At 38.9% G+C, this 57,241-nt stretch carries 65 protein-coding genes and 1 pseudogene (2 of these 66 only partly in view); 49 read left to right on the top strand and 17 right to left on the bottom strand.

What is annotated here, in order from left to right; translation table 11 throughout:
- The 28 genes from B1201_RS10085 to B1201_RS09950 all read left to right on the top strand — a co-directional run.
- Positions 1–605, top strand: partial view of a putative metallopeptidase gene (locus B1201_RS10085; protein ID WP_078193418.1) — the 3' portion only. The gene continues 37 nt to the left of window position 1, outside the view; 605 of the gene's 642 nt are visible here — the last part of the coding sequence; its start codon lies off the left edge, out of view; the stop codon is at positions 603–605.
- 58 nt (positions 606–663) lie between these two features.
- On the top strand, positions 664–1,158 hold the full coding sequence (locus tag B1201_RS10080) for a DUF2280 domain-containing protein (protein ID WP_078193417.1): 495 nt from the start codon (positions 664–666) through the stop codon (positions 1,156–1,158).
- Positions 1,155–2,831: a terminase gene (locus B1201_RS10075; protein ID WP_078193416.1), complete on the top strand. Its 1,677-nt coding sequence runs from the start codon at positions 1,155–1,157 to the stop codon at positions 2,829–2,831. Before B1201_RS10080 ends, B1201_RS10075 begins: the two co-directional genes overlap by 4 nt.
- 12 nt (positions 2,832–2,843) lie before the next feature.
- The gene (locus tag B1201_RS10070; RefSeq protein ID WP_078193415.1) at positions 2,844–4,304 is read left to right on the top strand and encodes a phage portal protein family protein; all 1,461 of its coding nucleotides are present in this window, start codon (positions 2,844–2,846) and stop codon (positions 4,302–4,304) included.
- Positions 4,304–4,651: a hypothetical protein gene (locus tag B1201_RS10065; RefSeq protein ID WP_078193414.1), complete on the top strand. Its 348-nt coding sequence runs from the start codon at positions 4,304–4,306 to the stop codon at positions 4,649–4,651. The genes B1201_RS10070 and B1201_RS10065 overlap by 1 nt, the downstream gene beginning before the upstream one ends.
- Entirely contained in the window at positions 4,629–5,831 is a 1,203-nt protein-coding gene (locus tag B1201_RS10060; protein ID WP_078193413.1) for a phage minor head protein, read from the top strand. The genes B1201_RS10065 and B1201_RS10060 overlap by 23 nt, the downstream gene beginning before the upstream one ends.
- Positions 5,832–5,885: 54 nt before the next feature.
- Positions 5,886–6,869, top strand: coding sequence for a hypothetical protein (locus B1201_RS10055; protein ID WP_078193412.1), 984 nt, complete (start codon positions 5,886–5,888; stop codon positions 6,867–6,869).
- On the top strand, positions 6,869–7,252 hold the full coding sequence (locus B1201_RS10050) for a hypothetical protein (protein WP_078193411.1): 384 nt from the start codon (positions 6,869–6,871) through the stop codon (positions 7,250–7,252). The genes B1201_RS10055 and B1201_RS10050 overlap by 1 nt, the downstream gene beginning before the upstream one ends.
- Positions 7,253–7,255: 3 nt before the next feature.
- Positions 7,256–8,332 (top strand): major capsid protein, encoded by a 1,077-nt coding sequence (locus tag B1201_RS10045; protein ID WP_078193410.1) that lies wholly within the window; start codon positions 7,256–7,258, stop codon positions 8,330–8,332.
- Positions 8,333–8,342: 10 nt separating this feature from the next.
- Positions 8,343–8,699, top strand: a complete 357-nt coding sequence (locus B1201_RS10040) for a hypothetical protein (protein WP_078193409.1) — start codon at positions 8,343–8,345, stop codon at positions 8,697–8,699.
- A 7-nt stretch (positions 8,700–8,706) separates the two neighbouring features.
- Positions 8,707–9,147 (top strand): gp436 family protein, encoded by a 441-nt coding sequence (locus B1201_RS10035; protein WP_078193408.1) that lies wholly within the window; start codon positions 8,707–8,709, stop codon positions 9,145–9,147.
- 7 nt (positions 9,148–9,154) lie between these two features.
- Complete coding sequence (locus tag B1201_RS10030; RefSeq protein WP_078193407.1) at positions 9,155–9,670, top strand: phage virion morphogenesis protein; 516 nt, start codon at positions 9,155–9,157, stop codon at positions 9,668–9,670.
- Positions 9,645–10,067 carry a hypothetical protein gene (locus tag B1201_RS10025; RefSeq protein ID WP_078193406.1) on the top strand — a complete coding sequence of 141 codons (423 nt, stop codon included), beginning with the start codon at positions 9,645–9,647 and terminating at the stop codon, positions 10,065–10,067. Before B1201_RS10030 ends, B1201_RS10025 begins: the two co-directional genes overlap by 26 nt.
- Positions 10,068–10,076: 9 nt before the next feature.
- Positions 10,077–10,835 carry a hypothetical protein gene (locus B1201_RS10020; protein WP_078193405.1) on the top strand — a complete coding sequence of 253 codons (759 nt, stop codon included), beginning with the start codon at positions 10,077–10,079 and terminating at the stop codon, positions 10,833–10,835.
- Between the two features lie 71 nt (positions 10,836–10,906).
- Positions 10,907–11,497 (top strand): hypothetical protein, encoded by a 591-nt coding sequence (locus B1201_RS10015; RefSeq protein ID WP_078193404.1) that lies wholly within the window; start codon positions 10,907–10,909, stop codon positions 11,495–11,497.
- Positions 11,498–11,552: 55 nt separating this feature from the next.
- Positions 11,553–11,834: a hypothetical protein gene (locus B1201_RS10010; RefSeq protein WP_078193403.1), complete on the top strand. Its 282-nt coding sequence runs from the start codon at positions 11,553–11,555 to the stop codon at positions 11,832–11,834.
- Between the two features lie 97 nt (positions 11,835–11,931).
- Positions 11,932–12,981 carry a hypothetical protein gene (locus B1201_RS10005; RefSeq protein ID WP_228144775.1) on the top strand — a complete coding sequence of 350 codons (1,050 nt, stop codon included), beginning with the start codon at positions 11,932–11,934 and terminating at the stop codon, positions 12,979–12,981.
- A gap of 70 nt (positions 12,982–13,051) precedes the next feature.
- The gene (locus tag B1201_RS10000) at positions 13,052–16,291 is read left to right on the top strand and encodes a tape measure protein (protein ID WP_078193401.1); all 3,240 of its coding nucleotides are present in this window, start codon (positions 13,052–13,054) and stop codon (positions 16,289–16,291) included.
- On the top strand, positions 16,288–16,692 hold the full coding sequence (locus tag B1201_RS09995; RefSeq protein ID WP_078193400.1) for a hypothetical protein: 405 nt from the start codon (positions 16,288–16,290) through the stop codon (positions 16,690–16,692). Before B1201_RS10000 ends, B1201_RS09995 begins: the two co-directional genes overlap by 4 nt.
- Positions 16,692–18,659, top strand: a complete 1,968-nt coding sequence (locus B1201_RS09990) for a hypothetical protein (protein ID WP_078193399.1) — start codon at positions 16,692–16,694, stop codon at positions 18,657–18,659. The genes B1201_RS09995 and B1201_RS09990 overlap by 1 nt, the downstream gene beginning before the upstream one ends.
- A 9-nt stretch (positions 18,660–18,668) precedes the next feature.
- Positions 18,669–20,285 carry a hypothetical protein gene (locus tag B1201_RS09985; protein WP_078193398.1) on the top strand — a complete coding sequence of 539 codons (1,617 nt, stop codon included), beginning with the start codon at positions 18,669–18,671 and terminating at the stop codon, positions 20,283–20,285.
- Between the two features lie 53 nt (positions 20,286–20,338).
- A complete protein-coding gene (locus B1201_RS09980) occupies positions 20,339–21,571 on the top strand; it encodes a hypothetical protein (RefSeq protein ID WP_078193397.1) in 1,233 nt (410 codons plus the stop codon).
- 7 nt (positions 21,572–21,578) lie between these two features.
- Positions 21,579–21,866, top strand: coding sequence for a hypothetical protein (locus tag B1201_RS17055; protein WP_078193396.1), 288 nt, complete (start codon positions 21,579–21,581; stop codon positions 21,864–21,866).
- A complete protein-coding gene (locus B1201_RS09970) occupies positions 21,863–22,255 on the top strand; it encodes a hypothetical protein (protein ID WP_078193395.1) in 393 nt (130 codons plus the stop codon). The genes B1201_RS17055 and B1201_RS09970 overlap by 4 nt, the downstream gene beginning before the upstream one ends.
- Before the next feature lie 13 nt (positions 22,256–22,268).
- Positions 22,269–24,173, top strand: a complete 1,905-nt coding sequence (locus B1201_RS09965; protein ID WP_078193394.1) for a hypothetical protein — start codon at positions 22,269–22,271, stop codon at positions 24,171–24,173.
- Positions 24,166–24,399, top strand: a complete 234-nt coding sequence (locus B1201_RS09960) for a hypothetical protein (RefSeq protein ID WP_078193393.1) — start codon at positions 24,166–24,168, stop codon at positions 24,397–24,399. Before B1201_RS09965 ends, B1201_RS09960 begins: the two co-directional genes overlap by 8 nt.
- Positions 24,400–24,459: 60 nt before the next feature.
- Positions 24,460–24,846 carry a hypothetical protein gene (locus B1201_RS09955; protein WP_078193392.1) on the top strand — a complete coding sequence of 129 codons (387 nt, stop codon included), beginning with the start codon at positions 24,460–24,462 and terminating at the stop codon, positions 24,844–24,846.
- Between the two features lie 56 nt (positions 24,847–24,902).
- Positions 24,903–25,487 carry an N-acetylmuramidase family protein gene (locus B1201_RS09950; RefSeq protein ID WP_078193391.1) on the top strand — a complete coding sequence of 195 codons (585 nt, stop codon included), beginning with the start codon at positions 24,903–24,905 and terminating at the stop codon, positions 25,485–25,487.
- On the opposite strand, the gene B1201_RS09945 is transcribed toward B1201_RS09950, so the two are convergent.
- Positions 25,480–25,857 (bottom strand): HNH endonuclease, encoded by a 378-nt coding sequence (locus B1201_RS09945; protein ID WP_078193390.1) that lies wholly within the window; start codon positions 25,855–25,857, stop codon positions 25,480–25,482. The two genes, B1201_RS09950 and B1201_RS09945, sit on opposite strands and share 8 nt — an antisense overlap.
- Positions 25,858–26,111: 254 nt before the next feature.
- Here B1201_RS09945 and B1201_RS09940 point away from each other — a divergent pair, with 254 nt between their 5' ends.
- Positions 26,112–26,396 carry a HigA family addiction module antitoxin gene (locus tag B1201_RS09940; RefSeq protein ID WP_078193389.1) on the top strand — a complete coding sequence of 95 codons (285 nt, stop codon included), beginning with the start codon at positions 26,112–26,114 and terminating at the stop codon, positions 26,394–26,396.
- A gap of 25 nt (positions 26,397–26,421) precedes the next feature.
- Here B1201_RS09940 and B1201_RS09935 read toward each other — a convergent pair whose 3' ends face one another.
- Together B1201_RS09935 and B1201_RS17190 are read right to left on the bottom strand one after the other, a co-directional pair.
- Complete coding sequence (locus B1201_RS09935) at positions 26,422–26,919, bottom strand: hypothetical protein (protein ID WP_078193388.1); 498 nt, start codon at positions 26,917–26,919, stop codon at positions 26,422–26,424.
- Positions 26,920–26,997: 78 nt separating this feature from the next.
- Positions 26,998–27,219, bottom strand: coding sequence for a hypothetical protein (locus B1201_RS17190; protein WP_078193387.1), 222 nt, complete (start codon positions 27,217–27,219; stop codon positions 26,998–27,000).
- Between the two features lie 225 nt (positions 27,220–27,444).
- On the opposite strand from B1201_RS17190, the gene B1201_RS09925 reads away from it, so the two are divergent.
- Positions 27,445–28,860 (top strand): AAA family ATPase, encoded by a 1,416-nt coding sequence (locus B1201_RS09925; protein WP_078193386.1) that lies wholly within the window; start codon positions 27,445–27,447, stop codon positions 28,858–28,860.
- A 1-nt stretch (position 28,861) separates the two neighbouring features.
- A complete protein-coding gene (locus B1201_RS09920) occupies positions 28,862–29,422 on the top strand; it encodes a hypothetical protein (RefSeq protein WP_078193385.1) in 561 nt (186 codons plus the stop codon).
- 32 nt (positions 29,423–29,454) lie between these two features.
- On the opposite strand, the gene B1201_RS09915 is transcribed toward B1201_RS09920, so the two are convergent.
- The 3 genes from B1201_RS09915 to B1201_RS17185 all read right to left on the bottom strand — a co-directional run bounded on the left by B1201_RS09915 (position 29,455) and on the right by B1201_RS17185 (position 31,634).
- Positions 29,455–30,603, bottom strand: a complete 1,149-nt coding sequence (locus B1201_RS09915) for a DUF6602 domain-containing protein (protein ID WP_078193384.1) — start codon at positions 30,601–30,603, stop codon at positions 29,455–29,457.
- Between the two features lie 143 nt (positions 30,604–30,746).
- On the bottom strand, positions 30,747–31,163 hold the full coding sequence (locus B1201_RS09910) for a hypothetical protein (RefSeq protein ID WP_078193383.1): 417 nt from the start codon (positions 31,161–31,163) through the stop codon (positions 30,747–30,749).
- A 24-nt stretch (positions 31,164–31,187) separates the two neighbouring features.
- Positions 31,188–31,634, bottom strand: coding sequence for an Arc family DNA-binding protein (locus B1201_RS17185; RefSeq protein WP_228144774.1), 447 nt, complete (start codon positions 31,632–31,634; stop codon positions 31,188–31,190).
- 177 nt (positions 31,635–31,811) lie between these two features.
- Between B1201_RS17185 and B1201_RS09900 the strand changes: the two genes are divergently transcribed.
- Complete coding sequence (locus B1201_RS09900; protein WP_078193382.1) at positions 31,812–32,627, top strand: Bro-N domain-containing protein; 816 nt, start codon at positions 31,812–31,814, stop codon at positions 32,625–32,627.
- 227 nt (positions 32,628–32,854) lie between these two features.
- Positions 32,855–34,015 (top strand): MFS transporter, encoded by a 1,161-nt coding sequence (locus B1201_RS09895; protein WP_078193381.1) that lies wholly within the window; start codon positions 32,855–32,857, stop codon positions 34,013–34,015.
- A 24-nt stretch (positions 34,016–34,039) separates the two neighbouring features.
- Here B1201_RS09895 and B1201_RS09890 read toward each other — a convergent pair whose 3' ends face one another.
- A complete protein-coding gene (locus tag B1201_RS09890; protein WP_228144773.1) occupies positions 34,040–35,422 on the bottom strand; it encodes a GGDEF domain-containing protein in 1,383 nt (460 codons plus the stop codon).
- Positions 35,423–35,721: 299 nt separating this feature from the next.
- On the opposite strand from B1201_RS09890, the gene B1201_RS09885 reads away from it, so the two are divergent.
- The gene (locus tag B1201_RS09885) at positions 35,722–36,204 is read left to right on the top strand and encodes a hypothetical protein (RefSeq protein ID WP_078193379.1); all 483 of its coding nucleotides are present in this window, start codon (positions 35,722–35,724) and stop codon (positions 36,202–36,204) included.
- 70 nt (positions 36,205–36,274) lie between these two features.
- Here the strand turns inward: B1201_RS09885 and accC are convergent, their stop codons facing one another.
- The 3 genes from accC to aroQ are packed head-to-tail and all read right to left on the bottom strand — an operon-like array spanning position 36,275 to position 38,541.
- On the bottom strand, positions 36,275–37,636 hold the full coding sequence (gene accC / locus B1201_RS09880) for an acetyl-CoA carboxylase biotin carboxylase subunit (protein ID WP_078193378.1): 1,362 nt from the start codon (positions 37,634–37,636) through the stop codon (positions 36,275–36,277).
- A gap of 17 nt (positions 37,637–37,653) precedes the next feature.
- Complete coding sequence (accB, locus tag B1201_RS09875; protein ID WP_078190790.1) at positions 37,654–38,070, bottom strand: acetyl-CoA carboxylase biotin carboxyl carrier protein; 417 nt, start codon at positions 38,068–38,070, stop codon at positions 37,654–37,656.
- A 15-nt stretch (positions 38,071–38,085) separates the two neighbouring features.
- A complete protein-coding gene (gene aroQ / locus B1201_RS09870) occupies positions 38,086–38,541 on the bottom strand; it encodes a type II 3-dehydroquinate dehydratase (RefSeq protein ID WP_078190789.1) in 456 nt (151 codons plus the stop codon).
- A 1,119-nt stretch (positions 38,542–39,660) separates the two neighbouring features.
- Here aroQ and B1201_RS09865 point away from each other — a divergent pair.
- Positions 39,661–40,029, top strand: a complete 369-nt coding sequence (locus B1201_RS09865) for a hypothetical protein (RefSeq protein ID WP_078190788.1) — start codon at positions 39,661–39,663, stop codon at positions 40,027–40,029.
- Positions 40,030–40,032: 3 nt separating this feature from the next.
- Complete coding sequence (locus tag B1201_RS16975; RefSeq protein WP_171263777.1) at positions 40,033–40,209, top strand: hypothetical protein; 177 nt, start codon at positions 40,033–40,035, stop codon at positions 40,207–40,209.
- Between the two features lie 8 nt (positions 40,210–40,217).
- Here the strand turns inward: B1201_RS16975 and B1201_RS16795 are convergent, their stop codons facing one another.
- Positions 40,218–40,403 carry a hypothetical protein gene (locus B1201_RS16795; RefSeq protein WP_143221690.1) on the bottom strand — a complete coding sequence of 62 codons (186 nt, stop codon included), beginning with the start codon at positions 40,401–40,403 and terminating at the stop codon, positions 40,218–40,220.
- 605 nt (positions 40,404–41,008) lie between these two features.
- Here B1201_RS16795 and B1201_RS09855 point away from each other — a divergent pair.
- The 7 genes and pseudogenes from B1201_RS09855 (at position 41,009) to B1201_RS09825 (ending at position 45,171) form a co-directional block, all read left to right on the top strand.
- Entirely contained in the window at positions 41,009–41,269 is a 261-nt protein-coding gene (locus tag B1201_RS09855; RefSeq protein ID WP_078193376.1) for a hypothetical protein, read from the top strand.
- A gap of 3 nt (positions 41,270–41,272) precedes the next feature.
- Positions 41,273–42,028, top strand: a complete 756-nt coding sequence (locus tag B1201_RS09850) for a zeta toxin (protein WP_228144772.1) — start codon at positions 41,273–41,275, stop codon at positions 42,026–42,028.
- Positions 42,029–42,087: 59 nt separating this feature from the next.
- Complete coding sequence (locus B1201_RS09845; RefSeq protein ID WP_078193375.1) at positions 42,088–42,297, top strand: hypothetical protein; 210 nt, start codon at positions 42,088–42,090, stop codon at positions 42,295–42,297.
- A gap of 238 nt (positions 42,298–42,535) precedes the next feature.
- Entirely contained in the window at positions 42,536–42,949 is a 414-nt protein-coding gene (locus B1201_RS09840; protein ID WP_078193374.1) for a YeeE/YedE family protein, read from the top strand.
- 2 nt (positions 42,950–42,951) lie between these two features.
- Positions 42,952–43,371, top strand: coding sequence for a DUF6691 family protein (locus B1201_RS09835; protein ID WP_078193373.1), 420 nt, complete (start codon positions 42,952–42,954; stop codon positions 43,369–43,371).
- Positions 43,371–44,233, top strand: a pseudogene (locus B1201_RS09830) (MBL fold metallo-hydrolase). The gene B1201_RS09835 and the pseudogene B1201_RS09830 overlap by 1 nt, the downstream one beginning before the upstream one ends.
- A 176-nt stretch (positions 44,234–44,409) precedes the next feature.
- Positions 44,410–45,171, top strand: a complete 762-nt coding sequence (locus tag B1201_RS09825) for an alpha/beta fold hydrolase (protein ID WP_078193372.1) — start codon at positions 44,410–44,412, stop codon at positions 45,169–45,171.
- A gap of 43 nt (positions 45,172–45,214) precedes the next feature.
- Here B1201_RS09825 and B1201_RS09820 read toward each other — a convergent pair whose 3' ends face one another.
- Genes B1201_RS09820 through tssH form a run of 6 tightly spaced genes read right to left on the bottom strand, consistent with a single transcriptional unit; the run spans position 45,215 to position 52,857 of the window.
- On the bottom strand, positions 45,215–46,171 hold the full coding sequence (locus tag B1201_RS09820) for a M15 family metallopeptidase (RefSeq protein WP_078193371.1): 957 nt from the start codon (positions 46,169–46,171) through the stop codon (positions 45,215–45,217).
- A complete protein-coding gene (locus B1201_RS09815) occupies positions 46,168–46,839 on the bottom strand; it encodes a hypothetical protein (RefSeq protein WP_078193370.1) in 672 nt (223 codons plus the stop codon). Before B1201_RS09815 ends, B1201_RS09820 begins: the two co-directional genes overlap by 4 nt.
- Before the next feature lie 12 nt (positions 46,840–46,851).
- Positions 46,852–47,655 (bottom strand): type IVB secretion system protein IcmH/DotU, encoded by an 804-nt coding sequence (gene icmH, locus B1201_RS09810; protein ID WP_078193369.1) that lies wholly within the window; start codon positions 47,653–47,655, stop codon positions 46,852–46,854.
- 9 nt (positions 47,656–47,664) lie between these two features.
- Positions 47,665–49,029, bottom strand: coding sequence for a type VI secretion system baseplate subunit TssK (gene tssK / locus B1201_RS09805; RefSeq protein ID WP_078193368.1), 1,365 nt, complete (start codon positions 49,027–49,029; stop codon positions 47,665–47,667).
- Between the two features lie 5 nt (positions 49,030–49,034).
- Complete coding sequence (tssA, locus tag B1201_RS09800; protein ID WP_078193367.1) at positions 49,035–50,165, bottom strand: type VI secretion system protein TssA; 1,131 nt, start codon at positions 50,163–50,165, stop codon at positions 49,035–49,037.
- A gap of 19 nt (positions 50,166–50,184) precedes the next feature.
- On the bottom strand, positions 50,185–52,857 hold the full coding sequence (gene tssH, locus B1201_RS09795; RefSeq protein ID WP_078193366.1) for a type VI secretion system ATPase TssH: 2,673 nt from the start codon (positions 52,855–52,857) through the stop codon (positions 50,185–50,187).
- A 373-nt stretch (positions 52,858–53,230) separates the two neighbouring features.
- Here tssH and B1201_RS09790 point away from each other — a divergent pair, with 373 nt between their 5' ends.
- From B1201_RS09790 to tssF, 6 genes are all read left to right on the top strand, one after another.
- Positions 53,231–53,926: a hypothetical protein gene (locus B1201_RS09790; protein ID WP_078193365.1), complete on the top strand. Its 696-nt coding sequence runs from the start codon at positions 53,231–53,233 to the stop codon at positions 53,924–53,926.
- A 15-nt stretch (positions 53,927–53,941) separates the two neighbouring features.
- Complete coding sequence (gene tssB / locus B1201_RS09785; protein ID WP_078193364.1) at positions 53,942–54,445, top strand: type VI secretion system contractile sheath small subunit; 504 nt, start codon at positions 53,942–53,944, stop codon at positions 54,443–54,445.
- Positions 54,438–55,922: a type VI secretion system contractile sheath large subunit gene (gene tssC, locus B1201_RS09780; protein ID WP_078193363.1), complete on the top strand. Its 1,485-nt coding sequence runs from the start codon at positions 54,438–54,440 to the stop codon at positions 55,920–55,922. Before tssB ends, tssC begins: the two co-directional genes overlap by 8 nt.
- A 47-nt stretch (positions 55,923–55,969) precedes the next feature.
- Positions 55,970–56,473, top strand: coding sequence for an Hcp family type VI secretion system effector (locus B1201_RS09775; RefSeq protein WP_078190771.1), 504 nt, complete (start codon positions 55,970–55,972; stop codon positions 56,471–56,473).
- Between the two features lie 70 nt (positions 56,474–56,543).
- Positions 56,544–57,020 (top strand): type VI secretion system baseplate subunit TssE, encoded by a 477-nt coding sequence (gene tssE, locus B1201_RS09770; RefSeq protein ID WP_078190770.1) that lies wholly within the window; start codon positions 56,544–56,546, stop codon positions 57,018–57,020.
- A gap of 15 nt (positions 57,021–57,035) precedes the next feature.
- Positions 57,036–57,241: the 5' end (the start) of a type VI secretion system baseplate subunit TssF gene (tssF, locus tag B1201_RS09765; protein WP_078193362.1), read on the top strand. The gene runs 1,603 nt beyond the window's last position; 206 of the gene's 1,809 nt are visible here — the first part of the coding sequence; it begins with the start codon at positions 57,036–57,038; its stop codon lies off the right edge, out of view.

The following is a 57,241-nucleotide window of genomic DNA, read 5'->3' as shown; positions in this document are numbered from 1 at the left end:
TGGATCAGGCTGAAGAAGAAGACGCTATACGTCTTGCACCAGCGCATGAATTACTGGCCTGGGTGAAAGATAATTACCTAACTATGGGTGGCCAACTACATAACCCAGACCATGATCATATCGCTGAGCTGATTCACGACAATGAAGAGTTTTTGGCATTTGCGTGGGCATCTTCAGCGGCTATGGCCAAAAAGCGCATGGTACTCGGTCAATGTGAAAAAGTGATGTTTAACCAAGGTGGATGGAAGAAAGCTCGTCAAGAACAACAAATGCGAGATTGGTTCGGCTTTGTGCCTCAGTACTTAATTACGATTGATGCTGCATTTTGTGAGCAAACCTCTGATCGTGAATTCTGCCGGCTGATTGAGCATGAGCTTTATCACATTGGTGTAGAGCGCGATGAAGATGGTGAGATCATTTATAGCGATATGACAGGTTTACCTAAGCACTTTTTGGCTGGCCATGATGTGGAAGTGTTCTTTGGTGAAATACGTCAGCACGGAATTGATAGCTCAGTACAACGATTATTGGATATTGCTAAAAATGCTCCATTTGTATCGGAGACAAACATTGCAGCGTGTTGTGGGAACTGTGTGATTAACTGAGCCGAAAGGCTCTTTTTTTTTCCTATCTTGCTATACGTAGCTATACAAAGAGGTGTTTATGGCAGCACTAAAAGAGCCTGTAAAAATGTTTATTGTTCAGTCTCTTGCATGCTTTGAAACCCCTCAACAAGTAGTAGAAGCTGTAAAGCAAGATTATAAGATTGAAATTACCCGTCAACAGGTTGCACTTTATGACCCAACTAAAGTGGCTGGACGTAATCTAAGTAAAAAACTCAAGGATCTATTCAAGCGAACTCGCGAAGATTATCGAAAAAATATCGAAGACATCGCTATTGCGAATAAGGCCTTTCGACTCATGGAGCTTCAAAAGATGTATGAAGACTCAGGTCGAAATAAACGGGCTAAACAAAACCTACTAAAACAAGCATTCCAAGAAACTGATGGTCGTATCACGAAGCAAGAGATTACAGGCAAAGGTGGCAATCCGATTGAAACTGAGCATAAACATGCATTACCGGCATATACGCCTGAGCAACTAGCAGGAATGAGCGCTCAGGAGCTTTCACGTTTAGCAATTAATGGCAAATTATGAGTTATTCGATTGAGGAAATAGCACCGCTCATTAAAGAGTGGACGATACACACTCGTTTACCTGAAGTAATAGCTGAAATGACCAGACGCTATTACTACCGAGCTTTAATCGAACAGAATGAATTAAGTCGCCAGGCCGAAATATACAAATGCAGTCAAGATCCGATTCATTGGTTTAATCATTGGGTCTGGACATACGATCCGCGCGGTATGCCATTTGGCTTACCTGCCAACATCCCATTTGTGTTGCGGCCTGGTCAGGTTGATTTGGTTCATTGGTTATTAGAGCGTGAAAGCACGCAAACCCATGGACTGATTGAAAAGTCGCGTGATGAGGGTATGAGTTACGTTTTACTTGGTTTCTATTTACACCGTTGGCTTTATGTTGATGGCTTTGCCGGTGGTGTGGGAAGCCGTAAAGAGGATCTAGTCGATAAGAAAGGCGATCCAAAGACGTTATTACACAAATTCCGAGATATGTTCTCAAAACTCCCTGACTGGATGAAGCCTGAAGGTTTTGTGGCGAAAGTCCACGATAACTACCTTCGAATCATTAATCCTGATAATGGCTCAACAGTTACGGGTGAAGCTGGTGACAACATTGGTCGTGGTGGACGTACCACAATGTACTTTCTAGATGAATGGGCATTCGTAGAGCGTCAGGAAGCAGTAGATGCTGCGATATCTCAAAACACTAATGTACATATCAAAGGGTCTACTCCCAATGGTATTGGTGATCGCTTTTATCAGGATCGTTTCAGTGGTCGATATGCTGTATTCACCATGCCATGGCGCTTGAATCCAGATAAGAATTGGCAGGTTAAGCTGAGAGGCAAGTTGATCTACCCATGGTACGAAAAGCAAGTTGCCACCTTAGATGATGTGGTACTGGCTCAGGAAGTAGATATTAACTATGCGGCATCGGTCGAAGGCGTCTTGATCCCATCAGCTTGGGTTCAATCTGCTATTGATGCTCATAAGAAACTCAATATACGTCCTTCAGGTGATCGAATTGGTGGCTTAGACGTTGCAGATGAGGGTAAGGATAAAAACTCATTTGCAGGACGTCATGGTGTTGTTTTGAATTATTTAGACACATGGTCTGGTAAGGGGGATGACATTTTTGGAACAACTCAGAAGGCCATCGATATCTGTTTGGATATGAATATCCGAGCATTTCTCTATGATGCCGATGGCCTGGGCGCAGGTGTCCGTGGTGATGCACGAGTCATTAATGAGCACAATGAGGATCAAGGTATTGCTGAAATTCAAACTGATCCATTTAGAGGTTCAGGTTCAGTTCATGAGCCTGATGAAGAAATGGTAGAAGCTCGTAAGAATATTGATTTCTTTGCCAACCTCAAAGCCCAAATGTGGTGGTCGCTTCGTATGCGTTTTCAAAATACATACAGGGCATTGAATGGCATGGAATACGATCCTGATGCAATCATTTCACTGAGCTCTGATGATTTGAATGAGTCAGAGCTGAAAGCGTTGACCGTGGAATTATCTCAGCCGACCTATACTAAAAATGGTGCAGGGAAGATATTAGTCAATAAACAACCTGCCGGTGCGGCTTCACCAAACAGAGCGGACAGCGTGATGATCTGCTTTAGTGATGTGCAAGAACAAGAGACTAAGCAACCCTATGTTGCTGGTAATCGAATATTTTAATTAGGTGCTGACATGGCAAAGTCTAAAAAGGACAAAGAATCTAAGAAGGCTTTGTCCAAGGGGAGTCTGTACTCTCAAGAAGCTGTTTTTAATTTCCTGACCAATTTCGGCCGTCAGCCTGATAACGATGAAGTACTACGTAAAGCTGGCATTTCTCGACACAAGCTACGAGTACTGTTAGATGACGATGAGATTGCCCAGGCCGTTGAAACGCGCATCGATGCATTGCTTTCAACACCATATCAGTTGGAACCTAGTGATTCTACTGCTTCTAAAACGTTAAAGCTCATACTGGACGAATGGTACTGTGAAATTGCTGCAGCATCTATGAATGCTTTGTTCTTTGGGTATGCAGTACAAGAAGCGGTCTACGAGCTTAAACCCGAGGGTTATATTGGTTTGCAGTGGATTGGTGAAAAGCCAATGCAGTGGTTTGAACCTAAGAATGACGGACGTTTGATTTTACGTAAGGAAGGAAATTCTCAAGAACTTGTCGTGGATCAGGTTTTTAAGTTTTTCCTTACACGTCGTAAAGCCACTTATGAGCAGCCATATGGTAAAGCCATGCTGGCAACCTTATATTGGCTTTCATTCTTTAAACAAAACGGCTTTAAGTTTTGGGCTAAGTTTCTTGAGCGCTTTGGTACACCGATCTTGGTGGGCAAGGTAGGCAGTAAGATCACAACCGAAGCAATGAGTCATGCACTTTTAGATGCACATGCTCAAAGTATTCTCTCGATCGACGCCAAAGACAGCGTTGAGGTGCTATCTGCTCAGGGTGCGAATGGTACCGCAGGATCTGCATTTGAGATGTTTAATAAAACATTGATACAGCAGATTCAAAAAGTTGTACTCGGTCAAACTCTTACCAGTGGTACTGATGGTAAAGGAAGTTATGGCTTGGGTAAGGTCCATGAAAATGTACGTCTTGATAAGCTCAAATCAGATATTCGTTTAGTGACTCCAACGGTTCAGGCTGTAGTAAATGCATTGTGTGTTCTGAATAATTGGGAACCGCACAAAATCAAGTTAGGCGAGAAAGAAAAAGTACTCAATGTTGAGCAGGCCACGCGCGATACACATTTAAAAAATGCAGGTGCAAATCTGTCAGATCAGTACTTCATTCGTGAATATGGTCTACAGGAAGGTGATTTAAAACCCGTTATAGATGCGCCTCAGCAGTTATTTTCAGCTATACCTAGACGTGCATTTAGCTTTAAAGCCCAGGCCAATAAACTTTCTGCTGAACAGCTAGAAGTTGAGGAATTAACCGATGGCCAGAAGGATCTGCAGCTTTTAAGTAATGAGCAGATTAAGCAGCTTGTTGTGGAATCTGATAGTCCTGAAGGCCTGGCATTCAATTTAATGCAGTTGATTCCGTCTGTATCTGAATCTCAGTTTAAAGCCAATTTAGATCAAGCTTTATATGCTGCGGATATATTGGGGTATGCGACAGCACAGGGTGGGAAGTGATGAATAAGAAATGTGATTCGTGTCGTCGTGGCTTTAATGGCCGAAATGGTAATGGTTACTCGCCATGTAGTTGCAAAAAAGCTATTTATGCTACCCCCATGACTGCGATCGAGCATGAGGATTTTAAAGCGGCTATGGAAAAGGATTTACGTGAAAATCCTCTTTACTCTAAAAGAAATAGTATTGAGGCTATTCCTGATTTTGTGCCGCCACCCCCTTTGATTGCTTTGGATGATTCTGAATTTAAAATTATTCACCCATGGTTCTATCATGCCGCCATTTACTTTGTATTGGGTTTAATAGCAGGGATTGTGGGGTGTTTATATGCAACCAGTCACATTCCTTGAAGCGCTTCAGTACGCGCATGAAAAAAAGATTGTGCTACCTGATGAGTTTTACTCAATGGATTTAAAGACTAGACAGATGGCGACAACAGTGAGCTTTCTATCGAGTCTTGAGCAAGTTGAGACAGTCATTAAGTCCTTGAATAAGACTTTGGCCAATGGTGGAACGTTTAACGATTTTCAGAAGCTCGTTGCTGAATCAGAGATCATTCTACCTAAGCATTATCTAGATACTGTATTTCGTACCAATATTCAAAGTGCTTATGGTCATGGGCGATGGCAGCAGCAGAATCGAAATAAAACCAAACGTCCTTACCTGATGTACTCAGCTATCGATGATAGCCGTGTTCGTCCTGCACATTTAGCATTGAATCGAATTGTATTGCCGATTGATCATCCATTTTGGCTGACTCATTACCCGCCCGTTGCGTTCCGCTGCCGGTGTAGCTGCATTGCTCTCACAGAGGCTCAGGCACTCAAATACGGCATTACACCGGATGATAAGTTGCCGGAGGTTGCTGAGGCATTGGACTGGTCATCGCATCCTTTGCAATTTGGGGAACTGGAAGCATTGGTTGATAAAAAGATCAATGTATCAGTGCTGGATAAGGAATACCTTCTCGAGCAGAAAGAAGTCATCAAGGCTGAATGGACTGCATCAAAAAAGCTTACGAGCCTATTTGCTCCTATGGATGATAAGACTCGGGACCTATTCGATACAGTGGCCAAAACCGTTATTCCATTAGATCCATCGATTCGACCAAGTGCTATTCGTACTTTCTTGGATTATGTGCAAGGCAATGACCAGGCCATTACAAACTATTTGAATAGCAAAGCTGTATCGAAAGCTGACCAAGTGCTTAAGCAATGGTTGGTTCAGGATATAGCAGCGATTCATGCTGTTGCTAAAAACACCGCTGAAGTTGTTACCGGCACAACCACACTGGCTTACGCAGCTTCACTTGAAGTGGGTAAGGTGGTGACTCTAGATGCGCCGATGCTTTTAGCAGGTCAGTCAAACATCATGCTTCAAATTGAGAATGCCAAAGGCCTGGGGATTGATCTTGATCAGTTGAATGCCGGTGAGGGGGTCTTATTGCCTTTAGGGATCTCTTTTGAGGTTGTTTCGATGGAGATGGTTGAAGGGGTGATGGTTTATACACTGAAGGTATTGATAAATTAAATTGAAATTAACTAGAGACCGTCCAAAAGGGCGGTTTTTTTATGGAGCATGAAAATGCCAATAGATGAAAAACAGGATCACTACTGTTTTCGGTTGGGGGATTTAAGTGTTGATCCAGCTGAAGATGGAAAAAAGAAGCGAACCTTTTCAGGGATTGCATATAGCGGTGAAGTTATTACAGATCACTGGTATTGGACACGCGTTATCTTTGATTTGGACAGCATGCAAATTAAAGGGCGAATCCCTGCATTACTTGAGCATAGCTCTCGACAACGCGCAGGAGCCATCAATAGCCATACGATTAGCCATCAAGATGGTTTAGTTGTGCAGGGTGATCTGATGAGTAATGAGTTTGGTGCTCAGGTTGCTCAGGATTCTGACGATGGCTTTCCATGGCAGATGTCAGTTCGAATTGAGCCAGCAAAAATTGAAGAGGTAGCCGCAGATCAGACGGTCATCGTGAATGGCAAAACTTTGCAAGGACCAATCACAGTATTCCGTGGAGGTCGTATCCGCGAAGTTTCATTTTGCGCTTTAGGTGCAGATGAAAACACCATGGCAGTAGCTGCAAGTCATAACCCACAAACGTTTAACCCAACCAAAGAGGACACAGACGTGACCGAACTTGAAAAAGAAAAAGCTGCTCGCGAAAAGGCAGAGCAAGACCGCGATGCTGCACAAGCCGAACTTAAAAAGTTCAAAGCTGATAAGCGTGAAGAAGACATTAAGTCGCTTGAAACAGCAATGAATAAGCAATTCAGTGCTGAAGAAAAGAAATCCTATACAGATATGGATGATGCTGCATTCGCATTTATGGCACAGCAGTTAAAGCAATTTTCTGCAGGTATTCAACAGCCAGCTGGTCAACAGCAACAAACGCAGCCAGCACCGGGTGTGAATCCAGCATTTGCACATTTATTCACTCATCAAGCGAATAGCAATCAAAGTGGGCAACAAGGCCAAAGCGATCAGCAAGGTACAGCCTTAGATCATGCGTTTAACCAATTTGCTGCAGCACAACAAGGAGCAAAAAATTAATGGGAACCATTACTCAAACAATCACGACTACACAGCTTGTAGTGGGTGATGGCGTTCGTACAGAAAACGCCAAAGTAAAAACGGCGACTGCATATAAACGCGGTGATTTGTTGAAGGTGGCTACAAACAACCTCGCAGATCACCCCGTAGTAACAGAAGGCGTGGTCGGTGATTGGAATGCCATTGCCAATACAGATATGACTGTAGAGCAGGCTACTTACCATGCAGCCAATGGTCTGGAAATGCCAATTTACGTTCAGGGTGCATTTGATATTGCTGTGGTAACTGTGAATGGTACGCCGTTAACGGAAGCCCAATATGACGCGGTACGTGCCCAGGCCTTAATCAACAAAATCGAACTTCGCAAAGTCGTGGGGAAATAATCAATGAGTCAAACTTTTACATTTCAGAACGCACCGGTTGAACTACTGGATGTGCCTCAGTTGGTGCTGTTAACAGATACCACTCAGAAGGTAGACACGTGGTTAATGGATCGCTTCTTTCCTCAACGTGTCTCGTATACCAAAAAAGAAGTTCCTGTAGGTGAGTTAAATACAGCGACACCGCTTGCACCATTTGTAACGCCTACAGCTGCTGGTCGCCAAATTAAAGTAGGTGAGTCTGGTAACGTTAAATTCGTTAAGCCGGCATATTTAAAGCCGATGATGACGGTATTTCCAAGCGATGTTCAAAATACCGCACTGATTACCCAGTTGCGTAAATTTGGTGTGATTGCCACAGGCTCAAACCGTTTAAGTGATGCAGATCTATTGCTGATTGACCAAGCACAAAAGGCTTTATATTTACGTCAATCGATTGAAAACCGAAAGTTGCTGATTGCCCGTGATGTATTGCTATATGGCAAGACAACCTTCGCTTCTGCTGACTTCCCAATGTATGAAGTAGATTATGAGCGTAATGCGGCTTGTACATTTGCTCCATTGATCAAATGGGGGCAGGTTGGTGCAACAGCGGTTAAAGATATCCAGGCCATGATTGATCTATCAGTAGAACATTCAGGTACCTCCCCAACCATGGCGCTGACATCTTCTAAGGTGTACAACACTTTAATCAAAGATCCAGAGTTTAAAGAGATGTTCATTGCACCATATACGGGTATTAGTGTTCCTTTGACTCCAACCTTTGATCAAATGGATAAGCCGCAGTTCCGTGGTACGGTCGACAACATTGAAATTTGGACGTATGACGTTCAGCACAGCATTGGTGGTGGTACACCAAAACGATTTATTCCAGAAGACTTCTTTGGACTGATCTCTGATGCTAATGGTTGGATCGCTCACTGTGCTATCCAAAACGTAGAAGCTTTTGGCCAAGCTCTAGAATTCTATCTAAGCCAATGGCAAGAAAAGAACCCTTCAAGCATTCAAATGCTTGCAGAATCATCTCCACTGGCGATTCCAAACAATAAGAATGGCCTGGTAGGCGGTCGCGGGTTCGTATAAGGAAATTATTATGACGAAGTACATTGCAAAGCAGTCGCTTGGACACTTTCGTCCAGGCCAAGAAATCACAGGGCTTGAAGCTAAACAACTTCAGGCCCTTTTAGCATCTAGGGTTATTGAAGAAGAAAAAACTCCAGACGAACCTAAGGCTGATGGTTCAGCCGCTCGCTTAGCTGAGCTTGAAAAAGCCAATACTGATCTTCTTACAGCAAATAAGCTGATGACTGATGAAAAGGTCAAATCAGATCAAGAGAATGGTGAGCTTAAAGCGAAAGTCGCAGAGCTTGAAAAAGCATTAGCTGCATCTGAAACTGCACTGAAAAAAGCAACTGCCGAAGCTAAAAAGGCTGCTACAGAAGCCAAGTAGGTGATCCATGTATGCAACTAAATCTGACTTGGTGGTGCGATTTGGTGGTGAATTAGAACAGCTGTTGATGATGCTTCCAAGTGTTACCGCTGTAGAGGATGCCATTCAAGACGCGACAGAGGAAATTAACGGTCACATAGGTGGCCGTTATTCTTTGCCGTTACCCAATGTGCCAAGTAACTTGAAACGTATGGCATGTGATATTGCACGTTATCGTTTGTACTTTCAGCAACCAACGGAAGAGGTGCGAAAACGCTATGAGGATGCAATCTCATTCTTAAAGCGCGTGGCTGAAAACAAGGCACATTTACAGATCCAGTCTGAGGAATCGGACGAGATTATTGATGATGAACCTACAAAGAAGCCAAGTACTTTACCTATTGGTAGTACTTATCGTGGTGGGGTATTTGGTGATGATGTCTTAAATATGATGCCTAGCATCAAGTGAGGCAATTATGGCGTTTGCAATCAAGATTGATTCAAATAGTTCAGCAATTGAGGCGGTAATGAGTCAATTGCTGGATATTGATGCTGAAAAAGCTCGACTTTATGAAGACATTGGCCTGGCATTAACAACCAGTGTTCAAGAAAGATTCATTGGTGGGTTTGATGTTGATGGTAACCCATGGAAGATATCTTGGCGTGCAAGCATGCAGGGAAGAGAGGGTATGCAAGGTGGTCAAACGTTACGTGATACTGGGCGCTTGATGAATTCTTACACATACAACGTTCTTTCGAATGGTGTTGAGGTTGGGACAAACGTCTTTTATGCGCCATACCTTCACTTCGGTGCTACGATTCTGCCAAAGACAAGCCAATACATTACCTTTGCTGTTGGTGGTCAATACAGAAAAGTAAAACAGGTGGTTAATCCTCCAAGGACACAATTAGGTATCAATTCTGCAGATGAAGAAATGATCCTAAATATCGTAGGAAGTTTTATAGATGAGTACCTTCTTCGCGGTACGTGATGAGATTGCAGAAAAACTGAAAGAAATTTCAGAATTTAAGCAGATTTATACCCCGCTAAATTCAGTAGTGGTCACAGAAATGTCGCAGGTCACTCCATCGGCGCATATCAACTTTGTACGCATAGACAAGAAAGCAAGCGCGGGTAAAGGGCGTATTAATCAGATAGGCCAACAGTGGGCTGTGACTGTGGCGTGTCGCAATGCCCAGTCGCAGCAGAATGATGGTCGGGCAGTCAGTGATGAAGCAGGGCTTTTAACTGAAAAAGTAATTCAACTTCTTTCAGGTTGGAAGCCGCAGTCTTCTCGCACTGAATTAGACCTGATTTCTGTTCGTGATGGATATAGTGCTGGCTTTGCGTACATCACCATTATTTTTGAATCACAAAAATTTATTTAGGAGTAAGCCATGAGTGGCTATGATTTTTTATCCCTGCAAGGGGCATCATTTTTAGCACGCAATGTTCCGGGCGGCGCTAAAGTTTTACGTGAGTTGGGAAACCAAACTGACGTTGAAGTTGGAATCTCATCAGAGACGTACGCTCGTTATGAAACAAAAACAGGTAAGCGCCAAAAAGTTGGCGAGTGGACCAAGACTCGCGATGTATCTCTATCAATCACCATGGATGAGCAAAAACCTGAAGATATTGCATTAGCATTTCAGGCGGAAATTAAGCCAATTACATCAACACCCGTTCAGGATGTGTCTTTAGGTCCAGACCTAAAAGCTGGCGATGAGATTAAGTTGGAAGGATTTAATATTTCCGATGTAATGGTTAGTGATTCCAAACTAGATGTTCCGACTGAGCTTACCGAGGATACGCATTACTCTGTAGATAAAGAGTATGGAACGATTAAGATCTTAGATTTAGACGGTATTACTCAACCACTTGTTGTCGACTACACGACGGGTGAAGCAAAAGCAACCGTGCTTTTCTCATTGCCAGACGATGCTGAGTATTACTATTTATTCAAAGGTATTAACTCAATTAATGATAAACGTCTGTCACTCGAACTGTGGCGCTTTAAGCCTGCTGTTGACGGTAGTATGAATTTCATCAACGAAGAAACTGGTGAAATCGCTATTAATGGCTCGGCCTTAGCTGATGTTGTGCGCCAAGAAGATGAAAAGTTAGGTGGCTTCGGTCGAATTGTATACTTAGACTAACAAACTCAGGCACAAAGAACTCCACGGCGCATAAGCGTCTTTTTTTGTGCCTGAATTCTAGAGATTCAATCATGAATGATTTCTTTTTAGCGAATAATCGCTCGATCACAATTAAAGTGCTTGGCAATGATGTGGAAGTGAAGCAACTTCAAATTTTTAACTTTGATATTTGGTCACCGATTGCATCAGTTATTCGTGACAGCTTAAAGCAAAGTGATTATTCAGATTTAATCGGCGCAGGCCTGGTAAAAGATTATGGCGCTCATGTATTTCAACTTTGCTCAATGTGTACAAGCACTGATGTAAAGATACTTTTAGATCTCGCTGAATCAGATCCTTTGGAGTTTAGCCATCTGCTCAAACATGTGATCGAAGTAAATGGTGCATATTTCAAAGAAGACGTTAAGCCAGGCCCTAAAATACGTAAGAAGAAAGGTAGTGTTGAACAAACTTGGTTTGATTCATTCCAATACTTGATATCATATGGCCATAGACATGAAGATATTCTGCAGATGACTTACGGGGCTTTTGTTGGCTACTTAAAGGCGGCTGAAAAGTATCAACGCAGCCGAGGAAAGTTTGATTTGAACATTATTCGGGTAGCGCACCATGCAGATAAAAAAGGATTTACAACGTTCCAAGATGATCTAAGCAAACATTGAGGTAAGTTACTATTTTCACTTAATATGTGATCAATAATTATATTGAGGGTGTAGTGTGAAAAAGTTAGTTTTGATTTTGGCATTATTTATGTCAGCGCAAGCATTTGCTGTAGATATGAGAGCACTGCGTGGTAGCAATGGCTTTGTTGAGCTTGGCAACTCAGAAGCAAAACTCAAGGATGTACTTGGACAACCTGAGTCCGTAGATACTCGTGTAGTGCATGATCGTAATGGCTGGCCTCATAAAGGCATTATCTATACATACAAAGTGGATGGCCAGCTATACACAATTACCATTATTGGTGGCAATGTTTTTAAGATTAATTGGGAGCGCTGAAGGCTCAGTTTTTAGAAAATTCAATTAATTAAAAGTATCAATGTATATCTTTTGTTTAATTAAATGAGTATCTTATTCCGCTGTTTAAGAGGGAATAATGATGAAAAAAACTTTGGGTCTTTCTTTTTTAAGTTTTATATTAGTGGCTTGTGGTGGAGGTGGAGGCGGGTCTTACGACACATCTCCAGACGGTGGAACAGCAGGGAGTGGTGTTAATAATTCAAGCTTTGATAGTTTTACTCAATTTAATTGGGGTTCTGTACAATTTAAGACAGGCTTTGTAGAAATTATAAAAAATGCCCGCAATTCAGATATCTTGTATACGAATTATAAGAAATTAGAACCATCAAATGTTGAATTATATAAACGCCCAATTCTTAGTAAAGATGGGTTATATGAGCCAGATCAAACTAATTACCCTTTGGGATATCGGACTTATAAGATAAATAGTGTTTCGAAAGATGGTAATACTTTCAATAAAACACCATATACATTAAAAGGACTGAATCAGTTTAAAATTCAAGAAACTGGTGAATGGATAGCATTGGATAATGTGGTGATCAGCGAAAGAACGGCTGTTTACTGGAATATTCTTGCTAAAGAATATCCTAATAGTGTTTGGTTTAATTCAGGTGAATTAGGAAAACAGTTCAAAAATTTCTTGGCTTCAAGTAATGTGACTAAGTTCCCAACAGGCTCAAAATGTTTTAAGTCATCAAAGACTACTTATTCTTTACCCTATTTTGTCATTACTAATTTAGATGCGAAACCTTATATCAATGGTCAATTTATTAGTACTTTTGATCAATTCTTGAAAGTGCTTGGTTCAAATAAAGTTTCAGGAAATTGGGGTGGAACACCATGGGCTTATCAAAAAATGTATGATGGCTCTGAATATTATGCAGCAATTATTTATGCAAATATAAATAATAAATTAAGTGAAGGGTTTTGGGATAAATCTCCTAATATTACATTGGAGAGTAGATTGAAGGAATACACTGATCTACTTAATCAACCGTATGTAAGCTTGGAGGATAAAATATCTTTTAACGCAGGAATCGAAGAAGTCAATAAAGAGTGTACGTATTATAATGATATTGCTGCGAATACAATTGAAACGTTGATTATCCAAAGTTCTGAAAATTAATTCTATTAAATTCAATATTAAGAAACCCGCTAATTGCGGGTTTTTTTATGCCTAAATTTTGAGGTTCGCTATGTCCGGAAAAAATCTAACGTTCAAACTTATTCTTGATGGCGATAGTAAAGGTCTGGTATCTGCTGCAAAGCAGTCCGAAGATGTAACGAAAAGACTTTTTGATTCAATTAAGTCTGAATCAGAGAAAATTAAACAAGCTTCAGAGGCGGCATCTAGCCAAGTTGGAAATATCATCCCAAAGGGTACGACCGAATTAGCTGATAAATTAACTCAATCTCTAACAGCTGCAACTGGGATCATTCAGGATGCAGGGGATAATGCCAAGTCTACAGCGGGCAATTTTACTGATTTTGGCAACAAAGCTGAAAAGGCTTTAGGTCAATTAAAAAGTGATTTGACTGAAGCTAAGCGAAATTTAGAGTCATTCTCAAAAACAAATGCATCGCCAGCCGATATTGAAGCTGCACAACGACAAGTCGATCAACTTGAAAAAGAAGTTCAGCAAGCAGACCAAGCATTTAATGACTTTCATGCCGAAGTTGGCAGGGCAAATAATAATTTAAAAGAAACTGATAATGCTGCACAGACAGCACAGAAAGGCATTGCCAGTCTTAAGACTGGGTATACAGCTCTTGTTGGTGCTATGGCTGGCATTGGTGTTGGTCTTGGCATTAAAGAATTAGCTGAAGTAGCGGATTCCTATACAAATCTTTCAGCACGCATCAACATTGCGACCAGTGACGGTGGTAATTTTACCCAGGCCATGGCGGGGGTTCATCAAGTTGCATTGATGACAAATACAAGCCTTGATGCAACAGCTGGCCTATTCACGAAAGTGAATGATGTTGGCAAGCAAATGGGAATGACCCAGCAGCAAACATTAGATCTCACTAAAACCATTAATATGGCCATCCAAACAGGTGGCGGATCTGCTGCTTCGGCCGATGCTGCAATCACTCAGCTTACACAGGCATTGCAATCTGGTGTACTTCGCGGTGACGAATTCAACTCTATCATGGAACAAGCGCCAGGGATTTCTAAAGCTCTGGCTCAGTCACTTGGTGTGACCACCAGTGAATTGCGTAAGATGGCAGAGAATGGTGAGTTAACTGCGGAGAAGGTTGTTAATGGCCTTCATAAACAATCCGCGGCTATTGAGGCGGATTATGCTAAATTCCCGACAACCATTGGAAATGCATTACAGCGTATTTCAACACAATGGCAGATTTTGATCGGCACCATGGATCAGGCGAACGGCGCATCAGCAACGGTTGCAAAGTGGTTAGTAACTCTTGCAGATAATATGGGTATTGTTGAAATACTACTTAATGATGTTGGCTCTGGTTTTGTTTGGATTGGTGATCAGCTTTCATTTATTGATGTATCTATTTTTGAAAGTCTTAAATCTGCACTATCAAGCGCTTATGATGCAATAAAAGAGGTAGTCGCAGTTGCTGCTGATCTGGGTAAAACAATTACAGATATATTGAGTACATCGCTAACCAATGCTTTATCTGTTCTTTCATCATTTACAGGTGAGGCAACAGCAGCAGGTGAGCAAGTTAGTTTCCTAGAGCGAATTCTTCAAGGGCTATCTATTGCGTTTGGTTTTATTGCGGATGGCGTAACGGCCATAAAAATCGGTGTAAATCTTCTAGCAGGAGCATTCTTCGACTTAGCATCAGCTGCGAATAGTGTCTTATCGGCAGTCACATGGGGTGATGTTAGCAAGCAATTTTCAGCAAATGCCGATGTGATGAAAGCCAAGGCAAAAGAGTACTATGCTGAGGCTGATAGAGATGCGGTAGCCTTTGAATCCAAGGGTATGCAGCGATTAGAGGAAGCTGCACAAACCCAAGAAGAGAAGAATGCACAAACATTACTAGAGGCTAAAAGCTTAGTTGACCAGTTGCTCTTAGAAGGACAGCGAGAACTCGATGGAAAGAAGGTAACTGAACAAGAAAAGTTAGATGCTGTTCAAGCCTATGCAGAAGCCGCGATTGCAGCCAATAACGGTGCAATGGATGGTGTGATGCAAGCTGATCTGATGACGAAGGGTTATATCGTCACTTTGGATGAAGCTGGGAAAGTTGCTATTCAAACTTGGGATGCAAATGTTACAGGTGCCGAAAAGGCAGTACTGTTAGCAGATAAAGCGCGTAAAGCTGCGGCGACATTAAAACTTGATCTATATGAGCTAAAGAATGGTGTTACCGAAGCATTTAATAGTAATGCAAAAGTTCTAAATGATTTTGCTAATAACGTCGAAGCTTTAGGTTTAAAGGGAGAAGCCGCAGGTGAGGCAGTATATCAAGCCTGGTTAAAGTGGCTTGAAACAGCTCAAAGCCAAAATGAAGTAGATCTAGCAATTTCAAAACTTCAGGAGTTTGGTAAAACAGGGCAGATGTCTGCGAAACAAGTTGAACTTGGTATGCTGGCAGTACGCCAAGTAGTATCCCAATTACCTGCAGACTTGGACCCAGTAGAACAAGCTTTTGAACGCCTTGGGATTAAAACCAAAGAGCAACTTAGATTAGCGGCTCAGAGCGCTTTAGCAGACTTCAATACCATACAATCAAGTGGAGAAGCTACAGCTGAAAGTTTGCGACAAGCGTATGAGAGAACTATGCAATCTGCTGCTGCATCAGGTGATCAAGCAGTCATTGCTGCAACTCAAGCTAAAGCAGCTTCACTTGGCCTGGAAGTACAAATTGATTCATCGGGTAAAGCATCAGTCAAAAGCTATGGTGAGCTTGAAGAATCAATTCATCGTGTTCGCCGTGCTTCAAGTAACGCTGAAGATGGATTCCGCAACCTTGGCCAAACAGGTCGTGACGAGGCTGACTCGGTTAGAAGCGCGTGGGAAGAAGCGGTTAGTGCTGCTTCCAGTGGTATGCATGAGACTCGAAAAGGTACCAAAGGCAAGATGGCAAAAAATGCTGAAGATATCGAAGCTGAGCTTAAGGCCATGGGATATTCGGATGCAGCTGCTAAACAGCATGCAAAAGATATTTATGAAGGTACCAAGGGGGTGAATGGCTATAAATTATCAGGCTTTGGATTCTTTGGTGGCTTAAGCAACGTCGAGCAAGTGAATGCGGAGTTGGAGCGTATGCAGCAATATGCGCCGAATAATGTGTCTACCAAGGCTATGTTTGGCGCGTCTAAATCTGAACCTCAAACCACTATTCGTATTGAAGCGAATGGTAAGTCTGTAGATGTTCAGACGGACGCGAGCAATAAGGATGCATTATCAGAAATTTTGGCATCGCTAGGAAAAGTGAGTAAGGCATCGTGAAAATAAAACGCATCTCAACATCAGAAACCGTCTCAATTGAAGACGGTTTTTTTTGGTCTGATGAATTTAGCTGGAAGGCCAAAGAGCAGTCTTTGGAATATGCCATGGACGGTACGCCGATCATACAGGAAGGCTCCAAGCTCTCAGGTCGGCCAATAACTTTACAGCCGGCTGACAGTGGGATGGGGTGGGCGAAGTTAGGCACAGTTCGACAATTGCAGGCCTGGTCAGTGTTGAATGAAAAGTTTGAACTGCAGTTTGAGTGGGCGCATGACACACGGAAATTTAACGTGGTTTTTAATCATGCAGATGGTGCTTTAGAGGCCACACCCGTGAAAGGTATTCCACCAGTATCTCTGAATGACCATATGAATTTAACGCTCAGATTTTGGAGTGAATAATGCCAATTGAAACTAAAGATTTAGTGATCTACCACGCTGAACGTGACACCGATAATGCTGATGGTGGTGGGAAATATAACGGTCAGATTGTGGCAGACGGTTTAAGTAATAACTTGTTCAATGACATATCTGAATTGGATCGTACCGTCGGTGATGTATCGATGCGTAAGATCTTCCCGGCTGTGACCACGGATGATACTGATCTATTGATGGGTGCCACTGTATTTGTTTCTGAGCTACCCGAAGATCCAAACGTATCAGCATTATTGTTCAGCACTGAGTCATGGACTGATGAACGCCAGGCCGCACAAAACCGAGTTGAAAACTACTTGGCCAAAGGTGGCCAGATAGCAGGAACACCACTCGATACACATTGGCAAGGTATGTCATCACTGCAGGTGGTGATGTTTCCAGAAGAAACTGAAGCAAATGTTGGCGATACGATCGTACTCATTTCAGATGAGGGAAAAGCACTTCAATTTGAACAGTATGTTCGAATTACCAAAGTTGAAACACGTATATCAGTCATGGTGATTGAAAAAGAGCGAATCGAATACAAAGTTGCAACTTACCAAATCAATGATCCATTAGAACGTGACTTTGTAGGCTTATCTGCTCGTCAATGGTATGCAGGTGAGGCATCTAAAACTATTATTCGCGATACGCTAGTTGCCGATACTGGCATGTATTACTCATCCACTCAATTGGCATCGAATGCAACCGTGGGTGAATACACAGTGAATGCAAATTCAATGTTTACCCAACTGATTCCATCTGCACAAAGTGAAACACCGATTATTGACGTAAATGCTGCAGGTGAAAGCGTTGTTTTAGTGCCAGGTAGTGATGGTTTGATAACTGTGAATTATCCATCGCAAGTCGTGAGTGAAAGTCAGAATCTATACATCGGTTCTGCGGTAATGCCAGGAACTGTTGCCTTCACGATTCAAGGCCAATCCATTACAGACCAAGGTGGTTTGCTCAAGAACTCTCTGGGTACACAAGTTGGTACGATCGACTATCAGCGTGGCCTGGTGAAATGGACCTCAGCAGCACCAACCGGCACCATGAGTTTAAACATTACATTTAAGCCGGCAGCTGCACCGAATCAGTATTACCAGAGTAGTGCTATTCCAGTGACTCAGAATAACCAAGGTACTAACTGGTCGGGCGTATTGATTCCGATTCCTGCACCTGGTGCATTGTCCATTTCCTATATGGCTCAAGGTAAGTTTTATGAACTTAAAGACGACGGATCTGGACAGTTAAAAGCAGCAAATAGCTCCTTTGGTTCAGGCATGATCAATTACGAGACAGGATCTTGGCTTTTAACTGCAGGTGCGTTGCCTGATGTGGATAGTGTGATTTTACTCAATTGGGGTACGCCAATTGTGACTTTTGTACGATCAAATCTGAGCGTTGAAAAAGCTGCCTTTGAGTTTGATCTAGGTCATCTAGGGGTATTACCGGGCGTGACGATTAATTGGCTGCTTGAAGGAGAAGCCAAAACAGCTACTTCTAATGCACAAGGTAAATTCACTGGTGATGCTGCTGGCTCAATTAATTATGCCTTAGGCACAGGCAAGATTATTCCCAATAAACTGCCGCAAAAATCTACCGTTTTTAATGTGATCTATAACTTTGGTACTTCGCTTACGCAAACCAAGAATGATGTTATCCCAGACTCGAGTCAAAAGCTGGTATTCACAATTGGTACTGGCTCAGCGATTCAACCTAACAGTGTTGAGTTAGAAATTCCTGTGTCTACTGAGACAGGAAATTTTGCAACGAATGTATTGCTAACAGATGTACCGGTGACCAGTTCATTGGGGAATTTAGTGAATAGTCGAGGCGCTGTGCAAGGTTCAATTAACTATTCAACTGGCTTATGCGAAGTCACACCACAAACGGTTTACAAACAATTTATTACTAAATTTGAAGCGGCTGTTACTTACGGTACCGCTTAGGGGATTGTTATGGCTTTTTATAGTCCGCAAACATCTAGCATTATCGGCAGCGAAACCACTTTAAAAGCATTTAATACAGTGGATATTAATGTGCGCTATCGTGATACATCAGGTTCAAATTCAGCTACACATACTTTAACGGCTGATAAGTTGAAATTAGATTTATCCTCCGGTTTTGATGAGCAGATCTTAACGGGTTCAGCCCGTTTCAAAGTCGGTAATGATACATTTTTAGACCGCTCAGGCTTGTTGTATCGCAATGTGGATCCTGCTAATAACTCAGGTATTCAGTCAGGAGTCATCCAATATGGTACCGGGGTTGTCGAAATTGATAGCTGGACGCCGAATGCTGACAACAGTATTCAGTTACAGTCATTGACCACAACAACTGACCTGCCACCAGTCAATAAGATTGCATTTCGTACACCGGTTATTCCACTTCGGGTACAGTCTTTAACTGTGGTCGTGGGCACGCTTGAACATGGTCAACTCACACTGACTGCTGATGAAAATGGTGTGATTGAGTCTTCACGTGCTCACGGTAAAGTGAATTGGGATAACGGTTTTGTGCAGATCTATTTCTATACCAAGACAGAAATAACGCCTGTCAATCGACCAGATATTGAAGCTAATGATTGGTACGATCCACTGCTTGAATATGAAGATACTGGCAAGGTTTACATTAATGTGCCAGTGTGGGTAGATGCTTCAAGCGTTCGCTATAACGCTATTGCTTACACATATCTGCCAATCGATTCTGAATTGCTGGGCTTGTCTGCAACGCGCTTGCCGATCGACGGTCGTGTGCCGATTTTCCGAGTCGGTGGTATTGGTATTGTCAGCTCTACGAAATCACAAGAATTGCCAAGCGCAATTGCCGGCAAGACATATGATTTAAATGATCAACGCATTGCATGGTGTGAACTTGAAGATGCTAATGGTGTGAAAGTTGGATATGACTTATATACCGTTGATTATGATTATGGCCGTGTGACATTGGGTGGTGATTTTACGCTGTTGAGCTTGGTTGAGCCATTGTCTGCAAAATATCGTTATCAGGACATGGGGCAAATTCGTGATGTGCAAATTAATGGCCAAGTCACTTTTACCAAGCCTTTGACGCATAACTATGATGCTGATAATACGATTGTAGGATCGGCACTAGTCATTAACGACATGCAAGCGCGTTATACCAAGAAATTCGTGCAACAGACCTGGTCAAATCAATGGTTAGATGAGCCGACGGGCACGTTAATCAGTGCGAATTACAATGATGCGCTTTATCCAATTCAGGTCACGAATAAAGGCGCAATTCAAGAGCGTTGGTATATCCAGTTTACGGATGGCACAAACTTTAAATGCGTGGGTGAATATACAGGGCAGATCGGTACAGGTACAACCAATGCAGATTATGCCCCGATCAATCCGGTCACAGGGGTGCCATATTTCGTGATTAAAAAAGAAGGTTGGGGTAGTGGTTGGGCCAATGGTAACGTTCTGCGATTTAACACCATCGCTTGTAATTTCCCGGTCTGGGTGATTCGCACTGTTAAGCAGTCTGAACCTGCAGTAATTTCCGATGCTTTCCAAATCATGCTGCGCGGTGATATTGACCGTGTTATTTAAAGTTTAAATTCAATATGGCCGCTTTATGCGGTCTTTTTTATGGATATTAAAAAATGGTCGCAAGTACAGATATTAAGTTTTTTGTGCACACAAATAAAAATGCACCGCAGTTACAAAATGCATTTGGCTCAATGATTAATGTTTTGGATGCTTGTTTAATTAATGGTATTAATGTTGGTCAAGCAACATCATTAACAGCAAACGACACGGCAGCCACTTTACTTTTTGGAACAGGTCACAACTTAAAACAAGGGCAAGTGATTAAGGTATATGGTGCAGATCAATCTGAATTTAACGGTGAGCATCGTGTTTTGACTATACCAAATAGCAATACAATTACTTTTGAGTTGTTATCACCCTCGAGTGTATCAATAGCAACAGGCCAAATTAATGTTTCTTTGCCACCACTGGGTTGGGAGAAACCTTTTTCTAGTGCAGGAAAAGCTGCATATAGATCGCCAAATCAATTGCTACCAAACAGACCGTATCTAAGAGTGGTTGATGAGTTAGATCCCGTTTGGACTAATACGTATGCCAAATATGCAAAAGTTGGCATCGTAGAAGATATGTCTGATATCAATAATATGATTGGTGTACAGGCACCTTTCGATGCAAGTGCTGTAAATAAGAATTGGGACGGTACTGGTGGTGGCTCAACCGCCTACAACGGTTGGGCTAAGTGGTATTACGCGCTAGGCGGGAATGAAAATTCTGCAACTACAAAAACCGTAACACCCCCGGACGGGGAGAGGACATGGATTCTTTTAGGGAATTCTGATTGTTTTTACATTCTTGTCCGAACGCATACTTTGTCAACATACAGTAAGCGATTGATGCCTTATTATTTTGGAGTAATTGATACAGATTTTAGTAAAGTTTTTGCTCTTGCTGCAACTTTTGATTATACGAGCGCAAGCACCAGCGTTAGTAATTTTTCAGCAACACCGTTATCAATCTCTGACATTCAAGGACATTTAATTCTAAACAGGAATTATAAAATGGATGGATTTCCAGTTTTTGGTTTAACTAAATCTTTAAATGGTGCAAATACGAGATCCGGATATCAAAATTATCATACAGCACCAGATAATACTGTACCTATTTTTTCCTTTGATGTACCGATATTTGAGGGAACTACCCCAAGGGGAAAGCTGCCTTTAATAGAGTGGCTAACACAGGCTAGCCCTTATCAAAACTTAACAGTTTTTAAGTATAAAGGGCGGCTTAAGATCGCTTTAGATTGCATGGCATACGAAGATGGGCAAGTTCTTTTTAATTTGGAGTAACTTTCATATGTTCTTATCAATCAGTCCATCTACTAATTTATTTGCTACTGATTCAGCTATAAGCACAGCATATCCACTATCAATAAAAGGTGTGGTGAGGAAGAAAAATATTAATATCCCATGTCGTATTCGTTTGTATGAGCGATTCTCAGGAAGATTAATTGATGAAGTTCTATCTACAGATGACGGACAGTATGAATTTAGTCAACTTTCGAATGTTAAATATTTTATTGTTGCACATGACCCAGCCTCTCAATTCAATGCAGTCATCCAAGATAATGTGGTGCCAAAATGAATACACCATCTAAAATAGCAAGCCTTGCAATGCTTCAAGCATTAGCAAATTATTTGGATCAGGGTAGCTCAAATGCTACCCTTATTTTTTATGATGATGCTAAACCCCCAACAGTCAATGAAAACGCTGATAATTCAGCAAGACTTCTCACAGTCAATTTGCCAAAACCTTGCTTGAAATCTGTGAATGAAAACAACATTGAACTCTTTGCTCCAAATACAGGTATTGCCACAAAAACAGGTACAGCAACATGGGCAAGATTTTTTAATGGTGAGGGCTTAGCTGTATTCGATGTAACTGTTGGGACAGACATTGTTTTAGACAATGCAGATCTTGTGATTGGTTCTAGCGTCAAATTTGATGTGATTTATTTAGTCCCACAGATTTAAAATGAGGTGGTAAATGTCTGATTACACACCACCAGATGCTTTAAATGTGATTCTAAATTTCACCAAAGAATCTACTTTTGTTGATAGTCATAATGTAATACTGAACTTTGGTGCTGAAGACGGTTTTAATTACGCCAACATTAGTATCGATTTAGCCTTTCAAGTCAGTGCTGTTGGTACAGTTGAACCTCCAATTGACGTGCATGGCACAGCAAACATTCCAGTCGACACATCACTGTTTTTCGGCGCTCAAGGCACATTTGATATTAATCATATTTTAGGTATTTCAATAAACCTGAGCGCACAGTTCGAAAAGGCTGTTGCAAGCTTAAGCGTAGTGGAAATACCGTGGTCAAAGCCAATATTAAGAGTCTCAAATGAGGCTCTTTTTTTTGATAAGAGTTTAGTGGTCTCAAGCATTTCAAATGTTGAATTTAATGAGGCGATATTACTGAGCAAAGCTGTACGAATACTGCTTGAGAAAGCCACTGGTCTAAGTTCTAATGCTTATATGGTGTGGGAAGAAGGCGATAAGCGGTTTATTCATCAACGCTATGTACACCAAGACACGATCAAGCTCCGCCACAGTCGTGAGTTAAAATGGCAAGAAATGATTCGTCGGCGTAAGCAATTCACCTATTCACATGAAGTCGCTGAGAAATTTGAGAAGCGCTTTTCATTCGAGTGGGATAAAGGCCTAGAGATAGTCACCAAGTCTGAATTGCCTTGGGATAAAGCTAAATCTATTCACTACCGTAAGCATCCGGTTCAGCCTTGGCCAAAGCCTGAATTACCTAAATATGAAGGTAGCGGTGATTTAAATTTTGTCTGCTTGTGTCATGACGTTGATTCACACAATGTCATTTTAAATTTTGGTGCGGATGATTGTATTCCAGCACTACCAAAGAAAAACTGGTGGTATATCGTGAATAATTTAAGTGCTGAACGCTTAGATAATGGTGAGACGATTAAAGTCATTAATGGCACTTATAATTGTAGCCGTAGTACGTGGTGCTGGTCTTATTCGATTACTGTGGCGCACACGGAAAAAGAGAAGTTACAGCCAATCAATGGTCGGCCGGTGATTCTGAAATTGATGATCAATGGTTTTGAACACCATGTTTTACTTGAGACTGAAACAGAGACAATTAAGTTCGCGAATAAATCTTATACCTATGATGGTCGAAGTGTAACAGCACTCAATGCAGCGGATTACGCGGCTAAACGATCATTTATTCAGGATAATGAGCGAACGTCGGTGCAATTAGTTCAGACGGAAATTGATCGAGCACAATCTGGTACCGAGCTGGACTGGAAGTTGATTGATGACGTCGGTTGGATCGTACCGGTTGAGAGTCTGAGCTATGCCGAACTTGCACCAATGGATGCGATCAAACAAGTTGTCGAGGTTGGTGGTGGTTTCATCTATAGCCAAAAATCAGGTAATACGCTTTCCATTTTACCCCTTTATAAAAATGGCTATTGGGATGCAATGACTGTGGATGACTACGATATTCTGATTTCACAGAGTATCGTGATTCAACAAACCATTGAACAAAATAAGGATTACATCGCCGACTGCAATGCCATTAATGTCGTGAATAGTCGAAGTGGTGACAGCCTGACTGTGAAACAGCGCAATACTGCAGGTGATATTCCTCTTGAGGCTGTGACTGGTCCAATGTTCGATGTCGTGTCGGGTGCAAGCTTTGGCAAGATGGAGTTAATTAAAGCCAATATTCAAGAATTCCACACCTTGTCTGGTTTACCGGTCTCTCAAGAAATTGGTGAGATGTTGCCAGGTAAAACTGTGGCATTCGATGGGCAGTGGTGGGGAATCATTGATTCTGTGAGTGGTTCATTTAATCATGGCAAAGTGACTGAATCCATCAAAGTGGAGCGCATTCATCGTGACTAATCCTTTATTTGAACTTCGTAAACTACTGAATCCAACGCATGCAGAGTTAATTGGAACAATTACTTCTGCAAGCCATCCTGAATATCGTGTTCAAGTGGATGGAGGATCTGGACCAGTACTTTGTACCAGCGGGACAGCCTACAACATTGGGCAACGTGTGTTCATTTCAAATCAACAAATCTTACGGCCAGCTCCATCAGGTCAACACAGTCAGATAGAAGTCTGAATCATTTAAACAATGGCACCGAAAGGTGCTTTTTTATTGCCAAAAAAATAGGGGAATTTAATGGAGCCTGTCTCTACAAGTGGTTTCGCAGCCTTTTTAAAATTTTACGGTGCTGCAATTGCAGTCACACTGGCCATTTGCTTGGTTGCAACGGTCGTCATCATGATGCGTTTACCGCGTTCACCACAGGAATGGGCTGTAGGCTTAATTTGCACAGTAGTTTCTAGCCTTACTGGAGGCGCATTTATTATTGTGAAATGGGGCTTACATGAATGGGTAACTGATATCTGGGGAATGATTGCCCTAGGTGGTTTCTTCTTTATCTGCGGTTTACCCGGCTGGGCTATCGTGCGTTGGACATTTAACTTCATCAATAAACAGGAAGGTAAGACGATTATTGAAGTTGTGAAAGAACTGAAAGAAGCCAGAGAAGATTTGAAAAAATAGCGCACAAAATTCTATGCCGCCTTATGGCGGTTTTTTATTGTTTTAAGGAAAGTGAAATGAGTAAAAAATTAACAACAGCACAAATTGAAAGCCAAGCAAAATTGCTAGGGGTTGAAACCGCAGCATTGCGGGCCGTGATAGAAGTTGAATGTAAAGGATCTGGCTTTAATGCTGACAATACCCCCGTCATTTTGTTTGAAAGGCATGTGATGCGGCAGCGCTTGATTGCCAATGGCCAAGCAAAGACAGTGGATCTTATGATGGTTAAGCGACCGGATATATGCAGTAATAGTACAGGTGGCTATGGTCTGTATTCAGCCCAACATGGTCGTTTAAATGCTGCTGCGCAGTATCATCGGGCTTCAGCACTAGAGTCGGCTAGTTGGGGCATTGGGCAGGTGATGGGCTATCACTGGAAGGCTTTAGGATATTCATCTCTACAAGCATTTATTAATGCGATGTATAAAGATGAAGCCTCGCAATTAGAAGCTATGTGTCGGTACATTCGAGTGAATGGCCTGGTCAATGCATTAAAAAATAAAGATTGGAAAGCCTTTGCACGTGGCTATAACGGGGTCGCATACGCTAAAAACTCTTATGATGTGAAACTGGCCAATGCCTATAAAAAAGCCTTTAATTAAGGGCTTTCATTGCGGGTAGTGGGTTTAAAACTATCTGATGCCATTTATTTTTTGAAAGTAACTTCCTTACACGTTTTTTATAGTCTTCAGGATTCAAGGCATTGGTGGATTTATGTCTTGTGTGATTACAATATTTGCATGCGGCGACTATGTTTGTTCTAATGTTTTTCCCACCATCTTTACGGGCTGTAAGATGCTCAGCAGTACACTGTAAAAACTTTGCGGAAGTTGGTTTTACTTGATACTGAGTAATAAAAGAATTTATATCTTGATCCCACATGGGTTGATTACAGTAGTAACATAATTTAGATTGCGCCAAAAAAGCCTGTTGGCGATTACGTTGAATAATATTTTGGTTTTTTTTAGCCATAAAGACTCCAAGACAATTAAATTGTTTGAAGCTTCGGGGCTTTGGCTGAGCCTAAAGAAGTGCAATTCTGTTGGTGTTTTGAGTCGATCTAAATTTGAATATTTGCCGAGACGAATCGATCAACTGGTTTCAACGTGTGTATGCAATCATTTAAAATGAACTTTTTATAAAATAAAATTAATTTTCACTAAAGTCAAATAGTTCAATTAAAACCACTTCCCCCCAAACAGTTAGACCGCTCAGGAGTACTAATCATGAATATGATGTTTAATGCACCTCATCCAGGGGAAATGCTTCGCGAGTATATTGGTGAAACCCCAGTGACTGAAGCTGCTCTTGCATTAGGTGTAACGCGGGCAAATTTATCGCGGATTTTGAATGGACATACAGGTATTTCTGCAGACATGGCTATCCGTTTAAGTGAGGCTTTGGAAACATCGCCAGAGTTTTGGTTGAATTTGCAGATGCAGCATGACTTATGGAATGCAAGTCAGCGCCAGCGACCAGTCATAAAGAAATTGGTTCAGGATTTTGCATAAGTAGAGCGCCGTGAGGCGCTTTATTTCATTTAATGTTCTCTGAATTTAAATAATCTTCTAAGAAACTAGATTCAAGTATTTTATTTGATTTAAAGCGAATCCAATTTTTACCATCCCAGCCTTCTGGAAATATACCAAAACCTAGCAGGCAAGTATCTTTAAGGACTGGCGCGTATAGAGCCAATATCACTAAACGATATCTCTGAAAATCATTAGGTTGAGGGTCAGTGTAAGTTAAAAGGTCTTTATACGAAATATCAAAAGGTTTGATGAAGAACCCATCATCACCTTCTTTACTTAGAATCAGGTCTGTTTCATTTTTATTATAGTGTTTTAATAATGTAGCTTTTGAAAAGGATTTAAATTCCAACAAGGTTTCACTTGTGCATGCATTATGTTTCAAGAAGTGCCCATCTTTGACAAGGAAGTTATTATCAAATGCTTCACTTACTTCTTCTGCTCCAATTTGCAAAGAACAAATACTTAGAATAAAGCTAGATAAAAGTATCTTATAACGCGTCATATGAAATGATGATCCTATTTTTAATTTTGCATGAATCCCATTATGTGAACTCGGGGGATAGTGACAGACTATAGCAGATTATCTTTTCTTCTTCGGGCACTTCTTCCCATTTCCACCCGGCAGGCAATTACAGGCCTGGACATCGCCGTCGCGGTCTAAACTTTTCCAGCCCGTCTGTCCTGATTTCTTTCTTTGTTCATACCATTTCTGTGCTTGTTGTTGAGTACTAAAGTCAGCGCACTTTTTTGCATAAACTTGAACGGAAGTGAACCCCAAAACGAAAATAAGTAAAATTTTCATAAATTATTTTAAAGTCAGTGTATTAGCCGAAGTCTATCAACTCTCAACTTGTTTGCTGAATGAATCTAGTTAGAAAGTCGTAGAAAAGCCAGTTTGGTTTACATCATATATTTTTAGAAATATTTAGTTAGTCTAAGAAAATTGCTTCTCATTACCTTAAAGGTGATGCTTTAGATAGAAAGCATGTGCTAGTATCTTTTGTTAATTGAGGTACTCAAAAAAAATATGAAATTTAGTGTAGAAGTTAAAAACTTTGGAAAAATTAAGGATGCTAGAATAAATTTAGCACCTTTTAGTGTAATAGCTGGAACAAACTCTTCTGGTAAAAGCTTTCTTACACGTGCTTTATATAGTTTTTTCAGCACTATTAATAAAGACTACGTAACCCTTGAAGCAAAAGAGTTGTTTTCAAATGTTATGGCTCTTTCAAATTATGGCTATCATTCAGCAAAAGACCCAAGTAGTAGAGTTTCATACCTTTATCACGAGCTATATGAATGCTTAAAGGATCTCGAGGACTCTATTGATGTTGAATTTGCTGATTGTACCTTCTCAGAGCAGCACGCACGTAGTCTTATAATTGAGGGAAAAATAATACTTGTAGAAAAGTCTATTCAAGAATTACAAGATGAAATTAAAGATAAAAAGAAATATGATGAATTTCAAGAGCGTCTTTCGGTTTGCACTAGACAGTTAAGAATCTTAAAAAATGGTATAAAAGATCCTCGTGATATTTTGTCAAGAAAGCTATCTGGTGAATTTAGAAATGCGTTGAAGGAGAATTTTCAGGTTTCAACTTTAAATGAATTAAAATCATTTTCATCTGAGCTGGAAGATTTAATTTTATTTAATTTTGATGAGTTGGGTGAAATTATTATTGATAATGAAAATATTAAATTTAGTTTAAATACTAATAGTATTTCTCAATTTCAATCGTTATATAATGTTGTTTTTGTTGAGTCTCCAATCTATTGGAAATTACGCAAACCATTATTGGAAATTAAAAATAAAAATAAACACTCTTTATGGAATCTTTCTAAAGAACGTTCAACATTATCAGGTGTCCCAAAATTTTTCTATGATTTAATGGATCTTTTAAATAAGAATATTAAAGTTAATTCAGATAAAAATGAATTTCTAGAAGAAATTTTGTTGAATATAAATAAAGTTCTCTCTGGTGAGTTGGATATCTCTGATAGTGGAGAAATTTATTTTAAAGATATTTATTCTTCAAAAAATATTAACCTAAATGTAACTGCAACTGGTGTGACTAATTTAGGTATTATTGGATTGTTATTAAAAAAGAATGTTATTGCTAAAGGTAGTTTTGTATTTATAGACGAGCCAGAAGTAAATTTACATCCTGCTTGGCAAAAAATTATGATTGAAACTCTCTATGAACTAAGTAAGAATGGTATTAATGTAGTTATAGCTACACATAGTATTGATATGATTAAATATATTGAAAATATTATGCTAGATTTAAGTGATGAAGAAGTTTCAAATCATTTTGCAGTTAATCGATTATCTAGTGTAGGAGTATCAATTTCTGAAAACCTAGATCCAAAAGAATCACTCTTAAAAATTAAAGATGATTTAGGTGAGTCATTTTATAATATGGTGTTGGAACAAGGTTGGTAAGATGTCTTGTATAAGTGCTTTTTTAGAGCCAATTGATCATGAAATGCCAAGTTGTTGTAATATCTCTACAAATCGAGAAGCTTATAAGGTCGATGGGACACATGGTATAAAAGTTCACTGCCGTGAGCAGGAGTTAAAATCCGTTGATTATTATGATGATCATCCTGAAAAAGGTTTTATATATTTAGAGTTTAGTGACCTTATTGCTCAAGATAATCAAATTAAGGCGAAATTAGAGCAAATCCAGAACTCTGATCTGCCGAAAGAATTAAACAAAGAAATAAGGAAACAATATTATAAAGTTATACATCAAGAATTAGTGCAAAAAATTAAAGATTCTGTTTATTTGAGAAATTTAATTATGCCTAATCATATAGAAAATATACCAGCTACTTTTTCTGAAATAGGGAAGTATGTTGTTGTTATTGCGCCTATAGAAGAAGGAAAAAAAGCTGATATAGCGAGATGTATTGATAAATGGAAACAATCAATTTTAAATAGCATTCCTAAAGATATGCATAGTGGCGTTTTTATTCTACCATTAGACATTTATGCTAAGTAATAAAAAAGCACCTTAAGGTGCTTTATTAATAATTAATCAAATAAGACGGTATTACTTTCATTCAAATAATATGATGGTATGTAGTATGTTTCTTCATTAATAATTATATGAGTGCCGCCAGAAAACATTGGACTTCCCTTAAGTATATCTACTATAGATTTATTTTCAGTATTTTTTGATAATATATGTGACATACTTGGCAAATTATCAGGATCATAGACGTAAACGTTATCAACTCTATCATCAAATAATTCCTTGCCGATAAATTTTAAACCATCTGTAAATTTTTTTATTAAATCCTTGTATGGAATAGGTTGGCCTCGATTTTCATATATTGTCTTTATAAATTCATCAGCTAATCTTATTCTCTGACCTTCAATATTTTTTATTTCACTTTCAAATTTTACTCGAAGAGTATCGACCATTATTCCTATATTGTTATATAGTTGAATGTCAAAAATATCTATCTCTCTATTTGCACATAATGTAAGTAGCGCAGATGTGAATTTAAATAATGAGTTTTCTCTATGCTGTATCGCACTTATAGCACTATTTTCTTTTATATCCGACGATATTAAAACATCCTTAAGTCCATTTCTAAAGTTAATGGTTCCTTCATCTAAAATACAAATAAAGTTTGGCCATACTTCAGGTGGATTATATTCACACCATTCCTTTAAATTATTTTTTAAGCTTTCTAAAGAGTTACCACTTAAAGAATAGGCAAAGATTACACCAAAAGGGGGATTGTTATAATATCCCATCCTCATAACATCACCATAGTTTTTTTCTATGAGTTGAGGAGCGTGTAAAGTTTTTAAGGATTTTATGTTTTCAAGCCCTTCGATTAATTTTGTTTTAGATAATTGTGATTTTACTTCGATGATTCCTAAGACGGATTCAATTGGAAAAATTTTGGTGGATTCTGACGCTTCAAATATTATACTTTTACTTTTGTCATATATTATTGCATCCACCTGTTTTGAAGCTTGGCTGTATTGACTAATAATTTCCCCACTAGCTATACCAAAAATATCAGGCAATTTTCCATTAGTTAAAAAGTTTTTAAGTGAGTCTTCTCTGTAACCTCCTCTATTTCCATGATGTTGAAATTGAGCTGAGATATTAAAATCTCCTTTCATTTTTGCACTAATTTCTTCAAAAAGTTTTGATATTTCCATGTCTTACCTTCAAGTTAATATTTTAAAAATTTAGAATTTTTTAATTCCTTAAACTTTCGTTTCTAAGAATAAAATACCAATAGTGAATTCTTTTCCCATCTTTTAAATTTACATTCATCACTTCTTTAGATGAAAATTTTACATCAGCCATAATAATTGGAATAGAAAATTGTCTTTATTTTAGGTAGAAGTTCACTCAAATGCTGCCAGTTAGTATCAATTGATTTTGAATGTATTTCTTCAGAAAAAATTTTATTGAGAGGGTATTCAGTTTTACTAATTAATAAAAATGGCTGGCGAATTTCTTTAAACTGATGGGCTGTAAGATCAATAATATCTGTTTCAGATTCCAACCAAAAATGATGTTTATTTTTCTTATTTGAACCTTTCATCATTTTAAAGTATGTGTATCCCTCATCCACTAGAATGCTTAATAAAATACTTGATACTTCTTCACAGTAGTTTTTAGGAAAAGTTTGTATATGTCCATAAGACGGTAGATGTTCTTTAAAGCAAATTAAAGCATTTTCAGTTATTTTATAAAGTTTTTCATCTTTCATATTATAATTCCAAGCTAAATAAAGTTAGCTTTCATCACTTTTTTTTATTTGATGAAACTGTGCAAAAGCCTGTTTAGTGATTTTTTCAAACTCATCAGCAGAGTATGAATTATCAAATTTTTGAAGTCGCAACTCTTCTTCTCGTTGAGCTAATTTCATCATTTCATTAAATAAAATTTCGTATTTAGTTATTTCATATAAGAGCTCAGTCGAAGGTTCCTTTTCATACTGTTCTTTAAGATCAATCATTGATGAATAGTATGTAGTAGCACGTATCTGGAGATATGAATTTAAGAATCCTTTTGCGAAGTCTACACTTTCAGTAAATGATTTTGTAAAAGATTCTTCAAGTCTAGCCACAATATCCGCATTCATAGAACGGTTGTGTTCTTTTGCTGATTCAACGATCTTATCTTTAAGATCTTGAGTCATACGCATTTTGTATTCAACGTCTGCTAGATTTTTACCCATACCTATTTCGCTTGCAAAAAGTCAATTTATTAAATTTATAATAATATCCCTAGTAGGGATTGACAATAGGGTGTGATAAGAATAAATTTAAAAACATCCCTAGCAGGGATGTAAAAACGCCCCGAAACTTTGGACGGCTACGGGGCGAGTTACCAATCTTCTTCGAGAAAAATTGATATGAACAGTCTAACATTTAATGCAATGCAATTTCATCCAATTCAACGAAATGATAATCAAGTCTGGATTACATCTGCTGAGTTAGCTCGTGCATTAGGTTATGCGCGTGAAGATTCAGTTTCACGTATATATGATCGTAAGTCAGATGAATTTACTTCTGATATGACCTTGACCGTCAAATTGACGGTCAAGGGTTTTGGTAATGGAAATTCAGAGAAAGAAACACGTATTTTTTCTCTACGCGGTTGCCATCTCATCACATTCTTTGCCCGCACTCCAGTAGCCAAAGAATTCCGCAAATGGGTACTTGATGTACTGGAAAAAGAAGTGCTGCAACAGCAAATCGACACACGAGTAAAAATCAACGCAGAACAGCAAGCTGAACTTAAAGAAATCGTAGACCGACGCGCACAAGGCGAACGCAAACTTCATGCAGAAATGTGGACACGTCACAACAAACACTTCCGCATCTCACGTTATAGCGATCTGCTAGCCATTCATTTTCAAGATGCAGTGAATTACCTAGAAACTCTAGAAGTGAAGTCAAAAGGGAACATCTATATAGATGAAAAACAATCCCTAGAAATGCTTTGCGTACATGCTCGATTATTTCAGGCATGGTGGAACACACATAGTCCAGCATTGGCCAAACTTAATCCATTACTGGTGACCATGTTAAACGACAATATGTTCTCTATGAGCAGTGCTATATCAGACGTGAGTAAAAAATGCGGATTCAAAATGCCACATTATGATTACGACCACATGTTTGAACTCAAAACACTTCCGCATGCAAGATATAGATTGCTCAAGTGAAAAAATAGACCGCCTTCGGGCGGTTTTTCTTTTATGCAAAAAACAATGATAAAATAGTGAAAATTAATGAGTTTTTAAAGCAGTCTACAAAAAATCAAAAAAAATATTTTTTTGCAATTTGTAGACTCATTTGTAGACTGTTGAGCTACAAATACAGCCAAATGACTGCAACCTTATACAACCATTAAAATTTTTAAGTGTTTGAAAATACAAGTGAATACAACCAAATGCAATCAATTCCAATCCAAACAAAACTAGGTGGATTCTACTTTTTCTATTATTCAATAGTGGGTACATTCATGCCGTATTGGAGTTTGTATCTAGAGGATCAAGGGTTTAATTATCAAGAAATAGGTATTTTATCTTCGATTGCAATTGTCACACGTTTTTTTGCACCGTTTATTTGGGGTTGGATTGCAGATAAATCCGGCAAGCGCATGCTTTTAGTTCGAATCGCAACATGGATGGAAGCCTGTATTTGGTTTCTGATTTTTATAATTCCCAACAGTTTTCAATCTGTTGCATTACTCATGCTGGTTTTTAGTTTCTTTCAAAATGCTATATTGGCTCAGTTTGAAGGAGTAACTTTATTTTGGTTAGCTGAGCGGCGTGCAGAACTTTATGGAAAAGTCAGAAAATGGGGATCAGTTGGCTTCATTGTTGGGGTATTTGGAATTGGGGCTTTGCTAGAAATAATACCTGTTTCAATGCTGCCTATCATGTTGTTATGCATTGCATTTCTCGCATTTATTTGGTCATTTACGATTAAAGAGCCCGCTACTGCACCATCTTCACAGAAAAAACTTGAACCACTTTGGCCTATCTTAAAACGACCAGTTGTAGCGAGTTTTTTTATCATTGAATTTTTTCTGCTCTTTTCGCATGCACCGTTTTATAGTTTTTATAGCAATTACCTTATGCAGGCTGATTTTTCGACGAGCCAAATCGGTTTTTTATGGTCTGTCGGAGTCATTGCGGAAATCATTATGTTTGCCTATGCCAATGTCTTTTTTAATCGATATTCTTGGCGTAACTTAGTGCTCATTTGTTTGGGGCTAACAGGGATGCGATGGTTGATTGTAGGCTTATATCCGACGGTGTTTATCACTCAATTTGCTGCGCAAACGATTCATGCCTTTAGTTTTGGATTATTCCACTTAATCGCTATGCGAATCATTTTTCAAAATTTTACCGCAAGTCAACAAGGGCGTGGTCAAGCGCTATACAGTACCATGTGGGGCTTAGGTGTTGCGAGTGGCAGTATTTTAGCAGGTCGATATTGGGACATGCTTTCGGGACCCGTTATTTTTATAATTGCAGGACTGGCGGTTATACCTGCCATGTTTTTGGTCGTGGGCTTGCCTAAAACGATCCAAAAGCCAGCTTGAAACAATTCAGTATTTTGATAAATCTCAATGAACTAAAATCACCTGATTACGGCCGAGCTCTTTGGCTTGATATAAGGCCTGATCGGCTTGATTTATCATACTTTGCAAACTTGGAGCATTGGGCAAAGACTGATGAATCAGACCTATACTCACCGTAATATAAATCGTATTTTTTTCATCAATGAAAATAGGCGTAGTTTCAACGACTTTTCGGATACGCTCAGCAATACCTTGAGCTTCAGCTGCTGCAATGTTCGTGAGTAATACACTAAACTCTTCACCACCAATACGTGCAAATAAATCTGTTTCACGTAAATTCTTACGCACAACGCTCGAAAATTCTTGTAAAACTTGGTCACCGACATAATGCCCATATTGATCATTCAATTTTTTAAAATGATCAATATCTATCATGATAATGGAAAAGTTAAGCTGAATTTGGTTTTGTAGGTAAAGCTCACCTTGCTCGAAAAAATATCGACGATTCATCGCATGCGTTAAACTATCATGATTTGCAAGGTATAAAACCTCTTTATATAGTTCGTGCCGATTTCGGCTAATAATACAAAGAATCAACGGCGAGAGAATCAGCATGGCTAGGCCAATACGAACTGAAATTGCTGTCGATAAATAGGCTAATGAAGAATCGTGTAAGTAGAACGCATTTAAATTGTAATAGGTCGCTAAAATTACCACGGCATTAATTAGGGATAAGGTAAATAAGCGATAGGTTAATGCTGCCCAAATTAGAGCCGCTAAAGGGTAGAGAATTGCCCCTGGACCTGCAGAAACGGCTGTTAAAAATACACAGAAGACAACTGCAATTGCCGGAAATATTTTATTGATCTGAAAGCTTTGATGACGTCGATCTTTGAAATAAAGTTTAAGATCGGCCAGTTTAGGAAAAGACAGAATAAGCGGTAATATAATCAGCGCATTTAATATTTCAGTAATCCACCACATACCAAAATCAATCGATAATCTATCGGTCGACATAAACGTATTGGGGATATAAGGCACAGTGAAAATAGCAAAAAGAGCACCTGCAAGGCATCCACCACAGGCGATGATGACAATCATGGTCAGAAAGGTGAAACCTTTATTATAGTTTTGATAGTTCACCTGAAAATATCGCATAAAAAATAGCGATACCATGCTGTTGGTTAAATTTGAAAAAGTGAGAAATAAAGTGAGTTGGAAATAATTGCCCGTCACTAAATCTGCGAGCATATAACCGGTAAATGCACCTAACCATCCTCCCAGATTACTCAGTTTAGGGAACCTTAAGAATATTGCTAACAATACTGCATTCGCAGGCCAAAAAATCGCTAAATAGCTTAATGGGCGGGTGAAAATACCGATTAAGCAGCAGCAAAGAATAACTGCAGCGACTATTACAAAAGCCATGCTGTGGCGTGCATTAAGCGGAGCAAGACTATTCGAATGCAGTTTCATTAGCTTATGTAAGCCTAGGTTAAATATGGGAGAATTCGTTTTTTTCGTATATTAAACGATAAAAAAGATTTTATATTATTTTATTGTAAATAGTGTGATTTGTTTGGCATTTAGCTGATTTGTAGTTTCGTTAACCGAGATTGATTTTTTGGATAAATATGAAAAATGATTGTTATGAAAATGTGATAAACCGCGGATTTGTAAAAAAATGTGTTACTTTAAGAGCATGATTTATATGACTGATTAAATGTATGAAAATAGCATATCTTACAGTTTTACTCATGTTGAGTTCATCGTTGGTGATGGCGGCAGATAATAAGAATACAACTCAAAATTCAGAGGCTAAAAATCAAGTTGAAGTGGTGAATAGCTTTAGGGTGACAACACGTTCTGAATTGGTTGGCTTATGGGGCATGGAAATTCCGACCAATAAAAAGTGCGTTGAATATTATAATTTTAAGAGCAATAATGATGTTGTGATCAAAAGCGGTGAAGAGTGGTCATCTGGGGTATATGACTATCAACCTGCGCAAGATCCGAATGTGCAAATTCCAGCACTGATTTTACAAGTGAAATATGACAATAATCAGATGGATTGTTCGGGCAATATTCAAGATCAAACCGGCGAAATTTCACAGTACTTTGTAAAGTGGAAAAGTCCATCGGTCATTAACTTCTGTGCCAATGATCAGGCTCAGCAGTGTTTTGCGACATTGCGTCGAGTTTTGCCTTAAGCATGACTATAGATCTTTCTTATGAAAATAAAAAACCACTCATTTGAGTGGTTTTTTTGACGCTGAAGTTTTATTTCTCTTCATGTCCTTCGACTTTCTTTAATAGATGTTTTTCAAGATAGTGAATATCCATTGCTTGTTCGCAGAAATTTTTATCTTGAAGAATCAAATCTTTATGTAGCGGAATATTGGTTTTCACGCCAGTTAAGATAATCTCTTCTAGGGCTTGTTTCATGCGAGCAATAGAGGTTTCACGATCTTTACCATGCGCAATGAGTTTTGCAATCATTGAATCATAGTAGGGTGGGATGTTATATCCTTGATAGATATGAGAATCTAGTCGGATACCTGCGCCACCCGGTGCATAGAAATGATCGATTTTGCCCGGTGAAGGCATAAATGTAGATGGATCTTCCGCATTAATACGACATTCAATCGCATGACCTTTAAGTTGAATATCTTCTTGTTGAAGATCCAAACCTAAGCCAGCAGCAATGCGTAATTGTTGCTCGATAATATCTACGCCAGTCACTTGCTCAGTAACAGGATGTTCTACTTGTACACGAGTATTCATTTCAATAAAGAAGAATTCACCTTCTTCAAATAAGAACTCGAATGTACCAGCACCACGGTATTGCATTAATTTACAAGCATTTACACACGCTTCAAGAATATGCGCACGTGCTTCTTCAGGTAAACCCGGTGCAGGCGCTTCTTCAAGCACTTTTTGATGGCGACGTTGCAATGAACAGTCACGATCATAAAGGTGAATTGCATGGCCATTACCATCTGCAAGAACTTGCACTTCGACATGGCGTGGCTTTTGAAGGAAACGTTCCATATAAACGGTGTCGTCACCAAACCACATTTCCGCATCACGTTGAGCAGCTTGTACAGATTCGAGTAGCGTGTCTACACGTTCAACGATACGCATACCACGACCACCACCACCAGAGGCAGCTTTTACGATCAATGGAAATCCAATTTCTTTGGCTTCTGCCAATGCATTGTGAATCGTTACAGCATGGTCACAACCCGGAACAGTCGGTACACCAGCTTTTTTCATCGCAATAATGGCAGAAACTTTGTTCCCCATTAAGCGAATGTGTTCAGGACGCGGACCGATAAAGATAAAACCTGAGTTTTCTACAATTTCTGCAAACTCAGCGTTTTCAGATAAGAAACCATAACCTGGATGGATGGCATCTGCACCGGTGATTTCAGCCGCAGTAATAATGGCAGGGATATTGAGATAACTTTCGCTGCTGGCACCTGGTCCAATGCACACAGCTTCGTCACAGAAGCGTAAGTGCATTAGGTCTTTGTCGGCATCGGAATAAATCCCTACGGTTTTAATTCCTAAAGTTTTGCAAGCGCGGGTGATGCGGAGCGCAATCTCACCACGGTTTGCAATTAAAACTTTTTGCAACATTGTGATTCCCCGTGGTCTTAAGCGCGATAGCGGAATAATGGTTGACCGAATTGGATCACTTCGCCATTTTTAACCAAAATTTCTTCAATCACACCGCTTTGAGTTGCTTCAATTGGGTTCATGATTTTCATTGCTTCGATGATACCGAGTGTTTCACCAGCAGATACAGTTTGACCAACTTTAACAAATGGTGCTTCACCTGGATTTGGCGCAGCATAGAACACACCAACCATAGGAGACGGCTCAACAGCACCACGTGGTGAACGAGGTGCAGCAGGTGCAGCGGCAGGAGCAGCCATAGCAGGCGCAGCGGCAGCAACTACTGGATTGCGACGAGTTAGAGCAATCGATTGATCGCCTTCTTTAACTTCAATCGCCTGTAAGTCAGATTCAATCATCAAATCGATGAGTTTCTTGATTTTACGGATATCCATGAACAGTATTCCTAATTAAGATTGAGAAGTTGGTTGAATTTTTTCGATGGCGAAGTCTAGTGCTGCGGCATAACCTTTTGCACCTAAACCACAAATAACGCCAACGGCTTTATCAGATAGATAGGAGTGATGTCTAAATGCTTCGCGAGCGTGGACATTTGATAGATGTACTTCGATAAACGGAATGGCTACACCAAGAAGGGCATCACGCACAGCAACCGAAGTATGTGTTAGGGCTGCTGGATTAATAATGATGAATTGAACGCCTTCTTGTTGCGCTTGATGAATTCGGTCGACGACAGCGCCTTCCCAATTACTTTGGAAAGTGTCGAGAGAAATGGAAGCGTTTTGAGCCTGTGAAATCAGTTTTTGGTTGATATCTTCAAGTGTCAGATAGCCGTAAACTTCGGGTTCACGTTTTCCCAGTAAGTTGAGATTCGGTCCATGAATGACCAAAATGGTCGAGCTCATTCAGCCTGCTCCAATAAAAAGTTGCAAATTTACTTTGCAAGATACCTGCAAAGTTTGCTCATTATGGCATAAAATTCCACATTTTTTTTTATAATTTCTTTGAATTGACGTGAAAAGCATGTGCCGAGAATGGGCTATATAATGCGAACTTTGCAGAGAATTGGCAATGTTAAAAGATTACATTTTTATCATTATATTGTAGGACATCATTTTAAACCCAATTGGCTAAAACTGTTGATATCTTTTGTGTAAACTTGCTTTATCGTGGTGCATTCGTGTAGCAATAACCAGTATAAATGATTTGAAAGGTGAGATGGCTTGTACATTTGTCTTATAGATCGTCAGTTGAACAGCCTACGCATGCATAGTCGTAAAGATGGTATTTATACAGCGACTTAAAAAATTCTAAGGTTTAACTTATTTCACGCGTAAAGGAATCTAAATTGTTCTCAGTTTTCAATCGAGTTATTTGAAAGAATAAATCAGGTTTGTGTGCTAAGTATATAAAAATTAAAAGATAGTTAATTTTTTATGGTTTATAAGGCATATTTTTTAAGCCAATGAAATGCTTTCATAAATGAGAGGGCTCAAGCTAGATATTTTGTTTGCCTCAGTGAATTAAATATTCTGTGGGAACATTTCCTTAGAAGTAGGCAGCTTTAGATATGATGAACATTTATTGCCTAGCTAAGTCATACTTTATAGACCTATATATAAGCGTATTAACCATCCTGTGTATTTTCTAGTCAGTGTTTTGAATCTATGAAACGTGCAAGGCATTGACGATTTCTTTCATAAATCATGTAAGTTTGGAAAATCGGGTATTTGTCCAAATTTGCACAGGCATTGGCAAAAGTTAAATCTGTGGTGGTAAAGAAGCTTGCTGTTTGCATGCTGATTCTATTTTTTATTCGTCTATTTCTGTGTTTGAACGGTATATGTGTTGAATAAGTTTCCTTTCTTCTTGTTTATACTTTTAGGTGGAATCTACCGCATTGAGTCTTTTTCTATAAATGAATTGATAAAACAAGGCTCGAATGCTTTCCCGCGGAAAAAATTTATCTATATAAGTGTAATTCACGGTAGAATGCCCGAAACCTATATGGCCTGAGAACAAACATGGCAAAACATACGCAAAATTCATCACCTTTGGCAGAATTGATTGCAGAACAAAAACTTTTATGTGAAGAAGTAGGTTCTGCATATGTAGAAGTGCAGGGCGATGATGTAATTGCTGTGGCTGTCCATACCTTAAATAAAGATCCAATTGTTGGTATTCGTAAGCCTGCAGAAGGTGATGAAAATGTCAGTTGGTATATTTATGGTGGTGAGCTTGAAGGCGCAGATAACTTTGAAACAATGACTGTGCGTAAACTGCAAGATGTTGTGCCTGAAGTGCTACCGTATTTAGCTTTGGATGTAGGCTATCGTTTTATGATCGATGCTGATGATTATGAAGATGTCTGGAAAGAAGGTGATGAGGCTTAATTTATGCATTCTCCGTTGATGTATAAACTTTATATCCTTATTTTTTCTGTGTTTACTGCTTCTGTAAAACATGCAAATGTGAATGAAGCGGTTACTCCACAACTGACTCAAACTGAATATAATGCTCAGATAAAAGCATATACTGAGCAAATTAATTCAACCAAAGCTATTTTTGGATGATCCTGCATCTACAGCAACGGGTCAGCAGCAAACTCAAGCTTTTTGTTTAAGATTGAATGCATATCGACAGATTTTAGAAATTTCTCAGCAAAACTCAGCTCTTGAAATGGCCAATCTAATGCGAGTGGCTTCACAGCACTATTTACAACAACAGCAACAGAGTATGCAGTCATCTGGCTTAAACGAAAGTGCATTTTGTTCGATTCCTACAAAATAATTTAGGTTTAAATTTCTCTTCTAAAACTTTTGGGCTATAGTCTAACTTTCTTTCATTTTGTTCTATTTTTCATAATTCGAAATGGTCTAATATTTCAAAATTATTACAGCATTATTCACTATAGGTGCAGTTTCTAATAATCTTAGAAGTTGAAAATGTAGATTGTCAGAAAATGATATAAAATATGCTTAAAATGACAAGTCCATCACATTATTATGATCAAGTTAGAACGATTTATATGCAACAAACATCCCTGGTCCTGTTGCATAGGTCAGTACTAATACATCAACTTGTTGATGTCGTTCTCTTTTGGCCACTGAATAAGTGGCTATTTTTTTTGAAAAATTAAATGCTTAATTGGGTGATAAATCCAATGTAGGTAACTTTTACATAATTCTTGATTTACTATCCACACACATTGACTCATATACGACATTCTTTTCGAGCAATACAATCAAATGATTTAAGCATTTTGAATTTTTATCAATTTCTTCTCAGGATGACTGATGGATAAATAGACAAATATTGCGAGTATGATAAGATGATTGAACACATTATTTTTGATGTTTGAGGAGTTGTTACATGACAGCTTATACTTCAGTAATGAAAGCAAGCCAATATGAGGACGATATGATCCCAAGCCTTGCTATCCATGCATTTCGCCATGCTTTTGAACAAGCAAGTGCGTCATCCACTGTGGTTTATGTAAAAGGTCTACAACTGGTTCAACGTCTGCAAAATGGTCAAGAAGTACAAATAAAAGATGTATCAGCCGACTTCGTACAAGTGGATGATCTACCAAAAATTTTAAAACGTAAAAAGAAAACAGAGGAAATTGTTTAATACATGCCTCCACAACCTCGCATTAGAATGTTCGCGGGTCCAAATGGTTCAGGTAAAAGCACAGTTAAAGAATATTTATTGCCCCATCATATTGGGGCATATTTAAATGCGGATGAACTCGAAGCTCAACTGAAACATTCACACCGGCTCAATTTGTTGGATTACCATTCCGCTTTAAAATCACAAGCATTAATTGACTTTCTCGATACGAAAAAACGTCCCGCGAATGGAGAATTTATTCCGCTATTAGCACGAAAACCTCAGATATTAGATCCGTGGAAAATTGAATTTCATCCAGATCAGATTGATTCATATCTTTGTGCAAGAATTATCGATTACATCCGTTTGCAGTTTTTAGAACTAAAAATTAGTTTTACCTTTGAAACGGTGATGTCCCATATTTCCAAGGTAGAATTTCTACGCGAAGCAAAAAGAAAAGGCTTTAAAACCTATCTGTATTATGTTTCCACTATTGATCCTGTTATCAATATTTCACGTGTTCAGTACCGCGTAAAAACGGGTGGACATGGTGTTCTAGAACAAAAAATTCGCGAACGTTATTATAGAAGTATGGATTTGTTAATGCAGGCGGTAGAAGCAACGGATCGAAGTTATTTATTTGATAACTCTGCCGATGGACAGCATGCTTCTTTCATTGCTGAAATTGAACAAGCTGAAATTTTAAAGATGAATTCAGGTATTCAGCGTTTACCGTGGTGGTTTGTAGATAAGGTGCTTAAAGAGTTTGAGCCAAATTAATGTCAACTAAACGTAATAAAAAACAAAATAACAGGATGAACCTATGCAAAATAACGACTATGAATTACAACAACATTCAAACTCATCTTGATCAAGCCATTGAGCAGCAAGCTGAACAAGAACAGCAAAAAAATAGTACATCATCTGATCCTTTATCTTCTCTAGATTTGACTGACTTAGCTGAAATTGGTTCGAATATTATAGAATTGGGTTCAGGTGCTTTAACGTGGGTGAGCGATGCACTCAGCGATATCAGTATTGATCTATAAATTATCTATTATTTCAATTAACTTCATAATAAACAGCCTTTATTGAAAAATCTCCGAGGATATATTTCGTGATTTTTCAAGTTTATAAATTAATTCTAAATAAAACTAATCAAACACTCTTGAAGCGTTAAACTTTTCAATCAGGAAAGGCATGTCAGAATGAATATTTAGACTGGCGAGTTTGCATCTTTTTTTAATAACATATTATAAAAACATATATGTTTTATGGCTGATAAATATGCATCCATTTCTAACCGCTTTTCTCGGCGGGATCTTATTGGGCCTGGCAGCAGTAGGCTACCTATATGTACATGGTCGAATCGCTGGTATTAGTGGTTTAATTGCGCAAATGTTGAATCCTCAGACGATTTTAAAAACACCTGCGATATGGTTTTTAGCGGGACTTTTTATTGTACCTTTTATCTACGGGAAAATGACCTCTGTGACAATTGAACTGGATGCAAGTCCATGGATGATGATCATTGCCGGTGTTTTGGTTGGATTCGGAACTCGATTAGGTTCAGGTTGTACTAGCGGTCATGGCATTTGCGGTATTAGTCGTCTTTCTAAGCGTTCATTTGTTGCAACTGCTAGTTTTATGTTGGCAGGGATTATCACAGTTTATGTAATGAGACATGTAATCGGAGCTTAATGATGAAAAATATATTGGCATTTATTTTTGGTGGAATTTTTTCATTAGGTTTAATGATTTCGGGCATGTCTAATCCAGAAAAGATCTTAAGTTTCCTTGATACAACAGGGCAGTGGGATGCGAGTTTAGCTTTTGTGATGATGGGAGCCATTGCAGTTGCATTTATTCCATTTCAAATGGCCGTTCGTCAATCAAAACCGACAACCTTTGATGGGACGGCGATTGAATTACCAAGTAATAATCAAATTGATGTAAAACTCGTCTTAGGGAGTGTTATCTTTGGAATAGGTTGGGGTATTGCTGGGATTTGTCCTGCGCCAGCCTTTACTTTGATCGGGCTTGGTTATTATCAAGCGATCTATTTCGTTGTAGCGATGTTTGCGGGCGTCTATATACATCGTAAATTTTCGGGAGCAAATTAATGTCAAATCGTGCACAGGTACAACATTTTTTTGATGAAAATACCAATACATTCAGTTATGTGTTAGCCGATCCGCAAACAAACCGATGTGCGATTATAGACAGTGTATTGGATTATAATGTTGCTTCTGCAACTACTCAAACGAAGCATGCAGATTTGATTATTCATTATATTTAAGAAAATAGCCTAAGCGTAGAATGGATTTTAGAAATGCATGTGCACGCAGATCACTTAACCGCATCTCAATATTTAAAAAAGTTCTTGATGGTAAAATTGCGATGAGCCATAACATCAAGATTGTGCAGGAAACATTCAGCGCCATTTATAATTTTGATGTGAAATATTTTAATTCACATCAGTCATTTGATTATTTATTTGCAGATCATGAGGCATTTAAAATTGGTGAGTTAAATGCCTATAACATTCCAACGCCTGGACATACACCTGCTTGTCTGAGCTATGTGGTTGGTGATGATGCTGTGTTTGTCGGTGATACCTTATTTATGCCTGATTATGGCACAGCACGCTGTGATTTTCCCAAGGGCAGTGCGGAAGTATTATTCGACTCTGTACAAAAGATTTATCAGTTAGCACCTGAAATGCGCGTGTTTTTATGTCATGCAAAATACTGCTGCGAAAGCAGTGTGCATGCGCAAAAACAGCAGAATATTCATATCCACGTTGGTACGAAAAAAGAAGATTTTGTCACAATGCGAACTCAGCGTGACGCAAATTTGGCTATGCCAAAACTGATTTTACCTGCAATACAAATCAATATAGATGCAGGTAAATTTCCAAAACCAGAAGGGAATGGTATTCGCTATTTAAAAATTCCTTTTAATCACTTTAAATCTGCAAATTAAAGACAAAGAACCTTTAGGTTGAATGCGGTTGGCTATTTCACTTAATAAAATAGCCTAAGCAAGTTAATTAATTGCCACCTAAAAATAGCCTAAGTAGGATTAATAAGTTTTAACTGTCATTTGATTTCATTCATTCAACTAGGCATCATTATATCAACATAGCAAAGTATTCAAAAATGATCCTTAATTACGAATATCATCAAAAATTAGAAGGCGAAACGCACCCGCTAGTCTTTATTCACGGTTTATTTGGCAGCCTCAGTAACTTAGGGATGCTTGCCAGAGCTTTTCAAAATTCACATTCTGTCATTAAGCTTGATTTACGAAATCATGGTAAATCACCTCAAAGTACAGAAATGAATTATCATGAGATGGCAAACGATGTACTTGAGACATTAGATGTAATTGGCATTGATAAGTTTTCAATGATTGGCCATTCCATGGGAGGCAAGGTCGCAATGCAATTGGCTTTAATCTCAGAGCGGGTAGAGCAACTTGTTGTATTGGATATCGCACCCTTTGCATATCAAGAACGTCATCATGATGAAATATTTAAAGCTTTGATCGCTGTACAAAATGCACAAATTCAATCTAGACAGCAAGCGGTTGAAATTATGCGTGAGTATATTCATTCGGATATGGTTATACAGTTTCTACTCAAATCGTTTAGTAAAGGACAATGGTTGTTTAATGTAGATGCGTTGTATAAACAGTATGACCAGATTATTGGTTGGGAAAATATCGGAAATACTTGGCAACAGCCTGTATTGTTCATCAAAGGTGGAGAGTCACCTTATATTTCAAACACGGAACATACTAAGGCGATAGAACACCAATTTCCACATGCGAAAATTGTAGAAATAGAAGGTGCAGGCCATTGGTTACATGCAGAAAAAACAACTGACGTTTTAGAGCAAATACAAAATTATTTAAATTAATACGGTGTGCCTTCAATGATATTTTGCAGGCACAACATCGAAATTACTCAATCGAAATATTATTGGCTTGAAGCTGACCTTCAGAGGTAAGTAGTGCCGCCATCTCTGCAGTTTTTTTCAGGCCTGGCATACGATATTCAGTATGACCATAATCTTGAATAGATTTCCAGCGTCCACCCCATGTTAAACCGACAGACTCAGCGGCTTGACCATAAAGTTGATAACCACGCATAGCCCAAGGGTCTCGTTCAGTAATGACCACTTTGCCATTGCGTTTAAAGGCGACATCAGCTGCTAAACCAAACTGATGATAACTTTGGAAACCACGGGCACGAGTGGTATTTTTATTGGTGGCTAAATTATTTTGACGTTCAGGACTACGATAACCTTCAAGCAAAACCATTTCATAACCATGCTGTTCACGCATAATTTTAAATACCATTAATAAGCGCTGCTTATAACGAGGGTTCATTTTATGCCATTTACGATCTGCTGAAGGCACATCTGTAGAATATGAATGCGTATGTATATCTTGAACTTCTGGATTGAAACTTGAGGCCATAACAGATGGCTGCTCAATCATTGCTGCTTCTTCAGCGATCGCTTCTTGAACAAGATATTCTTCAACCTCAGGAGGCGCATCTAAAACCTGTCCATCAAGCATGGCGTAAATTTGTGGGTCGACTTTACGCAAATAATCAGCTTCCACTTTACTTGCAGTAATCGGGCGAGTAAAAGCAAATAATAAAATACTGGCAAACAGTAAGAAGCCTGCAAATAAAATCCACCATTGTTGTAAATGCCAGTGTGATTGAATTTGTTGTGGTGCTGCTGCATAGTTCAGTTCATAAGCAAAATTTTTGGCGTGCTGAATTCTTTTTTTACTTTGTGGAATGATTTGAAAGAAAAAATCCTGAACTTTAACTCTGAGTTCATAAGAAAAACAAAGCACTGTCACCAGTGCTAAGACAAAGAAACAACTAACCAAAAAGATGATCATGGGGAAACTGTAGCGCTCACAGTCGCATTAGCAGTGTTTGTTACAGCAACCACTTTCGGACGTTTGGTTTCAGAAATTTGCGTTCCACCCATCGGTTCTTCAAAGTATTCTTCTTCTTTTGCTGCTTTCGTAGAAGGCTCTGTAGGTTTGGTCACCTTAGCTGTTGTTGGCGCAGCTTTTGGTTTTACTAATGTAGTTGGAATATGTTGTTTAACGGTTGTTGTAGCAGCTACAACAGGGCGCTGCGGTTGGGTAATTTCAAAAGGCGAACGGTTATTCGCTACAGCTTGAACAGGCTGAGTCACTTTAGCCGTATTGCCATGATTGAAAGCAGTAGCTAAATCATTCGAATATAAACCATTATCCTGATCTTTTTCGTCCATAGCATGAACGCTTTGCAGTGCTTTTTCAGCTGAAGATTGCTCATTTTCACTTTGACGGGGTGCAGTGGTTGCCTCAGTTTCAGCTTTATCTTCAGTTGGGGCAGAAGTAGTCATTTCTGTATTTGCAGGCTGATCGTCAGAACTTAGATAAAAATATCCCAGGCCAACAACAATAATGACCGCAGCACCAACAAGAAAGCCAATCGCAGCATGAGCTAAAGGCGGTAAATTATTCTTTTGAGTCGACTGTAAAATTCTAACGTTATTCGATTTTTCGTTTGCCATGGTGTCTAAGTCTTATGGTAAATGAATGGTGATATAAGCCTGTTCCGATGGTGCAGTTATGACATTTTGATATTGTGATAACGCCTGATTATTTTGGCTGGATAACATATATTTCAGTCCACCAAATGCTAATACAGCAAACAATGCCCAAAAGATAATGATCCAAAAAAATGGTAATTCACGGTGAATAATATTTTTAATTTGATCCGGCAGTGCCGCGAAAGGCGAAAACGCCTTTTTACCTTTCATATAATCAATTTCATCGCCGACACGTGCAACGAGTGAATTGAGCATTTCAATCGATTCAAGTCGGTATTTACCATGAAAACCAAGGAGCATGCAGTAATGATAAACTTCAAGTGCTGCTAAACGATCTTTATTCTTAGAACGAATTTGCTCTAAATTTTCAAAAAAACGATAACCTGCTAGCTGTGAACCAAAAAGACTTAATTGCAGTGGATTCATCATCCAATTGTTTTGTAAATCAAAAAAACGTGCATCTTGTTGGGTGACAATGGTTTCATCTAATAAAGCGCAATAGGCATATTTTGCGTCCGTGATATCTTCATTGCTGAATTGAAGCTTACGGGCTTGGCTTTCAAATCGGTTTAATAGATCCATAATTTTTGTCCTGAAACTTTCAGGGCTGGATGGAACATATTGATTTTTGAGTAAAAATACGATGTAGAAACCATCATGTAGTAGATCAACTAAATTGGTTGAACTGTTGATTTTCGATTCAGCACTTGGTTTTGAAGAGCCTAATCCAATTTGACCATCGTCAAAAAGTGAAGGGGCATTATTTGAAATATTCATGATTGCTCCTTAACCATTCATCACTGCAATAAGTTCAATCGAGATATCTTGGAAGCCAGCTGGTATGTAAACGCAGATCGATTCAGAATCAAGCATACGTTGATACAAATCATTATTTGGCTCAACTTCAAAATAACTCACACCTGAACGTACCGGAATTGCTGTTGGCACTTGCATCATATGTTGCAATGGAACAGCAGGTAAGGCCGCCATGACTCGCTGTTCAACATCAACGGTATTACCGACTTTAAAGCGCAGTGGTACATAAGAAATAATGTCATGTGTAGGCATCACACTACTTGAAACAGCTAAATACAGGCGCGAATCGCGAGTAATTTTGTCACTTTCAAGACTGCCCACCCAGTAGGATTGACGGGTTTCTTTCAAGTTAATACTGATATATCGATTTGAAATAATCGTATCGAGCAACTCACGTAAAATCACATCTAATTGAGCAAAACTTTCTTGCAAATTATGATGTTGATACTGTGGGAGTTGATCTACTTCATAAGCTGTAGAGAAGGTGAGTAAAGAACCTGTCAGACGTAATAATTCAAAATACAAACGTTCAGGATGAATCAGTGGATATTGCAATAAATGATTTAAGGTCGCATGTGCAGTATTCAGCGCATTAACCAACCAAAATGAAACGATATCACCAGAACGGAATTCAATTAACTTTTGTTCGTTTTCACGATTATTCGATTGAATGGTTTTAATTTTAGCTTTGATAATATTGAGCGTTCGTTTAAGCCCGGTAATCAGTGAATCACACGAACTAATATGTAATATTGGTGGGATAAATTGATAATCTAAAACAAAATTACCTGAACTTTGGCGCTTAATTCGGCCTATAGGCATATATAGAAAACCATCAAGATTGTGCTGTGGTTCTTGGCCTAATTCAAAGATTTTAAACTCTGCACGGCGGCGTAATAAAGTGATTTCAGCAGCCGTCGCATCTGTAAACAAATCATGAGTTTCAGTCAAATGTGAATGATAGCGACTCGATTGGGTATTTTCTTCAAAATTGACGTTTCGTTTATTCGGTTGAACAATCGGTAATGCTAAATAAATTTGCATTTCACCGCGTAAATTTAATGAATCAAGTAGTACAGGCTCAGGTAATAAATCTTGTGCAGGTGCCTGATAAATCTCACCATCTTGCCAAATCATTTCGACTTTATTCAAAGCTAATGTGTTGGTACTGAGTTGCGATTCATCAAAAATTAAACTTTGAATACCATAAGCGAACGGTATCGTTGCGCGAACCGTATGGTTTAAACGCTGTTCATGATAAGCATCTTGTAATTGAAAGTGTTGTGGGCGTAAAAATAATCCTTCACCCCATAAAATTTTTTCTGCTTTAAACATTGTTTTTACCAGTCGCTATTCGATTCATTGCTTTGTTGCTGAACACCTAACATTTCTTGTACAGCTTCAAGAGGGTTTTCATCCTTAATCACATGAGTTAACCATTCATGTAGAGGCATTTGTGACCATTTAATGGTTTTTTGCAGCATATAACTGACAGGGCTATGCGGCTCATTCACTTGAAAATAGTCAGCAATATCTTGCAAGACTTTCATGGCTTGTTCACGATTTTCAAGATGATTTTGCACTTGAGGTTTAAATTGCTGTGTATGCTGTTGTTGTATTATTTGCATATCATTCTGCACGGAAGTTACAGTGGAAAGTGTTTGGCTTTCAATTGGAGAATTTGATTGAACCTGTTCAGCGCTCGATGAATTGATAAAAGCATCTGCTTTATAGATTTTTTTTAAACTCAAGTGAATCATTTCGATTTGAGAGTCAATGCCAGCAAAGCTTGGCGCATCTAAACCCATCAAATCATCAAGAGTCGTTTTTAAGTTTTCCCAATGGTTTAAAATATCTAAAAACTGTTGGTAATACTGGTATTGAATTGATTTTGACGTATTGAACAAGGCATGTTCAAACTGTTCCATACCATTAAAAGACTCTTCTTGATCATCATCTTCATGGTTGGATTTACGTCTTTGGTTTTGAACATGAAGTAGTCGATCATAGTCGGATAGGGAATAAGCTGCCGCGCCATGAACGATTGAAACTGATTTAATTAATGTTGGGATTTGATTAATTATCCCTTGTAATAAACCTAGACGTTGATCAAGGTCATCATCTTCAATTTCAGGATGAAGTTGTAGCCAAAAGTCTTGCAAACTTTTTTGTGTAAGTTCAATCCCTTTGGCAATCCCTTCGAAACCATGAATGTGAGTCCACGCTTCAAGCAACCAACCATATAAGCGAATATCTTTTGTATGTTCGCGAAGTAGATCTGACGATTTTTGGTGCACAAAGCCCCAATCTGCCTGTTTTGGTTCTGCGATCCAGTCGCCTTGATCCAAGAGCGGGTCATCTTGTGTTTTAGCTTTTTTAATTGCATGAAAATCATTAGAAAATGAAAAATCACTACCGCAAGGTAAATCATCCGTAATCGGTTGCAATAAAGCGTCGAGCTCTAAACTCATATTCTACATCGTTCCTAACTTATGCTTCTAAGGTTTTAGTCTTTTTGCTGCTGCGTTTTTTCGCAGGTTTACTTTTAGGATCTAAAACATAAATAATTTCATCGTCTTTGACATCGATTTCAATGACTGATGGAATCTTTTGTTCACTCATCGCCATCAACAATTCAGTGGCTAAAGCAGGTAAGACCGTCGCATTTAAAATGTTGTCGACATTACGCGCACCACTATCGACCTCAGTACAGCGACTTAATAATAATTCGACTAAATCATCGGTATAGCGTGTTTGCGTACCATATTGTTTTTCAATACGCGCGGTGATTTTGCTTAATTTATGCTGAATAATGCGTACGAGCAGATCATCGTGCAATGGGAAATACGGCACGATACGCATACGACCTAAAAATGCCGGCTTAAATTGTTTATATAAAGCTGGTTTTAATACATCTAGAAGTTCTTCTGCTGACGGCCATTCTTCTACTGGCTGATTTAAACAAGCCTGCATAATGGCACTTGAACCTGCATTTGAAGTCAATAAGATCGTGGTATTTTTAAAGTCAATGACACGACCTTCACCATCTTCCAAAGTACCTTTATCGAATACTTGGTAGAATAGCTCTTGAACATCGCTGTGTGCTTTTTCAATCTCATCGAGCAAAACCACACTATATGGATTTCGGCGAACTGCTTCTGTCAGTACGCCACCTTGGCCATAACCGACATAACCTGGAGGAGCGCCTTTTAAAGACGAGACGGTATGTGCTTCTTGATACTCAGACATGTTAATGGTGATTAAATGAGACTCACCACCATATAACTCGTTTGCTAACGCAAGTGCAGTTTCGGTTTTACCCACACCACTTGGGCCAACCAGCATGAAAACGCCTTGAGGTTTATTTGGATCTTCCAATTTTGCCTTGGAGGTTTTAATGCCTTGTACCAGTTGATGCAGTGCATAATCTTGACCCATCACACGTTGTTCTAACTGTGCTTCAAGCTTCAAAATTTGCTGAATTTCATCATTCACCATTTTACCAACAGGGATGCCGGTCCAGTCTGAAATGATTTCATTAATAATTTGAGCATTTACACGTTCAAAAACCAGCGGCGTTTGACCTTGTAACGTTGCCAATTGGTTACGAATATTGCTTAAAGTTTCAATATTTTCTGGTTTTTGCTCGGACTCTTGTTCAAGCGTTTTAATCTGTTGAATGATTTCGAGTTCTTTTTTCCACTGCGTTTCTGTTGACTGAATCTCTTGTTCAAGCGCGGATATTTGTGTTTTTACACTTTCAATGCGTTCGTGGTGAATCGGAATATTCTTATGTTCATTTTCAAGAATCGCCAATTCAAGCTTCAAATTATGTAATTGAGCTTGAAGTTGATCCAATTTTACAGGTTGTGCATTTTGCGTTAACGCAACACGCGCAGAAGCTGTATCTAAGACACTAATCGCTTTATCAGGCAATTGACGGCCAGTGATATAACGGTGCGAAGCATGGACTGCAGTAACGATAGCTTCATCGTCAATTTGTAAATTGAAATGTTTTGCCATCACTGGAATCATGGCACGCAGCATATCGATTGCGACTTCTTCAGTCGGTTCTTCAACCTGAATTACTTGGAAGCGTCGGCTTAATGCGGCATCTTTTTCAAAATACTGCTTATATTCAGCCCATGTAGTTGCGGCAATGGTTCTTAACTCACCACGTGCAAGCGCCGGTTTTAACAGGTTTGCTGCATCATTTTGACCTGCTTGACCACCCGCACCAATCAACGTGTGTGCTTCATCAATAAATAAAATGATTGGATGTGCAGAGGCTTGAACTTCATGAATGACTTGTTTTAAGCGATTTTCGAATTCACCTTTAACACTGGCACCCGCTTGTAGTAAGCCCATATCTAAAGTATGAATGCTGACATTTTTTAAAGCATCTGGAACTTGGTTGGTTGCAATTTTTAATGCAAGACCTTCAACAACGGCCGTTTTACCAACACCAGGCTCACCCGTTAAAATCGGATTGTTTTGACGACGACGCATCAAAATATCGAGCATTAAGCGGATTTCAAACTCACGACCAATCACAGGGTCAATGCCACCATTTTTAGCTTTTTCAGTAAGATTAATGGTGTATTGGTCTAGAGCTGGTGTTTTAACTGGCGTTGTTGCATTCGTTTGAGCAGCTGATTTTTCCTCTGGTGATGCAGTTGCTAAATCTTCATTTTCAATGCTCTTTAGGCAAAGATCTAAAAATTTATGTTTAATCGTATCGATAGGTAATAAATCGAAAAGAGAAGATGCTCTTGCTGCAATTTGGTATAAATCTGGCGCGGTAAGGAGCGCAACAAGTAAATGACCACTACGAATTTGTGGATCTTGTTCAGCAGATGCTAATAACCAAGCTTGTTCAAGTAAGCGCACAATGGATTGGGCAAAAATAGGAGTGCGCGTATTTCCTTTTGGAAGTTGAGCAATACTTTCTTTGAGGTCATCTGCCAAACCATCTGCAGAAACTTTGTATTTTTCTAAGAGTATTTGAAGGTCATTTTTATTGTTATAGGTTAATAATTCGAGTAAAAAATGTTCAATTTCGATTTCATAATTTTGCTGTGAAATACATGTGTTGGCTGACTTTTCGAGTGAAATGCGGGCGTGAGGTGAAAGTTTAGTAATTAAAACTTTTAAATTATTCATAAATAACTCATCAAATTTAGAATCCACAGTACGAAATTTTACAAGTTTGACTGTGATCTCTTTTTTCTTGCTATAAAAATAAAAACTTTAAAATCAACACCTTATATGTTATTAGTGTCTTGCTTTAGGCGATATAATACAGACTAAATAAAAAAAGGAAAAAGATTTTTTTATAAAATGAAACAAAAAAAAACAAATAGTCTACAAACTTTGGAGTATTTGGCACATTTTTGTATTGACTCTATGTGCTTATTTTTTGTTAAATCTGCAGCATATTTTTAATTTTGATAAATGAAGAGAAAACCCACGGGAAAATAAGTGGTGATTTCTCCACATAAATTAAGTTTTAGCACGTAGAAATACAGAGGCAATTTTGAATAAATTTAGTGTTTTATTACCTATAATTTTAGCAGCCAGTTTAACACAAACCGTTTTTGCAAAAGATAAAGCGGCATCTGTGAAAAAATCCTGTTTAAAGGATTATCCACTGGCAGTAGGTGATACAGATCCAGAGATTATTGGTTTTTATAATCAGTTATGTGACAAAAAAAATAAGAAAAATGAGAACTTAAAAAATGAAATTTTTGTAGATATTGCCAAAAAATATCAAGCTAATGGTTACAATTTAAAAGCATTGCAAGCGGTCAATCTGCTGCGAGAAAAGAACTATCAGTCGCCTGAACTTACTGATGTCACTTTTTTAGCAGGTATCGCTATTTCTTATAATGCGCTGAATCATATGCGCAGTAATGAAAATCGTACTCTAGATGAACAGACCTATTCTCCTGCAAAAGTGTTGTCGGATAATATTCGTTATATTCAGCCGACGATTGATAAATCTACCTCTACTTCAGCAGATGTTCGTGAAAAAAGCACTGAATCTTCGAGCAATGTGAAATCTAAACAGACGATACCGACTAAAAAACGAACCAATACAGCTTCTACGAAGCCTAAACAAACGACTACAGCAGCAAGTAAAAAGAAAACCACCACGCCAGCAAAACCGCAACCTACAGCGAAAAAACCTGCTACCAATAGTTCACCTTTCGATACATTGAAAAATAAATAACAAGGAAAAGCACTCATGGCAAAACGTGAAAGTGTACAGAAAAAACTTCAACGAATTCGTCCTCCTCGTGTTCAATTGACTTACGATGTTGAAGTTGGCGACGGTAAAGAAATTAAAGAATTACCATTCGTTGTAGGGGTGTTAGGTGATTTCTCTGCGGCATCTGAAGTAGAGAAAACCAAATTAAAAGACAAGAAATTTATTAATGTTGATTTAGATAATATTGATGAAGTCATGGAGTCTTTAGCGCCACGTGCTAATTTTCAAGTTGAGAATACCTTGACTGAAGACGGTGGAAAAATGTCGGTAGATCTTACATTTAAGAGCATGGCCGATTTTACTCCTGAGCAAGTTGTACAACAGGTTGATCCACTACAAAAGTTAGTTGCTGCGCGTGAGCGTCTGTCTGACTTGCGTAATAAAATTTCAAATAATGAACGCTTAGAAGATTTATTGGATGAAGTGTTACATAACACTGATCAAATTCGTAAGTTGAGTGTGGAGGCAGAAAATGAGTAATTTTAATACTGCAACTGCTGCAAACCTTGAAGCAACCGAACAATATTCACTTTTAGATTCAATTGTCGAACAAAGTCGTATTGCGCGTACAGATCAAGAACATGATCGTGCAAAAAGTCTGATCGGTGAGCTTGCCAAAGAAGTAATGGCAGGTACCATCACCGTTTCGGACAATATGACTTTATCAATTGATAAGCGTATTGCTGAAATTGATGCGTTGATTTCATCTCAGTTAAGTAAAATCATGCACCATGCTGAATTTCAAAAAATTGAATCGACATGGCGTGGTTTGTATTATTTCTGCCAAGAAACACCTTCAAATTCTTTAACAAAAATTCGTATGTTAAATACGACGAAAAAAGAATTGATTAAAGATTTCCAAGGTGCGACCGATTTTGACCAAAGCACGTTGTTCAAAAAAATCTATGAAGAAGAATATGGATCATTCGGTGGTGCGCCTTATGCAACATTGATTGGTGACTTTGAGTTTGACCGTACTCCATCTGATATGTATTTGCTTGAGCAAATTTCACATGTCGCGGCGGCTGCACACGCACCGTTTATTTCTGCTGCTAGCCCGAATATGTTGGGTCTAGAGTCTTTTACTGATATTGATCGTCCGCGTGATGTATCTAAAATCTTTGAAACAGCAGAATATGTACAATGGCGTTCATTCCGTGAAAGTGATGATGCACGTTATGTTGCGTTGACAATGCCACGTGTATTGGGTCGTTTGCCATATGATCCAAAAGAAGGCATTGCCACTGAAGGATTTAACTTCGTTGAAGAAGTTTCAGGTGAAAATCATAATGAATATTTATGGATGAACGCGGCTTATGCCTTTGGTACGCGTTTAACCAATGCATTTGATATGCATGGTTGGTGTGCTGCGATTCGTGGTGTAGAAGGTGGTGGTTTAGTTGAAGGCTTGCCTGTCCATACGTTCAAAACCAATGATGGCGAAGTGGTCTTTAAATGCCCAACTGAAATTGCCATTACTGACCGTCGTGAAAAAGAACTGAGTGATCTTGGTTTTATTCCGTTAGTACACTGCAAAAATACGGATTATGCAGCATTTTTCGGTGCGCAATCGACGCAAAAACCTAAAAAATATGACAGCGATACAGCAAATGCCAACTCTGCATTGTCTAGCCAGATCCAATACATCATGGCAGTTTCACGTATTGCACATTATTTAAAAGCAATGATGCGTGATAAAGTGGGTAGTTTTGCATCAGCGGGTAATGTTGAGACCTTCTTAAATGAATGGTTATCGCAATATGTATTACTCGATGATGGTGCATCTCAAGAAGCTAAAGCTCAGTATCCATTGCGTGAAGCTTCTGTAAAAGTTGTAGAAAATCCAGCTTTGCCTGGTCACTACAAATCTGTGGTTTTCTTAAGACCACATTTCCAGTTGGATGAGTTGTCTGTTTCATTACGACTTGTGACCGAGTTACCTCAGTCCTCAAATTAATTTGGGTCAACACTATAATAACTTTAAATAAATAGGTATTCAGAACAATGAAAGATATATACATTCAATTTCGTGGTAAGTATAAAGTAGACGGCGAATCTCGTGATGCAGAGCACAAGAGTTGGTTAGAAGTAAACTCTTGGACGCATAACATCCGTCAACCTAAATCTGCGACTTCTTCCAGTGTGGGTGGTCACACTGCAGAACGTGTAGAACATTCTGATATGGTTTTTGTTAAAGATTTAGACGCGACAAGCCCTAAACTTTGGGAAGCATGTTCAGCAGGTTATACATTTGATGAAGTTCAAATTGATTTCTACCGTGCGAATGGCGACAAACGTATTAAATATCTTCAAATCAAACTGAAACATGTGTTGGTTTCTAGCGTGACTCCAACTGTAAATGATGAAGGTGTTCCACACGAATCATTTGGTTTGAAATATGCTGCAGTAGAGTGGACATATAACCAACAAGATATTAACGGTACTGCGAAAGGTGCTGTTACTAAGAAGTGGTCATTATCTAACAACACTGCTTCATACGCAGCGTAATAGATGGATTCAGATAGAGGCTAACTTGGGTAGCCTCTATTTTCATTTTTTTAAATATTTATAAGAAGATATGAATCTCGATCAGCTTTATCCTTATGGTTTTAGAACGACATTATTTGACCGCTTATTACCAGCTGATGCTCAACAGACTCAAGGTCTGTCTTTGCAAGAACTTCGTGAATCTGTTGCTTCCGATTTAGAGGATCTCCTCAATAGTCGTGTGGCAAAATTAGATGAACTGATTGATGACTTTCCATTAGCAAAAAAGTCTATTTTGCAATTTGGCATTATCGATTTTGTGGGCTTATCGACAGCAAATCCATCGGATCGCGACAAAATTTGCCAGTCAATTGAGCAATCGATTGCTGCACATGAACCGCGTTTAAAACAGATTCGCGTCGAAATGCTCATGGATGGCCATAATATGGGGGCACTATGTTTAAGTATTCAGGCATATTTAAATATTCATCCTTTATACGAACCAGTTATTTTTGATGCCTTATTAAAACCAACAACACAACAATATGTTATTTCTCCAAGAGCTTAATGAAGTGGGTTATCTGTGATTGAAGAGCTGTTACCGTATTACGAAAAACAACTACAGGAATTTGGACAACAGTCCCGTGAGTTTGCCAGTAAATACCCCAAAATCGCCCAGCGTTTGTCTTTAAACCAAGAACAAATAGATGACCCGCATATTGAGCGTTTAATTCAAGCCTTTTCTTTAATTTCTGCACGGATTGATAAAAAACTTGCAGATAGTTATGA

It is taken from the genome of Acinetobacter sp. ANC 5600, from assembly GCF_002018395.1.
GTDB classification, from domain to species: Bacteria; Pseudomonadota; Gammaproteobacteria; order Pseudomonadales; family Moraxellaceae; genus Acinetobacter; species Acinetobacter amyesii.
The sequence above is the reverse complement of the archived record's forward strand: the minus strand, read 5'-3'. Positions and strand labels throughout refer to the sequence as shown.

Coding starts and splice junctions, on each gene's coding strand:
- B1201_RS09815 (WP_078193370.1), bottom strand. CDS start 46,839: ATGGCAAACGAAAAATCGAATAACGTTAGAATTTTACAGTCGACTCAA.
- B1201_RS09895 (WP_078193381.1), top strand. CDS start 32,855: ATGCAATCAATTCCAATCCAAACAAAACTAGGTGGATTCTACTTTTTC.
- B1201_RS09775 (WP_078190771.1), top strand. CDS start 55,970: ATGAAAGATATATACATTCAATTTCGTGGTAAGTATAAAGTAGACGGC.
- B1201_RS09900 (WP_078193382.1), top strand. CDS start 31,812: ATGAACAGTCTAACATTTAATGCAATGCAATTTCATCCAATTCAACGA.
- B1201_RS09820 (WP_078193371.1), bottom strand. CDS start 46,171: ATGATCATCTTTTTGGTTAGTTGTTTCTTTGTCTTAGCACTGGTGACA.
- tssH (WP_078193366.1), bottom strand. CDS start 52,857: ATGAATAATTTAAAAGTTTTAATTACTAAACTTTCACCTCACGCCCGC.
- B1201_RS09990 (WP_078193399.1), top strand. CDS start 16,692: ATGCCAATTGAAACTAAAGATTTAGTGATCTACCACGCTGAACGTGAC.
- B1201_RS10045 (WP_078193410.1), top strand. CDS start 7,256: ATGAGTCAAACTTTTACATTTCAGAACGCACCGGTTGAACTACTGGAT.
- B1201_RS17190 (WP_078193387.1), bottom strand. CDS start 27,219: ATGAAAATTTTACTTATTTTCGTTTTGGGGTTCACTTCCGTTCAAGTT.
- B1201_RS09970 (WP_078193395.1), top strand. CDS start 21,863: ATGAATACACCATCTAAAATAGCAAGCCTTGCAATGCTTCAAGCATTA.
- tssK (WP_078193368.1), bottom strand. CDS start 49,029: ATGTTTAAAGCAGAAAAAATTTTATGGGGTGAAGGATTATTTTTACGC.
- B1201_RS17185 (WP_228144774.1), bottom strand. CDS start 31,634: ATGGGTAAAAATCTAGCAGACGTTGAATACAAAATGCGTATGACTCAA.
- B1201_RS10005 (WP_228144775.1), top strand. CDS start 11,932: ATGATGAAAAAAACTTTGGGTCTTTCTTTTTTAAGTTTTATATTAGTG.
- B1201_RS09855 (WP_078193376.1), top strand. CDS start 41,009: ATGACAGCTTATACTTCAGTAATGAAAGCAAGCCAATATGAGGACGAT.
- B1201_RS10075 (WP_078193416.1), top strand. CDS start 1,155: ATGAGTTATTCGATTGAGGAAATAGCACCGCTCATTAAAGAGTGGACG.
- B1201_RS09885 (WP_078193379.1), top strand. CDS start 35,722: ATGAAAATAGCATATCTTACAGTTTTACTCATGTTGAGTTCATCGTTG.
- B1201_RS10060 (WP_078193413.1), top strand. CDS start 4,629: ATGCAACCAGTCACATTCCTTGAAGCGCTTCAGTACGCGCATGAAAAA.
- B1201_RS09865 (WP_078190788.1), top strand. CDS start 39,661: ATGGCAAAACATACGCAAAATTCATCACCTTTGGCAGAATTGATTGCA.
- B1201_RS09920 (WP_078193385.1), top strand. CDS start 28,862: ATGTCTTGTATAAGTGCTTTTTTAGAGCCAATTGATCATGAAATGCCA.
- B1201_RS16795 (WP_143221690.1), bottom strand. CDS start 40,403: ATGCACTTTCGTTTAAGCCAGATGACTGCATACTCTGTTGCTGTTGTT.
- tssC (WP_078193363.1), top strand. CDS start 54,438: ATGAGTAATTTTAATACTGCAACTGCTGCAAACCTTGAAGCAACCGAA.
- B1201_RS09835 (WP_078193373.1), top strand. CDS start 42,952: ATGAAAAATATATTGGCATTTATTTTTGGTGGAATTTTTTCATTAGGT.
- aroQ (WP_078190789.1), bottom strand. CDS start 38,541: ATGAGCTCGACCATTTTGGTCATTCATGGACCGAATCTCAACTTACTG.
- B1201_RS10035 (WP_078193408.1), top strand. CDS start 8,707: ATGTATGCAACTAAATCTGACTTGGTGGTGCGATTTGGTGGTGAATTA.
- icmH (WP_078193369.1), bottom strand. CDS start 47,655: ATGAATATTTCAAATAATGCCCCTTCACTTTTTGACGATGGTCAAATT.
- B1201_RS09890 (WP_228144773.1), bottom strand. CDS start 35,422: ATGGCTTTTGTAATAGTCGCTGCAGTTATTCTTTGCTGCTGCTTAATC.
- B1201_RS10015 (WP_078193404.1), top strand. CDS start 10,907: ATGAATGATTTCTTTTTAGCGAATAATCGCTCGATCACAATTAAAGTG.
- B1201_RS10050 (WP_078193411.1), top strand. CDS start 6,869: ATGGGAACCATTACTCAAACAATCACGACTACACAGCTTGTAGTGGGT.
- B1201_RS10000 (WP_078193401.1), top strand. CDS start 13,052: ATGTCCGGAAAAAATCTAACGTTCAAACTTATTCTTGATGGCGATAGT.
- B1201_RS09955 (WP_078193392.1), top strand. CDS start 24,460: ATGGAGCCTGTCTCTACAAGTGGTTTCGCAGCCTTTTTAAAATTTTAC.
- accC (WP_078193378.1), bottom strand. CDS start 37,636: ATGTTGCAAAAAGTTTTAATTGCAAACCGTGGTGAGATTGCGCTCCGC.
- B1201_RS16975 (WP_171263777.1), top strand. CDS start 40,033: ATGCATTCTCCGTTGATGTATAAACTTTATATCCTTATTTTTTCTGTG.
- B1201_RS09915 (WP_078193384.1), bottom strand. CDS start 30,603: ATGGAAATATCAAAACTTTTTGAAGAAATTAGTGCAAAAATGAAAGGA.
- B1201_RS09980 (WP_078193397.1), top strand. CDS start 20,339: ATGGTCGCAAGTACAGATATTAAGTTTTTTGTGCACACAAATAAAAAT.
- B1201_RS09950 (WP_078193391.1), top strand. CDS start 24,903: ATGAGTAAAAAATTAACAACAGCACAAATTGAAAGCCAAGCAAAATTG.
- B1201_RS09985 (WP_078193398.1), top strand. CDS start 18,669: ATGGCTTTTTATAGTCCGCAAACATCTAGCATTATCGGCAGCGAAACC.
- B1201_RS09925 (WP_078193386.1), top strand. CDS start 27,445: ATGAAATTTAGTGTAGAAGTTAAAAACTTTGGAAAAATTAAGGATGCT.
- B1201_RS10040 (WP_078193409.1), top strand. CDS start 8,343: ATGACGAAGTACATTGCAAAGCAGTCGCTTGGACACTTTCGTCCAGGC.
- tssB (WP_078193364.1), top strand. CDS start 53,942: ATGGCAAAACGTGAAAGTGTACAGAAAAAACTTCAACGAATTCGTCCT.
- B1201_RS09910 (WP_078193383.1), bottom strand. CDS start 31,163: ATGAAAGATGAAAAACTTTATAAAATAACTGAAAATGCTTTAATTTGC.
- B1201_RS10070 (WP_078193415.1), top strand. CDS start 2,844: ATGGCAAAGTCTAAAAAGGACAAAGAATCTAAGAAGGCTTTGTCCAAG.
- B1201_RS09850 (WP_228144772.1), top strand. CDS start 41,273: ATGCCTCCACAACCTCGCATTAGAATGTTCGCGGGTCCAAATGGTTCA.
- B1201_RS09965 (WP_078193394.1), top strand. CDS start 22,269: ATGTCTGATTACACACCACCAGATGCTTTAAATGTGATTCTAAATTTC.
- B1201_RS09945 (WP_078193390.1), bottom strand. CDS start 25,857: ATGGCTAAAAAAAACCAAAATATTATTCAACGTAATCGCCAACAGGCT.
- B1201_RS17055 (WP_078193396.1), top strand. CDS start 21,579: ATGTTCTTATCAATCAGTCCATCTACTAATTTATTTGCTACTGATTCA.
- B1201_RS09935 (WP_078193388.1), bottom strand. CDS start 26,919: ATGACGCGTTATAAGATACTTTTATCTAGCTTTATTCTAAGTATTTGT.
- B1201_RS09940 (WP_078193389.1), top strand. CDS start 26,112: ATGAATATGATGTTTAATGCACCTCATCCAGGGGAAATGCTTCGCGAG.
- accB (WP_078190790.1), bottom strand. CDS start 38,070: ATGGATATCCGTAAAATCAAGAAACTCATCGATTTGATGATTGAATCT.
- tssA (WP_078193367.1), bottom strand. CDS start 50,165: ATGAGTTTAGAGCTCGACGCTTTATTGCAACCGATTACGGATGATTTA.
- B1201_RS10055 (WP_078193412.1), top strand. CDS start 5,886: ATGCCAATAGATGAAAAACAGGATCACTACTGTTTTCGGTTGGGGGAT.
- B1201_RS09845 (WP_078193375.1), top strand. CDS start 42,088: ATGAATTACAACAACATTCAAACTCATCTTGATCAAGCCATTGAGCAG.
- B1201_RS10065 (WP_078193414.1), top strand. CDS start 4,304: ATGAATAAGAAATGTGATTCGTGTCGTCGTGGCTTTAATGGCCGAAAT.
- B1201_RS09840 (WP_078193374.1), top strand. CDS start 42,536: ATGCATCCATTTCTAACCGCTTTTCTCGGCGGGATCTTATTGGGCCTG.
- tssE (WP_078190770.1), top strand. CDS start 56,544: ATGAATCTCGATCAGCTTTATCCTTATGGTTTTAGAACGACATTATTT.
- B1201_RS09825 (WP_078193372.1), top strand. CDS start 44,410: ATGATCCTTAATTACGAATATCATCAAAAATTAGAAGGCGAAACGCAC.
- B1201_RS10030 (WP_078193407.1), top strand. CDS start 9,155: ATGGCGTTTGCAATCAAGATTGATTCAAATAGTTCAGCAATTGAGGCG.
- B1201_RS10020 (WP_078193405.1), top strand. CDS start 10,077: ATGAGTGGCTATGATTTTTTATCCCTGCAAGGGGCATCATTTTTAGCA.
- B1201_RS10025 (WP_078193406.1), top strand. CDS start 9,645: ATGAGTACCTTCTTCGCGGTACGTGATGAGATTGCAGAAAAACTGAAA.
- B1201_RS10080 (WP_078193417.1), top strand. CDS start 664: ATGGCAGCACTAAAAGAGCCTGTAAAAATGTTTATTGTTCAGTCTCTT.